The organism is Mycobacterium sp. (assembly GCF_052144515.1).
GTDB lineage: Bacteria > Actinomycetota > Actinomycetes > Mycobacteriales > Mycobacteriaceae > Mycobacterium.
On sequence record NZ_JBKQQD010000299.1, the window covers coordinates 1 to 50,599 of the forward strand.

Here is a 50,599-nt window from a genome sequence, read left to right on the forward strand (position 1 = left end):
CTTCAACCGGCTGCACCCCGAGCGAGCAAAGAAGCGGGCCATCTACCAACTCGAAGCCATGGGCTACCACGTCACCCTGACCCACGCCAGTTGATCACCGACGCCGGGGAAATCTTCGCGTCAGAGCTCGTGAAGGTGATCGGCGCCGTGCTGGGTCGGCCGCTGCGCTACCAGGAGGCGCCGCCAGATGTCGTCCGGCAGCGGTTCATCGGCTTGGGCTTCCCCGCCGATTTCTCCGACGCCTATGTGGCGATGCTCGCCGAGACGCTGGAGAAGCCCGCCCTCGTCACCCGGGAGACGGAGAACATCCTTGGCCGGCCGGCCCTCACGTTTGGGCACTGGGTGTCTCAGCACCGTGCCGTGTTCACCGAGCAGATCGGAGCCTGACATGTCCGAGCCGCGTCCGCCGCGCTACCTCAAACCCATGAACAAGGTGATGATGGCCGTGCAAAAGCTGGGGATACCGACCGGCCCCGCCATGGTGTTGACGGTGCCGGGCCGTAAGTCGGGCCGACCGCGCAGCACCCCGATGACGCCCTTCGAACTCGACGGCGGCCTCTACGTGGTGGCCGGCTATCCCGGCGCCGACTGGGCGGCGAACGCCCGCGCCGCGGGCTCGGACACCCTGGCCCGCGGCCGAAGGTCCCGGCGGGTAAAGATCGTCGAGTTGACCGCCGAGCAAGCGCGCCCGGTGCTACGGGCGTTTTCGACTGAAGTGCCGGTCGGTGTCGCGTTCGCGAAGCGATCGGGGATGGTGCGCGACGGTACCCCCGACGAATTCGAGGCACTGGCGGGCCGGGTGGCCGTCTTCCGATTTGATCCGACGCACGACGACAATGAAACAGCGCGAGAAATCCGTTGATTTCTCGCGCTGTTTATAGTGCCGGCCGGCTCGCCGATGGCGGGGCGAGCCGTAAAGACGAAGCCGTGCACCGTTCCCACTGTCACTGGGTCGCTGACCCCTCAAAAGCAGCGTCCCGAGCGGAGCGGGGTTAGGCCGATTTCACGGTCCTGCGGACCGGGTATCCGTTGCGCTCGGCCAGGGAACGCAGTTGGCGGAGGGCGAACGCGTGCGCCCGCCCGGCTTCCGGAATCACGACACCTGCCCACAGCCCTTCCGCACCCGGGGACTCGACCGCATCCCGGGCACACAGCCAGCGACGCGGGCATGCCCGGCCAACGCCTTGGCCTCGTTATCAGGACCCGTGGTCCAACGGTCGGGGTCCTGAGTGCAAGCGCCAAGCTCTAGGTTGTCCAGAGCTGTCGCGGTCATATCGCTACGCTCCTCTCAGAAAGCGTTGCAGTTCTGTGCGTTACTGGTCGGTACGCTATAGCATTAACCATCGCGCTACAACAGTTAACTGCGTCGCTTTCCGGGGTCTGGTCGCGCAACGCTCTGCGTTACGCTGCACGTTTGCGGAGGCTCTTGATGTGTGGGCGGCGACGGCAAGGCATCCGATAATGCGCTTGAACTGTGTATTTGTGCAGGCTCAGCCAACCGCAAACCGCTTCAGACTTGCCCGGCTAAAGTGAACCAAAATGTAGCGATACTATGGTTTTCCGGGTGATGCGGCTCACCCTCCGTGCCGCCGGGGATGTGACGTAGTCTTCATCTAGAACCGTAGCGAAGACATGGCTTGTGTCTGGCGCAACGGTTAGGATTGTGACTGACGTAAGCCCTCCAGGGCCCTCAAGCGAGGAATCTCAAATGCCCCATGCCCAGTCGGCTGCCCAGCCGGCTCTGCTGATCGTGCACAGCGACGAAACGTCGCACGCGGTCGAGCCCGGCCAAGGTGTCGTCACTATCGGCCGCGAGCCTCACGCCGACGTGCAGATCGATGATTCGACAATCTCGCAGGAGCATCTGCGCGCGGAATGCGCCGATGGGCAATGGCGGATCGTCGACAACAGCCCGTCCGGCATGTTTGTCGACGGATCACGAAGGACATCGGTGGCAGTCACCGACAAGGCGATCATCCGGTTCGGCGACCCCGCCACAGGCAAGGCGCTGACATTCGAAGTCGTCAGGCCGTCACGACCCCACGAACCGCACGCTGACGACACGGACGAACACATGGACGACTCCCCCGCCGGCGCGCCAGATCCGGGCCTGGTTCGCGCCGGAGCAGCCGCGGCGGCGCGACGTCGTGAGCTCGACATCAGTCAGCGCAGACTGGCAGCCGACGGGATCATCAACGCGGGTGCGCTGATCGCTTTCGAAAAGGGGCGCAGTTGGCCCCGCGAACGGACCCGGGCCAAGCTCGAAGAGGTGCTGCAGTGGCCCGCCGGGACTATCGCGCGGAGCCGCCGGGGCGAGCCGCTCACGGGGGAAGCAAGTAGTGAGGCCGTGCTTTCCGTCGGCACCGCCTCAGGCACACCGGCATCCGACGGCTCGGCGTCGTTGATAGCGCAGGCCGTCGCTGCCGCCGTGGACGGATGCCGATTGGCCATCGCCGCATTGCCGCCGGTCGAGGATCCCGACTTCGCCCAGCGGCTGGCTCCGATCCTTGCCGATTTGCGCCAACTCGAGGCGATCGCTGTGCAAGCGACCCACATCAGCCGGATCACGCCGGAATTCATCAAGGCGCTGAGCGCGGTGCGCCGCTACCACGAAGAGCTGATGCTGCTCGGCGCGACCGCCCCGGGTGCCACCCTGGGGCAGCGCCTGTATGCGGCCCGCCGCCGGGCTAACCTCTCCACCGAGGAAACGGCACAAGCGGCTGGTGTCGCAGAAGAATTAGTCGTTCGCGCAGAAGCAGAGGAAGCGTTGCCCGCCGCCGCCGTCGCGGCGATCGAAGCGCTCATCAGCCAGATCAGTTGAGCCCAAGCTATTTGGCGCTCACCAGACGATGGCCGCCATGTCGCGATTGTCTGAACACACGCTGCGCACGGCAGCTTCGATGTCGGCGCCTGTGATGATCTGCAAATCGTCAACGGATACGGGTCGCCCCGCACGTTTTTGGGCGACCACTCGGGTGTCCCGGAAGCCTTCGGCGCGTTCGATGACGTTGCGCGCGAACCGGCCGTTCTGCATGGCGTCGATCCCGTGCTGCCCACCGGGGGTGGTGTAGTTGCGAATGGTGGTGGCCGCGTCCAGGAACGTCTCGCGCGCAGCGTCGTCGAGGAGGCTGGCACGCGGTTCGGCGTAGCGGCGCCCGATCTCGACGATCTCGCCCGGCGAATAGGACTCGAACCGCAGCTTGCGGTAGAACCGGCCTGCCAGACCCGGGTTCACGGTGAGGAATTGGTCTACTTGATCCTCATAGCCGGCGCCGATGAAACAGAAATCGAATCGGTGTGTTTCCAATTTGACCAGGAGCTGGTTGACGGCCTCCATACCGATCATGTCCGGTGTACCGTCCTGGTGTCGCTCGATCAACGAGTAGAATTCGTCCATGAAAATGATTCGCCCAAGCGACTTTTCGATCAACTCGTTCGTCTTCGGCCCCGACTCCCCGATGTAGTGCCCACAGAAGTCCGATCGGCGGACCTCCCGAATTTCGGGGTGGCGCACGATCCCCATGCCTGCGTAGATCTTGCCGAGTGCCTCAGCGGTGGTCGTCTTACCCGTGCCCGGTGGTCCCACCAGGAGCATGTGGTTGGTCTGCCCCTCGACCGGAAGGCCGTGCTCTAACCGCATCATTCGCACTTCGAGCTGATCCTCCAGCGCCGACACCGCCTGCTTGACCGCCGCCAGGCCCACCTGTTTGGCCAGCAGTTCGCGTCCCTCGGCCAGCAGTTCGGCGCGCCGGTCCGTCACCGCGTCGTCATCGAGCTCATCGCGGGTTTTCGCCGTCGAGGCATCCCAGGGATTGGTGCGGCTGGCGATGGATTGCTCATCGCTGATGACCAGGTGCAGGTTCGGGTCGGCCAGCGCGGCTTTGGCCGCCTCGGTCAGGACCCCGTTGATAGTGGCCTTGGACAGCCAGATCTGAGCTCTGTCCTCCTCGCCCAGCTGACGGTGCACCATCCCCCGCACATAAGCCAAGTCAGCGACAAGCAGCGGAATATCGGACGGGCCGATCGAGGCGGTCAGCACGTCGGCGTCGAAGCGGGCCGACGACCTCGTGTGCCCGATCACATCGACGCGGTCCAGCCAGTTCAGCGCTACCCGGCCTTGCCCGAGATGCGCCGCGGCGTGCGCCGCCAACGCACAAATCGATGCCGTTACAGCGGCCATAACGATCGCCTGCGGCGGCAGATCCTCGGCCGCCGTCAACAGGACATCGGGCCAGCGCTGGGTGGCGTACATCAGGAATGTTCGGGCCAGCTGATGCCATTGATAATTGCCCCACGAGTCCAACAACTCACGGTTGGCCAGCAGCGTGTCGGCCTCGGCATACTCCCCCGCGATGGTCAACGCCGACGACAGCGCTAGTCCCACCTGAGATGCGTCAGTCACCGTAATTCCGATGTAGGGGCCCAGCTGGATCTCGGCGGCCAGTGTCCGGCCGATGCGCGTGGTCTCGCGATGCAACCATTCGCTGCTGGCGTTGAGTTGTTTCAGCGAGGCCAAGTCGTTGTCGCCGCATGCGATACGCCCGAGCCACGCATCGGCCATCGACGGGTCGGCGTCTGTGGCGGCGACAAACTCAGCCAACGCCGCAGCGGGTCCCTGGTGGCCCTTGATCGCTATCGCCCGGTCGAAATGCCGGCGCGCACTGAGCAAATCACCCATCGTGTCCACCCCAAATTGCGTTGCTGACTTCGCTGTAGCTTCTATGTAGCGATCGAGATTGCGACCGGCTCCAGACTGACGTACCGGTTCTCTGCACGGAACAGGTCCATCTGAACCAGCCAGTTTTGTCCTGCCGCAATGACATTCACCGTCGCAGGGCCGACCTGCTCGATAGCCACCTCATAACCATGTCTATCTCTTTCGGGTAGCTTAGTGCCGAATGGGGCAACCGTGATCACGGTGGCCGGGCGCGGCGTGGGTGAGATCGCGATATCGGCGACATCCAAGCCCCCGTCCTGAGCTGTGCTGTCGGCGCTTTTCGTCCGCCGCGCAACGTATTCCACGACGCTGACGGTGGTGCGCGGCGCGGGCCGTGACGTGTTGACAATGCTCAACTCCGGCATCCGTACGCTGGCCCAGCGCGCCTTATCGTTGGTGTGCACGGTGACCCGCTCACCGGCGCCGGCGACCCGGATCACGATTCGTTTGGCAATCGGATCCGCCGCGGCCACGAACACGCGCGACAGTTCACCGGCATCGGTGACTGGGATCATCAGCCGGTCCCCGTTGCTCAGCTTGCCCACTAACACACCCGACGGACCGATCTCGGTGACCAGATGTGCTGGCAGCGGGCTGCGTCGCAACCCGCGCAGGTGTGGGCGCGGCCCGCACATGTTGGCCGCCGCCGCGGCGGCTTGTTCTCCGTTGAGCCGCCGTAAGATCACACTGGGCGCCGTGGGCGCCTGCGTGGGAGTGCGCACGGTGACGGTAGCGGTGCAGGAGGCGTCCGGATACACCGTCACGTTCTGAATGATCTCATCGGCGCGTAAGGTCCATGCCTGCCCAAGAATCCGCGATGTGATTCCCTGGGCCGGATAGGCATACGTCGTCATCCACCCGGCTTCCCCGCGCACAGCTTTCCAGTTCTGCGCACGCCCGGCCACCGCGTCTGATCCCAGCCGGCGATCGAGCTCGACCAGGTCAGTGGCGGAGGCCACCTTAGCGCGCAACCCATGACAGCGCAGCAGGCCTGCGATGCGCTGGGCGATCGAAATAGCCGCCGCCCCAACGGTGGTGCGCCATTGCAGCGCTTGCGTGTTGTCGATCACGGGTAGCCGCATGATCAGCCACGTCTCGCGGCGGCCCGCATATGGTGGAGTGCCGATCTCTGAGTCATACACTCTCGGGTAATCGCCGACGATGCCGTGCCGCGAGCCGAGTGTGACGACGGAGATCGAGTCGAGCTGCAAGCCCAGCGCGTGATGCAGCATCGGCGCCATTTCGACGATGTCGATGACGTTGTCGGTCTCGACGGTCACCGATCCGGTCACCGTGGTGGCTCGATGGGCTCGACCGAGCAGTTGTACCGCTACCACGGCGGCGCCGTCTTGTACGCGAACTCCACCCCCGGATCGGTTGTTGGCCACGGTGATTGGGTTACGCCAGCTGATCGGGCGCCGGCCCTGCCACGCCAGCACCGCCCACGACCATGCCGGCTGACCCCACCACGGCACAAACACCAGAGCGACGGCCACGACGACGGCAATCACCGCGCCGATGTAACCGCCCAGCCCCCAGCTCAGCAACGTGAGCAGGAACACCACCCACACCCCGACCACTCGCCGATTGCTGCCCGGGGTGAACCCGGTCAGCGTCGACCTCATCGCGCCCTCCGCAGCCGCGCGGCAATCGCCACCACCAGCAGATCGGCGCACACCGCGCCGACGAAGCCGAGTGCGATGTTGCGCGCCCTGTGGTCCGGTAGCGGGGGAGGCTGCGCAGGAGTGATGACGCGGCTCTGCGCACCCGGCGGCAACCGGTCGCCGGCGGGGATGTTGAACGTCAACGCCGCGACCGGATCCACCAGTCCGTATCCCACTTTGTTGTCCACCCCCGCGGGCGGATTGTGAGCCGACTGCACAATCCGGTTGATAACTTGATGTGCGCTCAGCTCAGGGTATTTCGCGCGCACTAGCGCCGCGACGCCGCTGACGTAGGCCGCGGAGAAACTGGTGCCCCAAAACGGCATGTTCTTCTCGCCCGGCCGCGACGGTGGATACGCGTTGACCGGCCCCCCACCCTGGGGCGAAAGACCCATGATGTGAGTTCCCGGCGCCGCCACACCGACCCAGGGGCCCGACATGCTCTTGTCGATGGCGGCACCGCTGCCGTCGACGGCACCCACCGACAGGACATAGTCGGAGAACCACGACGGTGAGGACACGATCTTGACCTCGTGCCAGTCCCGTGGATCCGATGGGTTCAGCGGGTCATACATCGGATTGTTGTCGCAGCCGGCTTCGCCGTCGTTGCCCGCCGCGGCCACGACCACCGAGTCCCTGACGGTGGCCGCATACCACAGCGCTGCGCCCAGCGCCCGCTGGTCGGCGGGAGCCGCGGCCGGCAGGCATGCGGTCACCGAAATGTTGATCACCTTCGCCCCCATGTTCGCCGCATGCACCACCGCCCGGGCCACCGTGTTCAGCGTTCCGGCTTTCACCTTCTCGTCCGAGTTTGGGTCCGCCGGCGGCGGGTTTACCGGTTCGAACGCTCGCGACGACTGCCGGATCGAGATGATGGTTGCGTGCGGGGCGACACCCACCACCCCGTCGGGAGCTCCTGGGGGGAGCGGCGGCACCGCGGGTTCGTCCTCGCTCTGCGGATCGGGCGGACCACTGGACGGCGCCATGGCGCCCGGTACCTCGGGCGTCGGCGGGGGAGGCGGGGGCGGTGGAACGATCTGGGTGATCGTCACCGGCGGCGGTGGCGGGGGAGGCGGCAGCGGGGGAGGGACCTTCACCGGCGGTGGCGGTGCAGCGATGGCCGGGGTAGGCCCGGCCGGCGGCGGGAATGCCGGCGTGGCCGGCGCCGGCCGGGGCATCGGCAAAATCCCTTGCGGCGCAGCCCCAATGATCGAGCTCACGATCGTGCCGTGCGCGTCGCAATCGGACAGGCCGTCCTCACCCATGATGTAGTCACCGCCGGGCACGACCGGCAGCCGCGGGTTGGGCGTAACCCCGGTGTCGATGACCGCCACGGCCACGCCGTTGCCGGTGCTGTAGTCCCACGCCTTGGCAATGTTGAGTAGGTTAAAGCCCGGCGCCATCTGCGCCACGTCGGGGTTTTTCACCGTAATCGGAGTGGAGCAGCTGTTGGCGCGGTGCATCGGTTGCTCGGGCCGTGGCGGCCCGTCCGGGGGGACCAGCGCAGGATCCACTGATGGCGGTGGAATAGCTTGTGCGACAGTGAGATTGGCTGAGAGGGCGACCAGGCTCACGGCGGCGGTCAGCGCGGCGGCCCGCGTGCACACCCGCGCTACTGGCCGTGTTACTGACGGAGCCACGTGAACAGCCCTCCCAGAGCTGCCGCGGCCGGAAGCAACGCGATCATGGCCAGCACCTCAACCCATTCCACGGTCAATCGGATGAGTGGCCTAAACCGCGTCGCCGGTACTAAAAGCGCTGCGGCCAAACCCAATGCGGCGAAGGCCACCACCGCTACCGCGGGCCACAGCAACCCGGCCTGGACCTCTTTGGGCGCAGCAACCGCGTACTTGACAACCCCGGCGCAAACCGCGGCGCACGCCCCGCATACCAACGCCACCGCCTGGTACTTGGCTGCGAATCCGCGTCCCTGGGTGATGAAGATGCCCACCGCCAGACCGCCCACTCCCAGCGCCAACCACGCCAACGGGCGCCCCGGCGTCAAAACCCCCCACACCGCGGCGGGCAGCAAGAGCGACACCCCGACGCATACACCCACCTGCACCGCGTTGACCAGCCGCGCCGATGCGGCGATTGCGGTGCCGCGCGCGGTGATGTCCGTCAATTCGTTGTCCTCGTCTTCGATTTCGTCCTCACTGACCGGAGATACGGTATCGACGGGCATTCCCTCCCGGCGCGCGAACAAGTCGCGGCCGGTGATCGAGCCGAAGTGTGGCGGTCGCACCCGCGCGACCCATAACGCAATCGTGGGCGCCATCCTGACCAAGACGACTAGCCCTACCACCACGCAGATTGACAGCACCTGTACCGAAACCGGCCGAAACATCCGGACAAGGGCCACCGCAGCGAGGATTCCGCACACCGTCACCACCGCGGTAACTACCGCGGTCTGCCACCGGTTCTTGGTCACCACACCAATCGCGATGGCGCCGAGAAGTATCACCACCAACCCGATCAGCGCATGGGCTGCGCCCAGATGACCCGGCGGCGCGCAGGCACCGGCCACGGCCAGCGACACCACCGCCAGCCAACCGAACCCGCTGAACATGTCGCGCCGCTGCTGCCACCCCCACCACACCACCGATGTTGCGATGATCAGCAGCACACCGATGCCGCCCACGACCACAGCCGAGATCAGACTGTCGGTAAACGAGCGGGCCCGTAGCGCCAGGGCAACCACCACACCGACCGCCATCGCGGTGATCGCGATCGCCGTGTGGGCGGCCGTCAGCGACGTCACCGGCGCGAACATCCGATCCCCGCCGTCCCGGCCCAACCACTTGCCCATGGCCGCCAATCCCGTTGACAGCGACTCGTATTGCGGTTCGAATGACTCGCCGTCGACCCGGGGCACCAGGACCAACGTGTCGCCGTCTTGAACCCCAAGCTCGTCGAGGCTCTTGTTGATATCCAGCCGCACACCGTTGATCTTGTGCAACTCATAGCTGCCCGCCGGCAGGGCGACTCCGTCGAACCCTTTACGCTTCAGATCGGCGTCGAACAGCTCAACCATTCCCTCGAAGAATCCCTCCACCGGAATTCCAGCGGGGAACACTTGAGAGCACAGATGCTTCTCGTAAGAAATGTTCACCGCACAGCGCGCCGGAAAGGCGACCTTATGCAGCGAAGTCACTGCGGCGCCCGCTCGGCATCAGGAATATATTTGTCGGCCAATCCCGCAGTGATTTCGAAAAGCCGCAAACGCGACTTCTTCTTTAATTCGTGGACGGTGTCGATGATTCCCCCCTTGGCCAGGTGCGAATCAAACGGCATCACCTCGACGATCGCGCCAACCTTGGTGAACCGCTCGGTCAAGTAGGCCAGGGCATCCCTGTCGGTGATCTCGTCGGTGTGATTGATGATCACCGTGCTATGAGAAACCAGCTCGTGATAGCCCTGCGACCGGAGGTAGTCCACGGCCCGCAGCACCGGCCGGGATCGGTCGGCGGTGATCCCCGACACGAACACCAAAGTGTCAGTGGCCTCCAGCACCGGCTTCATCACGTCGTGCTCGAGGTCGGGCGAGGTGTCGACGACTATGACGGTATGGGTTCGCCGCAGCCGCGACAACACTCCGGAAAACATTGCCGGCACCAGCGGCCTGGGCTGGTCTGATGTGCGATTTCCGGCCAGCACGTCAAGGCCTACCGCGTTTTGCCCCAGGTGTTCGCGGATGTCCGCGTAGCCCTGGACGTCGGTGTCGTTGATGATGGCGGTGTAGTCTCCCGGCGGCGATTCGTCGATCCGGTCAGCCAGCGTCCCGAACCCCGGGACCGCGTCGATCGCGATCACGTTCTCCGGCCGGCATTCGCGGAACACACCGCCGATGCAGGCGGCCATCGTCGACACCCCGACCCCGCCCTTGCCGGAGACAAGTGTGATGACGTACTGCCGCCGGATATGCCGGCGGATACGCTCCTTTAAATTCCGGTAGTGTCGTTCACCGGGCGATTCACCCAGGTTTATTTTGCGGAATGTAACGTTATAAACAAATTTGCGCCAGCCTGAGCCAGGGGGAATCTTTCTAGGTGCCGCCAGATCGGTAATACGCATGGTATCCGATACCGAATCACGGAAGTGCCGCCCCGTCGGATCCCCCCGACCGAGTGCACCCTCGTCGGACATATTTGGGTCATTCCAGGGGCTGGTCACGACCGCGATGCTAACACGATTTCAGATACCACGTTTACACGCTCGCTAATCCTTCAAGTGCGTTACGAGTGTGTAATTCCAAAACAATGGCTACTGAGTTTGTTGGGTTCATCCGGTCAGACCACACGCCGGTAGGAATACCACTCCTCGCCGGCGGGCAGGCGGCGGATGAGGCGTTGAACCGCCCCGCTGATGTCACTGCGCGACCCGGGGGAGAGAACCTGGTAGCGACGCTGGCCCGACGTCACGCTTTCTACGCAAACGCGGCCCGCGGGGGTGTCGACGACGGCCACCGTCGAATCACCGACGACTGTGCGAGCCATTTGTTCCGAACCGATACCGGCCTGGACCGCCACGATGGCCGCCTGCGCGGAGCGAGCGGGATCGGCGGCCATAGTGACGATCTGCAGTTGGTCGACGTCGAGGCGCTGATCGAGCAGAAACAATCGCAGGGTGGCGGCGTCATGAACCGATTTCTGCAGTTCCTCGGTATCCACGGTGACCGGTCGCAGTGGCGCCGCTTCGGCGACGCCGCAGAGTCGCTCGACCTGACCTACCACCAGATCACTGGCCGCGGCATCGTCGTTGGCCGTTCCGGCCGGGTACAGACGCAACAGATCGCCGTAGCGCTCCAGCACCACCCACCCAGTTGGCGAATCGGCAGATGGCCGCCCGTGAGGGCTCCCGCCCCGGCACGCTGATGTACACCAGCAGCCCCAGGTCGCGTCGCAAAAGCACAGTGAGCCATTCGCGGATCATCGGGTCAGCGTTGCCGGACTCGTCGAGAGCACCGACCGCCGCCAGTTCAGCGGCCACCGGATGGCTTAGCGCCCGCTCGGGGGTGTCCAGTCGCGGCAGCAGGGGCCGCAACCCCAGCTCGGGGCAAGTCTGCTCCACCCCGGTCACCGCTTGCAACACCCACAGGCCATCGACCGTTGTTGTCAGCATGCCGTTTCACCTCAATACGCAGAAGGTGGGGGACACGCACGCCCCGCGCGCATCTGCCCCACCTCGGAACTCACCACCAGCGGGCACGGTCGGTGCCCGCCGGGGCGACCGGATCTAGAACAGACCGCTGATGTGGTTGTCGGTCGCGATCGCGTCGCCGAGCACCTGAGTAGTCGTCTGACCGTGCTGGTGCACCGTTTCGATGAGGCCCCGCAGTCCCGACAGCATCTGGTTTTGGGCATCAAAGAACCCCATCGCGCCTTTACCGGCGAAGAACTCCTGTAGCGCGTTGGTCAAGCGGGAGGTGTCGGCGTGAATTGCTTCGAGCTGACTGGCGCGGGAACCCACATCCGTGGCGAAGTCGGATACGGCTGCAGGGTTATAAGTGATAATCGGGTTTGACATGATGACAGTCCTTTCAGAAACAAAATCAAGAAATAATTATTAGAAATGAAATATGGATCAAGTAATCAAGCGCTCTGAGTGCCGGCGCCGAACAAAGCACGAAAAGCGGTCTGCGAATGGCCTTCGTGGGCTTCCATCAGCGCCGCGGCCTGCTTGAGGCCCTCGGCCAGGCGCGTTCCTCCCATTAGTACCTTGTTCAAATCACCGGTGACCTCGGTCGCGGTCATATGCGAGGCGACCACGCCAGCACCGGACCAGGTCGCGGGGTTCATCACGTTTTCCTGGTTGTCCAGATAGCCCTTCGCGATCCCGAGCGCGTGCTCCATGTGCGCATGAATGGCGTCCGCGGTACTACGCAGAACGTTCGCGTCCACTGTGATTGATGCGTCTGGCACGATAATTTCTCCTTCTCCGGCCGGCCATTCCCCTTTGGATCATCCGGGGTATGGGTCGAGTGTATGGGGACTAGTCAGATGTGTCGATTCACCCTTTAAGCTGGGGTTTTAAACCCGATCGTCGACAACCCGCACCGTCGCGGGCTGTTCAGGCTTGCCGTGGGATCCGCGATGACCCCCCGCTGCTGCACCCACCGGCATACCGCCGATTGGGGCGCCGCCGGTCGTCGTTGTCTGCGCGCGCACGGCTTCGGCGCCTAATGCTCCGCTGGGCCGCAGCCCGACCGGCCGACCGCTGGTGGCAGGCTCAAAGGCACTGACCGGACGGGTAAAGCTGGTCAGGGGCACGCCTGCGCCGCCCAGGGCGGCGCCGCCGCCTCCGGTACCGGCCGACGCCCCGGCCTCCGCGGCCGAAATTGCTCCGCTGGCCGACAGTGTTGAATCCGTCGGCACCGCCCCGCCCATTCCCATGGCGCCCGGATTGGCGAACATGCCCATGACCGATTGCAGCGGCTGCATCGCGCTCATTGGCGCCTGCAGCAGCCCCGAGGAAGACTGCAGCACCTGGGGGGCCGTTCCCAGCATCGACTGGACCGGCTCCATGAATGTGCTGAGCTGGCTGCTGATGCCTTGGCCGGCCCCCGCCGACTCACCAGCGCCGCTTGTTCCCGCTTGCACGCCCTGGAAGGCCGAGCGCATCCCGTCGCCGGCCGCGGTGTCGGCGGCCGACTCACCGATCGCGGAGGCTGCCTGCGCCGGTGCTGTCGGCGATGCACCCATGGCCGCGACCGGCGGTGGAATAGCCAGACTTTCGGCCAACCCCGCGAGGATCCCGCCGTAGGTGGCGCCAACCGCGGAGTTGGTGGGCCACATCGACCCGTAGTACTCCATTTCCAGCGAGGTAATTCGCGGCGTCAACGTCCACAGCACGCTCGGATTGGCGATGTAGTCCGCAGCGCACTCGGTGCGGTTCCCGATGCACTCGGGAGCGGGACGCATGCCGGCATTGGCCGTCTCGAATGCCGAAATCGCTGTCGCGACCACCGCCGGCTTGACGTCCACCCAGCCCGCTAGGCCGTGCAGTGAGGCGTTGAGCATCGTGACATTGCTGGCCGAGGCCGCAGACCCCGCCCCTAGCCAGCTCGCCGAGGTCGCGGCGGTGTTGATCGCCGACGCAACACCTGAGGCGTGGTGGGTGGCACCCAAGGTCTGCCAGGCAGTCTGGTTGGCCACGTGGGTTCCCACCCCGGTCCCAGCCTTGAGCAGCGTGTCGTTGGCCTCGGGTGTACGCGCAGCCCACCCTGGATCAGGCATGCGTACTCATCCTTAAAGTCCGATTGCCACCGTGCGCGCCGCCTCGGTGGCCACGTACACCCCCGACGCGAGTCCCTGGGTTCCCGCGAACAGTCCGCGCTGGGCGGCGTGCTCGGCGACCACACCCAGGTAGCTGCCGCCACATGCGTTGAGCGCCGCTGAGAACATCGCCGAGTCAGCGTCGGCGCCCATCGGCGTCGTTCCGAGCAGGACCGGCGCGGCCGCTGAGGCCGCCGCCTGAGTTTCTGCGCTGATCACCGACTCTGCGGCTGCCGACCCCAAAACCGCCTCTGATTGCACAGACCAGGTCATGTTTCCCTCCGAGAGATCCCACCCACGAGACGTGTTGGTGAACCATTCTAATGCGGGCTGGCCGACCGTGTATTCACTAAATAAGCCATCGCTGACTGGGCGGTCGCAATACGGGTGTCACCAGCTCACCGCTGTTGAGGTAGCTGTCGAGGTTGCGGATCGCGAGCAACGCCATCGCCCGGCGCGTGCGGGCGGTCGCGCTGCCGATATGGGGGAAGAGCACTACGTTGTCGAGGTCGAACAGCTCGGCAGGCACATGAGGCTCATCGGCGAAGACGTCCAAACCCGCTCCGGCCAGGCCGCCGCCCGCGAGCAACTCCACCAGCGCGTCCTGTTCCACGACGCTGCCGCGCGCAATGTTGATCAGGTAGCCCTCGGGACCCAACGCCTCCAGCACGCTGCGATCGACCAGGTGGCGTGTCCCGTGATCGCCCGTCGTCGCAACGACCAGAACATCGACCGACTCGGCCAACTGCACAAGGGACTCCGCATAACGGTAGGGCGACTCCTCGATCCGGTGGCGGTTGTGATACGCGATGGCACAGTCGAATCCGAGCAGCCTAGTCGCGATAGCCGAACCGATCCGGCCCAGGCCCAAGATCCCGACCTGCAGGCCACTGACGTCCCTGGCGTACGGGAACTGGCCGTCGCGCGCCCACCGACCCGCCCGCACGTAGCGGTCGGCCGCGCCAAAACGGCGCAGGGTCATCAGGATCAGCCCCAGCGCCGTATCGGCAACGGTGTCCGAGAGCACGTCGGGGGTGTTGCTCACACCGATACCCCGGCGCTTGGCCGCGTCGAGATCGATCCCATCCACGCCGGCGCCGTTGTTGACGATCGCCTCCAAGTTGGGCAGCGCCGCGATGAGACCGGCGTCGACACCGGGGTGGCCCGACGTCACCGCCACGCGAAATTCGGCTGCGTGCTCGGCCAGAAACTCGGCCCGCCCGGGACCGTCGGGAAGCTTCCGGATTTCGTAGCGCGCGAGCAGCTCGGCTTCGAAAGTCGGTTCTAACGTCCCGATCCACAGCACATCATCGGTCTTGTTCACCGCCACGCTTGCATCATCCTCCCGACGTCAACGCCACCTGGATGTCGCGTCTTAGGTTGCTAGGCAACCAATTCCGCGTCACGACGAACGTCCGGCAGCACGCCTGGCCCCGGTGTTTACGGGGCCGCTACGGGCGTTGCTCGAACGGTCGGCGTGGTGGGATGGTCACCGTTTGCGTGACCGTGCTGGTCTCAGTGCTCGGCGAAACGGTGACTGTGCTGGGCGGGACCGTTGTGGTACCGGTGTCGGTGCTCGGCGGTGGCGCCGTTTCGGTGACGGTCTGAGTCGGCTCCCCGCCGCCTCCCGGCGGACGGTGGCGCGGGGCCTCCCCGGTCGTGCTGGTCACCGCCGTCGGGGCGCTGGTGGACGGCACGGGTGTCGTCGTCGTGGTGGGACTGTGCGCCGGCAAACCTTTCGCAAGCTTGACCACCGCGAATACCACCAGGGCGAGCAGTATCACCCCGATCGCGCCGGCCGCGACCAGCGCCAGCGGGCGGCGGTACCAGGGCGTCGGTGGCGGCTCTGGTTGCCCCGGCGAGGGGTCGTAGCCGTAACCGCCATATCGTCCGGCCGCGGTGGGCTCCGAGTAGTACTCCGGGTGCTCAGGCTGGGGAGGCACGAAAGGAGATGCTAGGCGGTCGTTGCTCGCAGGAAACGAGGGGGATCCTCCGGCACCGTAGTCATTCCAGGGGCGTCCAGGTCTTCCAGCTCTTGCCGAACTCGAGAGGCTTTTTTGGGACCTGGGCGACGCTGATGATCTCGCGAAAGTGATCTTGCCAACCCCACCAGTCGCTGACGTGGAAGACGCGTTGGAACCAGCTGATCTGATAGCCATGCGGTATCACTTCGCCCTTGCTCTCCGGGGCAAACACCGCGACCGCCAACATGCCGATGACCGACGATGCCGGAAGCTGGATCTTCCCGTCCCGCCAGATGTGCACCCCCGAGGCGCGCGGCCCGGGCGGCGTGAGTTCGAATCCATTGGGCAGTTCGTCCTTATGCCCGTGCCCGCGTCGATGAATGCCGTACAAGACGTCGGCGATGTCGGGACGCTTGTCGGGCAGGTCCGACTCCACCGCTACGGGGAAGCGGGTTTGATCCCAGTCGATGCCCTGTGCCGTCATCGCCCCGAAGATGTCAAGCGAATCCCGGACGGTGCGTTTGTACTGGGTTGCGACCCCCAGCCGTGGATACCGAGCATTCCCGATTGCATCGACGGCGTTGCAGGCATGAAGCATGGACGCGTCCCACTCCTTGCCTTCCCAGTCGTTGAGTGAGCGCCTGACCTCATTGGAGACTTTCACACCAGAGAGGCTATCGGTGCGATGTGGGCGGCGGCCGTCGACCCGGCCGAGTCGCATCAGGTGCGTGTGTCGATAAGCCCCAGCGCCCGCTCGAACAGGTGCACCGTAGCCGCGTGAAGCTGGTCGCCGACCTCCTTCTCGGCCTTGCCCGCGCAGGCTCGTGCCAGGGTGCCTTCTATGACGATGCCGAGCTTGAAACAGGCCAACACCGTGTACCAGGTGATGTGCGATAAGTCGCGGACGGTGTTGGCGGCATACCGCTGCAGCAGCTCGTCGGTGCTGGCCAACCCCTCCTGACCGCCCAGGGCGTGGCTGAACACGGCCGACCCGTCCGACTGGCGCCAGGTGGCCAGCAGCCAGCCCAGGTCCAGCAGCGGGTCACCGATGGTGCACATCTCCCAGTCGACGATGGCGACCACCTCCGGCCCGGTGCGGGAAAACATCACGTTGGCGGCGTGGTAGTCGCCGTGCATGATGCCCGGCATCCACTTCGACGGCCGGTGCTCGTCTAGCCACGCCGCGACCTGCTTGACCCCGGGGATCTGCGGCCCCGGATAGTTTTCGTACTCCTGATAGGACTCCAGCTCCGAAAGCCAGCGCGGCACTTGGCGTTCCAGGAAGCCGTCCGGTTTGCCGAAATCGGCCAGACCGACAGCGACATGGTCGACTGCGCCCAGCTTGGCCAGCGCGTCGGCCATCGACAACCCCATCTGGAACCGCACGCCGGGATCGCCCGCGTGCAGCGGCGGCAGCCCTTCGCCGGCGTTGAAGCCGTCGATCGGCTCCATCAGGTAGAAGACCGCATCGCCAAGCACACCGGTGTCCTCGCAGGTGGCGATCAAGTGGGGGTGTGGCACATCGGAACCGGCCAGCGCGGCAAGGACTCTGGTTTCACGCAGGATCACGCTGTTGCTGCGGGTACGCAGGTGACGTGGTCCGCGCCGCAGCACGTAGTCCCGGCCCGACCTGCTGAACCGAAGCATGACGTTCTGTGTTCCACCGGTGACCGGGGATACATTCTCCAGCGGTCCTTCGCCGAGCCCTTGTTCGGACATCCAATCGGCAACGGCTTTCAGGTCGACTTGATTGGGAGCGGCCACGAACGTCAGCCCTTGGCGTGCGGGGTGTAGCGGATGGTCTGCGCCCAGATCATTCCGTCCCGGAAAACGAAGGTGTCGACGCCGTCCTCAACCCGGTTGACCGCCGAATCGGCGGCCCACTCGAGAAACAACACGTCGCCGTCGAGAACCTGGGTTTTCAGGTCCCAGACTGCGTTAGGCAGTTCGTCGAGCAACTTGACGAACACCTTCCGGACGCCGTCCTTGCCGCGCGCGACGCCGGCCGATGTGATCACCACGGAGTCGTCGGCGTAGTCGGCGACGATCTCGTCGAGGTCGCCTGCGGCCAGCGCCTTGCCATGGTGGGCGAATACGTCCCGTGGCGCACGTGTCATGGCAAACCCTCCTGGGCCTCCTGGAACCTCGTTGGGTCGTCTGGGAAAAGCCTAGGCCACTGGCGGTGAGCGACCCAGGCCGCCGGCGACTGGAACAATAGTGTGCGGAACTAAATTTTTGGCTGCGAAGGGGACTGGCAATGCCGCGTACCGACAACGATTCCTGGGACATCACCCAAAGCGTGGGGGCCACCGCACTGGGTGTTGCCGCCGCTCGCGCCGCAGAGACCGAGAGCGAAAATCCGCTTATCAACGACCCGTTCGCCCGGGTGTTCGTGGACGCGGCGGGGGAGGGGATGTGGAGCATCTTCGCCAATCCCACGCTGATGGCCAAGGCGATGGAAACCGAACCGGATCTGCGGGCGCGCGTCCAGCTGATGATCGACTTCATGGCCACCCGGACCGCGTTCTTTGACGAGTTCTTTCTCGGCGCGGCCAACGCCGGTGTTCGACAGGTGGTGATCCTCGCGGCCGGCCTAGATGCACGCTCCTGGCGGCTGCCCTGGCCCGACGGCACGGTCGTTTACGAGCTAGATCAGCCCAAGGTGCTGGATTTCAAAATGGCTACCTTGCAGCAGCACGGGGCGCACCCGACGGCCCAACTGGTGAACATCCCGATCGACCTGCGCCAGGATTGGCCAAAGGCTCTGCAAGAAGCGGGCTTTGACGCGTCACGGCCGTGCGTCTGGTCGGCCGAGGGACTCGTGCGCTACCTACCGGCACAGGCCCAGGATTTGTTGTTCGAGCGCATCCATTCGCTTAGCGCCGAGGGCAGTTGGCTGGCTTCCAACGTGCCCGCCGCGGGTTTCACCGATCCCGACCGCGTGCGGCGCCAGCGTGAGGAGATGCAGCGGATGCGGGCGGCGGCCGCCAAACTGGTCGATGCCGAGATAACCGACTTCGACGACCTCTGGTACACCGAGGAGCGCACGCCCGTCGACGGCTGGTTGCGCGACCATGGCTGGGACGTGTCAGCGGCAACCTTCGCGGAGCTGATGGCCCGCTATAGCCGCACCATTCCACAAGGTGTTGAGGACTCAATGCCGCCAACTCTTTACGTGTCTGCCCAACGGCGCGGCTCGTCGGGCTAGTCGGCACTGGAATTAACCAGCGGCCCGGCGGCCCGAGTGAGCTGGTACCCGTGACGACGGGAGCGCGGTCGCTGCAGAAAGCTTCGGCGCCACCGCGCGCCCCTTTCTTGCGTCGTGCGCGGCAACCGCTGGACTCGCTGGCTCACCGGGTGAAATAGCCTGCGCCGCTCGGCCTGGCAGCTAAGGCCTTGGTGGCGATGTTTTGCGCTACAAGCAAAATGTCGCGGGTCTCGATATTGAAAGCGGCCCTGGTGATTTCGCGGGCCGAGGATTCCGAGATGCGACCGCCGAGATCCGCCCGCTGACCTGTATGAAGGCCTCGACATCCGCAAGACAGCCGGCGCTCCATCCGGCCGCGGGGTATAGCCGTGACCGCTACCGCTGACCGGGCTGGGCTACAGCGCAGCCGCAAAGTGCCTTCATCGAGTGCGCGGCCAAGGCGGGTCTACTCGGATCTCATGACGCAGCAAATTTCCACGACAACCGCTGTAGGACAGGGAAAGAAAGATCACAGCCTGCACATAGACTTCGATTAGTCCAGTGCCAGAACGTCTTTCAATAATTTGCTACAACCAGAAATTTCCGCAGAGGTCTCCGGAAGGTGGCCCGGTCGTTGTGAAGCCGTTATGTAACAACGGGATTCAGTCGGTTTAGTGGGAAAAAACCCCGGGTAGCCACGAGGCGTGAAAAATACACTGCGCCTCGCGGCAACAACAATCGTAATGAGCGCCGGTTTGGGGCTCGCTGGATTGGGGGCGGCCGCCGTCGCCGACGCCCAACCTGCACCCTTTGCCCCCTTCCCGGACTACCATTGGTGCCCCGGAGATCGTTGGGACCCAGGCTGGGGTAACAATTGGGACTGGGGCCGCTGCCACGACGACCACTTCTTCGACGGTGAACCTCGCGACCAAGGTCACTGGCACGGCTGGTAAGCAGCCGTCAAGTTCTGTGTCCGCCCAACGTGGCCGGCGCCTTGGCGTCGGCCGCGTCCGTATCTGCGCAGCTAGGGCGCGACGACGATCAGTTGCTGGGTTACGGTTTCGTTCCATGCGGCTTCGACGTCGGCGAGTGGCATGGTACGGGCGTCGATCTGGAAAGCACCACGGGTGATTTTGCCGGCGATGGCGGGCAGCTCGGCCACTATGTCGCGGGTCGGGACGGAGCCTTGTCCACTCCCGACGATCTGCAGGCGCGCCGCGCGCAGCGCTGCGGACGGTATCGCGGCGGCACCACCCGCGACAGAACCGATCTCGATCCAGGTGAGCGGCTTGCCGGGTTCGGCGCGGGTGGACCAGCACCGCCGATGCGCCCGCTGTCGCGGCCGCAATTGCCGGTGCGGTGATCGGCTACGTCGTGCAATCGGCGTTCAGCGACGGCGACATTCGACCCGAAGCAGTACTGCAGGGCTTTCTCTCGACTGAAATGACCGGGTCGGCTAGGTATCGCCAGCCGAGGTCGCCGATGTTGAAGGCAGCAGATGTTCCACATCTTGTTTGATCGCTGCGATCGCATCGACGGGTGTGAGGTCCTGGCCTGGCTGTCCTGCCCGAGTTGGGGCCAGCCGGCACCGTTGGGCCCACGCAGTTGGTCCCAGATGTCGCGGACCTTGGACAACAGTTCGGTCTGCTCGTCGTCGGTGAGCGCCATCAACCATCCTCCGTTCGTTGTGATGCCGCACGCGGCGGCAAACTCTTGCGGTGTCAGCCCGTCGGCGGAATTCATGTCGCAGTTGCCGAATGGGGGAGCACCCTGCGGCAGATTGGGGCTGTAACCAGTGCCGTCGGTGTACTGGTGCGCCACTTGCCCGGGAAGATTCGGATTCGACCCGTAGCCCGCCCCAATGACGCGTAGGCCGTCGGGACGGACCCGCCACATGTTGGAAAAGTCAAACGAGTTGGCGTAACCGATGATTCGAGCGGAAGATCCCGCGTAGTCGGCAAGGTTCCAATATAGGGCGTTGATCCAGCTCGACCCGTCGCCCGCCGGGTTGCCACCGGATTCGACGTCAAGCATCAGTGCGACCCGCGGATGCAGGCCGCCACCGGCGTCGATCATCGAACGCACGGTATCGGCATTGTCCGACCAATCCGGGCGAACATAGGTGTAGACGATTCCGAATGTCATTCGCCCGCTGTCCAGCGCGCCGCGCATCCACGCGTAGTTACCGGCAAAGTTGTCATCTTGGTAGGTGCCGTCGCTGACGCGGATCGAAAGCACCTGGTAAGGATACGAGTCATCCACGCGTACTTGGTATTCGGAGACGTCGGCGAACAGGGTATCGGTCAAGGCAGCTCTCTTTGGGCGGGAGGTGGCGCACTGTCCGTTACCCGCAATGGTGGTCAACCATGCCTGGAATCCGCACCCTGCCCGCTCGGTATCGTCGCGGCTATGGCTGATCGCGCCGATCGACCCGCCCGGGTCGACGATGTGCATCGAATCGCCGCCTCGATGCCCCACGTGACGCGACTGGAGGGGCCGAAGGGCAACTCGATTTATCAGGTGGGCGGCAAGTCGTTCGTGTTCTTCCGCACGCCCCAGCCCGACGCGACCGATGCGATCACCGGCGAGCGCTACGCCGACGTGATCATGCTCTGGGTGGAGTCAGAGAGCGACAAGTTGGCGCTGGTCCAGGATCCTGGCTCCCCGTTCTTTACCACAGACCACTTCGACGGGCATCCTTCGGTGCTGGTGCGGGCCAGTCGATTGGCGGAAATCAGCGGGGCCGAGCTGACGGAGCTGGTTCAGGACGCGTGGTTGTCGCGGGCATCGAAGAGACGCGCCGCAGCCTGGCTCGCCCAACATCAATAGTGGGGATGCCGAATTCAGCGCGCGACGATGTTTGGACGCGCAGCGGTGAGGTTTAGACATGAGTCCAACGGGTATCAGTAGCGGCACGGGAATCTTTCTCGGACACAACGGAGGTCACGATGCGAGGTCGTGGAATTCTTGGCGCGATTGTCGTGGTGTGGTTGCTCATCGGAGTCTTCGCGGCATACCAGCGGCACTACTTCGATAACGGGCCGGCCTACTAACTGCGGCACTGCAGCCTCCATAGCAACGACAGTGGTTGCGGGGCCATTGAATTACAAGATCAATCCAGCAGTCAACTGTAACCCGAACGTGCCGCAGCCAAAGCAATAACAATCATCCCCTCGATACAAGGAGTTTGTCATGATCGCATTAGGTGTTGTTTTGATCATTCTGGGATTTGTGTTTCCTGCGCTTCACATCCTTTGGACCATCGGCGTTGTTCTGCTAGTCGTCGGCGCGGTCCTATGGATCTTGGGCTCTGTGGGCCGCCCGGTTGCCGGCCGGCGCTACTGGTACTGACTGGTACTGACGCGCTGACGCGCTTTCACAGCACGCACATAGGGTTCCCATAGCCACGGCCAAGCCGGGTGCGGATACTTGAAGCTGTGACTCAGACCAAAACCCCGGTTGAGAGGGTTGTAATGTGCCGTGCCGACGGAAATCCGATCAACGTGCTCGTCGTCGATGATGAAGCCGTCCTCGCCGAGATGGTGTCGATGGCATTGCGGTACGAGGGCTGGAACATCGCCACCGCCAGCGACGGGTCGGCGGCGATCGCGGCAGCCCGCACTCAGCGGCCCGACGTGGTTGTGCTCGACGTGATGCTGCCCGACATGAGCGGTCTCGACGTTCTGCACAAACTGCGCGAAGAGCACCCCCAGCTGCCGGTGCTGCTGCTCACGGCGAAGGATGCGGTGGAAGACCGCATAGCCGGGCTGACCGCCGGCGGCGACGACTACGTCACTAAGCCGTTCAGCATCGAGGAGGTCGTGCTGCGGTTGCGGGCGCTGTTGCGGCGCACCGGCGTGACGACGGTGGACAGCGGCGCGCAGCTGGTGGTCGGAGACCTGGTGCTTGACGAGGACAGTCACGAAGTGACGCGCGCCGGCGAACCGATCTCGTTGACCTCCACCGAGTTTGAGCTGTTGCGGTTCATGATGCGCAACTCCAAGCGAGTTCTGAGCAAGGCACAGATTCTGGACCGGGTATGGAGCTACGACTTCGGCGGCCGGTCCAACATCGTCGAACTTTACATCTCCTACCTGCGCAAGAAGATCGACAGCGGTCGCGAGCCCATGATCCACACGCTGCGCGGCGCAGGGTATGTCCTCAAGCCAGCACGCTAACCCACGGCGAGTTTGGTCGCTTCGTCTGCGGCTGTTGGCCGGGCAGATCGTCGTGCTCGCTGTCGTCTGCGTCGGCATCAGCGCGGCGACCGAGCTGGCACTGCTTCACCACTTGGTAAGGCAGCTCGACGGTCAGCTTGCCGGGACGTCGTACCGCTCAGCGCTGCTGTACCCCGAACCGAAACGCCCGGGGTGGCGACAATCCCACTCCTACTATCCGGGCCCGGGCCCCGGGCCGAGGTTCCTTGATGCCCCGGGCCAGCCGGCTGGCATGGTCGCCGCGGTGATCAGCAAGGGCAAAGTCGTCGACGTCGGCTACCTGACCAGCACTGGAGCCCGTGCCGCCGTGAGCCCGACCGCCCAGGCCCAGCTGGAGGGGATCGCCGGCGGCCGCAAACCGGTAACGCTGGACCTCGACGGCCTCGGGCGCTATCGCGTCGTCGCCGCCCCGAGCCGGAGCGGGGGCGACATGATTGTCACGGGACTGTCGATGTCGACCGTCGACGCCACGATGTTGCGGATGCTGATCATCTTGGTGGTCGTCACCCTGATCGCGCTGACTGCCGCCACGATCGCGGGCGCCATCATCATTCGGCGTGCGCTGACGCCCTTGCGGCGCCTGGCGCAAACCGCGAGCAGGGTCGCGGACTTGCCGTTGGCGCGCGGCGAAGTCGAACTGCCGGTGCGGGTGTCCGAATCTGACGCGAACCCTTACACCGAGGTGGGCCAGCTCGGATCGGCCCTGAACCGGATGCTCGACCACATCGCGGCCGCGCTGTCTGCGCGGCAGGCCAGCGAGACCCGCGTTCGCCAGTTCGTCGCCGACGCGAGTCACGAGCTGCGCACGCCGCTTGCCGCGATCCGCGGCTACACCGAACTCAGCCAACGGATGGGCGATGACCGCGAGGCGGTGGCGCAGGCGATGAGCCGGGTCGCTTCCGAGACTGCTCGGATGACGCGCCTGGTCGAGGACCTGCTGCTGCTCGCTCGCCTCGACTCAGGCCGCCCGCTGGAACGCGAACCGGTCGATCTGACGCGGCTCGCGGTCGACGCGGTCAGTGACGCCCACGTCGCAGGACCGGATCATCAGTGGGAGCTCGACCTGCCCGAAGAACCCGTGGTCGTCACCGGTGATGCGGCACGGCTGCACCAAGTGGTGACCAATCTGCTTGCCAACGCCCGCATCCACACTGCGGCGGGCACCGTCGTGACGACGCGGTTGACCACCGAGCCGGCACACAGCGTGCTGCAGGTCATCGACAACGGCCCCGGTATTCCGGCAGAGCTGCAGTCGGAGGTGTTCGAGCGCTTCGCGCGCGGCGATTCTTCGCGTTCAAGCAAAGGCGGCAGCACCGGGCTGGGCCTGGCGATCGTTTCCGCTGTGGTCAAGGCGCACAACGGGACGATCACGGTAAACAGCTCACCCGGTCACACCGAGTTCACGGTGCGGTTACCACTCAACGGGTGGCAACCGCCCGCTCCGAGGTCAACTGGCTGAGATGCCCGCTAGGAGCAAGCCGCGTCGATTTCGAACGGCTTGTTAACCGGCTGCGTCGGGTTGGCCATGTCAATGCCGGTCGCGGTACCGGTGATCTTGTACGTGTTGCCGTCCATGGTCACTGAGGCGCTGCCCTGACCACCCTGCGCGTACTGAAGGGTCACACCGTTGACGTTGCCGAGCTGGACTGCCTTCACCGCGGGCGGGTTGGCGTCAGTGAGCACGACACTGATCCCGGTGCTGTTCCCACCGACCGCAATGCTGACATTGCCGGCGGCCTTGGTGCAGACGGTGGTGCCCTGAACGTTCTGGTCCTTGCCGTCGATGATGACCGTCGCCTTGTTAGGGCCGCCGACTGACACGGAGCCCCCTGGCACGGAAGTCGAAACACCGCCGTTACTCGACTTGTTCGAACACCCGGAAATACCCGCGACCAAAATGGCCGCTGCCGCTACGGCGACCGTCAGTCCACGCTTCACCTTTTCTCCTTTGCCCGACTTTTGCGGTCCGCAGGATTTGTGGACCATCTCGGCAGTATGCGGGTTATCTGGACTGAAGATCTAGAGCCCGCGGGATATTTATTTCGTAATCGTTAACTCGTCGTCACTGAACAGATCTTTCTCGATGGGCGGCTCTGGTGGCAATGTATCTGCGGTGAATCCCAAACCCCCTTCCGCAGTCATCGAGTCGGCCCACAGCGAACTCGAACTGCCCTTCCACGACACAACGGATTTCGACGATGCCGATCGGGGATTCATTGCTGCCCTGTCGCCCGGTGTCGTGAAGGCTGCCGACGGCCGCGTGGTGTGGGACAACGACGCGTACGCGTTCCTCGACGGCCCCGCGCCTGCCTCGGTGCACCCCAGTTTGTGGCGGCAATCGACGCTGGCCGCCAAACAAGGCCTTTACGAAGTGGTGCCGGGGATCTATCAGGTCCGCGGTTTGGACCTTTCGAACATCACCTTCGTCGAGGGCGACACCGGCGCCATCGTCATCGACCCCCTGGTGTCCACCGAGGTAGCCGCCGCGGCGCTGGGCTTGTATCGCACCCACCGGGGTGGTGATCGTCCCGTCGTCGCGGTCATCTACACCCACAGCCACGTTGACCATTTCGGCGGCGTGCTCGGCGTCACCTCGCAGGCGGACGTCGACGCCGGCAGGGTGCCGGTGCTGGCACCGGAAGGGTTCACCGCGCACGCCGTCCAGGAGAACGTCTACGCGGGGCCGGCAATGACGCGCCGGGCGACGTACATGTACGGCAGCCTGCTGGCGCGCGGACCGCAGGGTCAGGTGGGTTGCGGGCTCGGTCAGGCCGCGTCCGCCGGCGAGGTAGCCCTGATCGTCCCGACACTCGACATCCAGACGACGGGTGAGACGCACACGATCGACGGTGTGGAGATTGAGTTTCAGATGGCGCCGGGCACCGAGGCCCCGGCCGAAATGCACTTCTATTTCCCGCGGTTTCGCGCCTTGTGTATGGCCGAGAACGCCACCCACAACCTGCATAACCTGCTGACACTGCGGGGTGCGCTGGTGCGCGACCCGCATGCGTGGTCGGGCTACCTCACCGAGGCGATCGACACCTTCGCCGACCGCGCCGATGTGGTATTCGCATCGCACCACTGGCCGACCTGGGGACAAGAGAACATTGTCAAATTCTTGTCGCTGCAACGGGACTTGTACGCCTACTTGCATGATCAGACACTGCGACTGCTCAATCAGGGCTATAGCGGTGTGGAGATCGCCGAGATGTTCCAGATGCCACCCGCTTTGGAGCAGGCCTGGCATACCCACGGCTACTACGGGTCGGTCAGCCATAACGTCAAAGCGGTCTACCAGCGTTACATGGGTTGGTTCGACGGCAACCCTGGTCGGCTGTGGCCCCATCCTCCCGAGGCGCTGGCCCCCCGGTACGTCGAGGCGCTCGGCGGCATCGACCGCGTGGTCGAGCTCGCTAGGGCGGCTTTCAATTCGGGCGACTTCCGTTGGGCGGCAACACTACTCGATCACGCGATATTCACCGACAGCGAGCACGTGAGCGCCCGTGAGCTATACGCCGACACCCTGGAGCAGATGGGCTACGGCGCCGAAAACGCGACGTGGCGCAACTTCTTCCTCAGTGGCGCCACCGAATTGCGCGACGGCAATTTCGGCACGGCCGCGTCGACCACCTCGCCGACATTGCTGTCCCAGCTCACGCCCGAGCAGATCTTCGACAGCCTTGCCATCCGGGTCAATGGGCCACGCAGCTGGAACCTCGACCTTGCCTTCGACATAACCTTCACCGACTCGGATGCGAATTACCGGCTCACACTGCGCAACGGCGTGCTCGTCTACCGCAAGATCGTCCCCGACCCCCCGTCGGCGACCGTTACGGTGCGGCTGGCCAGCAAGATGCGGCTGCTGGGCGCGGCATTCGGAGACTTCACCTCACCCGGGCTCGAGTTGTCCGGCGATGAGACGGCGTTGCAGTCGCTGCTGGGTGTGCTCGACGCGCCGGACCCGAGCTTTAACATCATCACGCCGTAGCCGTGCTCGCGCTACTGACTCGGCGCCGTCAGGCGACTTCGATAACTACCTTGCCGAGGACCTTGCGATCGGCCACATAACGCAGCGCCGCGGGGGTTTCATCCAACGGGAATCGCGCGCCGATGTAGGGACGGATGGTGCCGGCGGCGAACATCTGCGCCAGCTCCTCCATGTCGCGCACGGCCTCGTCGGGGTGGTCGGCGAGGAAGGTACGGATTTCCATTCCCCGTACACAGATGTCTTTGAGCAAAACGAGATTGAGTGGGATCGACGGGATCGCACCCGCGGCGTAGCCCAGGGTGATGAAGGTTCCGCCGCGGGCAAGCCCTCGCAGTGCCGGCTCAGAATACTTTCCGCCGACCGGGTCGAGGACCACCCGGGCGGCATCACCGGTCAGCTCACGAATGCGGGCTTTCAGGTCTTCGCGGTCGTAGTCCACGATGGCCTCGGCCCCGCGCAGACGGCATATCTCGAGTTTTTCCCTGCTCGACGCCGCGGCCAGCACCCGGGCTTTCACTGCGACCGCCAGATCAACTGCGGCCAGTCCAACACCGCCCGCGGCGCCCAGCACCACAACCCAATCACCTTCTGCTACTTGGGCAACCGAGCGTAAAGCGTGATAGGCGGTGCGGTAGGTGACGCCGAATGCCGCGGCCGACGCGAAATCGGCGTCGTCGGGCATGAGCGCCGCCTGGCTCGCGTCGAGCAACGCCTGCTCGGCGAACGCGCCGAAGGTGGTTCCGGATACCCGCTGGCCCGGGCTGAACGGCGCACCATCGCCGGCGGCAATCACTTCGCCGGCGATTTCGTTGCCCGGTATGAATGGCGGCGGGATCTTCACCTGATACTTGCCCGCTATGAAAAGCACATCGGGAAAGTTGACCGCCGCCGCGCGGACCCGCACCAGCAGCTGGCCTGGACCCGGGACGGGGTCGGCCACATCGTCGATGACCAGATCCTCTGGTGTGCCGTAGGTGCGGCAGACGACCGCGCGCATCAGCCAACCCCCAGCCCGCGCAGGCAAAACTGCACCAGGTGGGCGATGTCGGTGGTGTCCGGCCGGTCGGTCGAGCCCACGTACCGTCGCATCATCGCTGCCGTGCAGCTGAAGACGGCATTGACATCGCGGTCGACATCATTGCTGCCCAGCGTTGCCACCGGGTCGATCAGCAGATCACGCAGCGGCCGCATCATTTCCTGGTCGCTCGCACGCCAATTGGCATTGGCCGCCATCTGCCCCGCGGCAGCGCGGCTCATGCTGATCAGGTGCGGGTCGGCGACCTGTGCGAGGGTGCCCTCGATCCAGCGGGCCACCTTGTCCTCCGGTCTGGCTTCCTTGGCCATCTGATGGTGAAGGTAGGAGACGACGATCGCCACCCCGCGCTCCATGACCGCCAGGATGAGATCGTCCTTGCCGGCGAAATACCGGTAGAACGCCTTATTCGACGAGCCGGCCTCGGCGACGATATCGCTGACCCGAGGCGGGTCGGGTGCGACCCGCTCCATCACTCGCACCGCTGCGGCAAGGATGCGCTCGACCTCCTCGGTGGCCTCCCGCTGCCGGTCGTCGTGCGCGCGCACGACGGCCGCGGTTACCCGGTTGTTCATGGCGAATCGGGAAGGGCCGGAACACGTTCGACAAGGTCGCCGTACTTCGTCTTGGCGGCTTCGCGGCGGACGTCCAGCAACTCACTGGGCCACTCCGCGTCTTCGGCCTCGTATCCCTTGAGCAGCATGCGGGCCAGGTTGACCTTGTGCGCCTCGGTCGGGCCGTCGGCCAAACCGAGCGCAATCCCGCCGAGCAGCACGTTGACCAGCGGCAGCTGGTCGGTGAGGCCGAGCGCGCCGTGCACTTGGATCGCCCGCAGCGCAATGGATTTCAGCACCTGCGAGGCCAGGATCTTGCAGGCGGCGATCTCGGCGCGCGCGGCATGCTCGTCGCCGTTGTCGATCAGCCACGCGGCGTGCAACACCGTCAACCGGAACGGGATCAACTCGGTGTAGGAGTCGGCGACGAACTCCTGCACCAACTGCTTGTCAGCCAGCAGACTGCCCTGCGTAAAGCGGCTTTTCGCGCGCCGCGACAGCATTTCGACGGCACGCTGGGCCATCCCGATCGAACGCATCGCATGATGCAACCGCCCGCCGGCCAGCCGAGTCTGCAAGATCGGGAAGCCCATGCCCGGTTGGCCGAGCAGCGCGTCTGACGGCACCCGCACCCCGTCGTAGTTAACCAGTGAATGCCCGGGCTCATGGGGGTCGGCTCCGACCAGGTGGTGGGTGGCTTCCACGTTCAGGCCGGGGGTGCCCGCCGGGATGAGGAACGTCGAGGCGCCGTGGTGGACGGGCACGTCGGGGTCTGTGATCGCGACGACGATGAAGAACGAGGCGACGGAGGCGTTGGAGGAGAAGTACTTTCGTCCGGTGATGACCCAGTCGTCACCGTCTTTGACAGCGCGCGTCGTGAACACCCGCGGGTCGGCGCCGCCCTGCGGCTCCGTCATCGAGAAGCACGAGAAGATCTCGCCGGACAACAGGCCCGCCAGGTAGCGGTCCTTCTGATCCTGTGTCCCGAAGCGGGCGATGATCTCGGCGTTGCCGGTGTCTGGCGCTTGCGTGCCGAACACGATCGGCGCCCAGGGGCTACGGCCCAGAATTTCGTTGATCAACGTCAGCTTGACCGCGCCCAAGCCCTGCCCGCCCAGTTCCGGGCCCAAATGCGGTGCCCACAAGCCATTGTCGCGGACCTGCTGTTTGAGCGGATCGACTATCTTGCGGCGTTCGTCGTTGAGCGGCAGGAACTCGCAGCCGGGGAACAGCACCTCGAGCGGTTCCACTTCCTCGCGCACGAATTCGCGTACCCAGTCCAGCTTCTTCTCGAATTCCGGTTCGGTAGAGAAGTTCCAAGACATTCGAATGCTCCCGTCGTTAAGGGATCCCGCCGTCGGCGCGCAGGATCGAACCGGTGGTGAAACTCGACGCGTCGGAGGCCAAAAACAGCGCGGCGCCAACGATTTCGGGCGGATCTCCGGGGCGTTGCAACGAGAGATGACCGAACCTGTTCGTGTTGTCGTTCTCGAGACCCCAGGCCTTGCTGACGTCGGTCAAAAACGGCCCGGCCATCAGCGTGTTGACCCGCACGGTCGGCCCGAACGCCTGGGCCAGTCCCTCGGTCATGGCGTTGAGCCCGGCCTTGGCCGCAGCGTAGGGAATGATGCCGCCGTTCGGACGCAGCGACCCCGTGGAGCTCACGTTGACGATGGAACCGCGGCCGGCGGCCACCATCCGCTCGCCCACCAACGCCGATAACCGGAAGGGGCCCTTGAGGTTGAGGTTGACCACCGCGTCGAACAACTTTTCGGTGACGTTGGTCAGCTTGTCGTAGAGCGGTGACATGCCCGCGTTGTTGATCAGCGTGTCGACCTTGCCGAAGCGCTCGTAGGTGGCCTCGACCAATCCGTCGAGCTGATCCCAACGTCCCACGTGCACTTGATAAGCCATGGCGGAACGGCCGGTCTCGGCCTCGATCTCGTTGGCGGTGGCCACGCAGTTGTCCATGTTGCGGCTGGCGATCACTACGTCGGCTCCGCAGCGAGCGGCCGCAAACGCCATTTCCCGGCCCAGTCCGCGGCTGCCGCCGGTGATCAGTACGACCCGGTCGGTGAGGTCGAAAATCCGGTCTGCGTAACCCATTTCAGCAGGCCCCAGTCGGCCTGGAAGGCAAAGCCCGGGCCAGCTCGGCTGCGGTGGCAATGAGTTGTGGGATCATCGCCCCGAAGGCGTCCTTGATCTTCGGGTCTACCCCTCCTTTTTCGGCCCCCATACGTACCCCTGTTGCGTAGGTCTTCTCCAGCACGATGCCGAGTTTCCAATTGGCCAGCACCAGGTAGTAGTCGATGTTCTCGGTGGAAAGCCCGCTGACTTTTTCATAATGCTCGAGTAGTTCGCTGCGGTTCGGCATGCCGCGCATGTCCAGATAGAACCCGTCGTCGCGGGGATTTTCGCCGTCGTAGCCCAGTAGCGCCCAGGCGAGATCGAGCAACGGGTCGCCGACCGTCGTCATCTCCCAGTCCACAATCGCCGCCAGCCGAGCCGGCTCTCCGTGCGCGAACATCACGTTGGCGAACTGGTAGTCGCCGTGCATGATGCCGGGCTTGTACTGCGCGGGCCGGTTGTCGCGCAACCAGCTGGCGGCCTCGTCCAGGCCGGGCAGGTCGCGCACCTTGTAGGCATCCAGGAACTTCAGCCAGCGATCAACCTGCCGTTCGTGGAATCCGTCGGGACGGCCGAAGCCGTCGAGTCCTTGGGCGCGCCAATCCACCCGGCCCAGTTTGGCGGCCCCTTCGACAAGCTCGAACGCCAGCCCGCGCCGGGCCGGTAAGTCGGTGTCGAAGGGCGCCTGCCAGCCGCCGTCCATCGGGCTCCACCCGTCGATCGCGCGCATCACGTAGAACGGCATGCCGAGCACGGTGCCGGTCTCGTCGGCCGCGATCAGCCCCGCGTGCGGCACGTCGGTGCCGGACAACGCCCGCACCAACCGAATTTCCCGCAACAGCCCGTCGATGCGGGCCGCGTCGGCGCGCAGACCAGGCATTCGCAGCACCATGCGCTGACCGCCACGTTCGATCAGATACAGGGTGTTCTGCGAGCCACCCTTGAGTTGTTGCAGCGAGGGTTCCTCGCCGCCGCCCGGAGCGTCGTTCTCGTCGAGCCACCGACCCAGAACGCCCGCGTCGAGTTGAGGTTCGATACCGTTAACCATTGTCCGCGCACCCCGCTCTCTGCGCAGAGAATAGCATTCTCCGCCAGTGAGACCACCAGACGACGGGAAGAAACATGCAAGTGCTTCTGATCCGGCATGCGTTGCCCCTGCGCAGCGACCACGGTGAGGGCTCCGACCCGGACTTGTCGGACGAAGGGCTGGCTCAGATCAAGCGCCTGCCCGAGGCACTCGCCAGGTTTCCCATCTCCCGGGTGGTGAGCAGTCCGCAGCGACGTGCCATTCAGACGGCGGAACCGGTCGCGGCGGTGCGTGAGCTATCCGTCGAGATCGACGACCGGTTCGCGAATACGACCGCGACCTTCCGCATTACATCCCCGTCGAGCAGATCCGCGACGAAAACCCGCAGGAGTGGGTTCGTATGGCCGAAGGGCGTTTGCCGAGCGCGGTCGACGAGGACGCGTTTCGCGCCCGCGTCCGGGCGGCGGTCGACGACCTCGTCACCGCCGCCGATCCCGAGGACACGGTCGCGGTGTTCAGCCACGGCGGGGTGATCAACATGCTGCTGCACGAGATCCTGGGCACCGTCAGGCTGTTGTCTTTTCCCATCGACTACGCATCGCTCACCCGGCTGCTGTACTCCCGGTCCGGTCAGGTGACGGTGGCGACAGTCAATTCCACCGAACACGTGTGGGACCTGTTGCCCCGCAATCAGCGATGGTGAGGCGCTAAGCGATCGAGCCTGCGTCCGGGGTGGGCAAATCGGCCGATAACCCACCCTCAGCGCAGGGTCGAAGCCGCAAGCGCAGAGTCGAGGGTGGTAAACAAGTCCGGTGACTTCAACTGACCGACTCGAGGGGCTTGACCTCGGCGGGCTGGACCGGTATCTGCGTTCGCTGGGCATCGAGCGCGACAGGGAGTTGCGTGCGCAGTTCATCTCCGGCGGCCGCTCCAATCTGACGTTCCGGGTCTACGACGAGAAAACGAACTGGCTGGTGCGACGGCCACCCCTGCACGGTTTGACACCTTCGGCGCACGACATGGCCCGCGAGTACCGGGTGGTCGCCGCGCTGCAGGACACGGCGGTTCCGGTGGCCCGCACCATCGCCCTGTGCGAGGACGATTCGGTGCTGGGCGCGCCCTTCCAGATCGTCGAATTCGTCGCCGGCCAAGTGGTGCGCCGGCGCGCGCAGCTCGAAGCCTTCAACCACACCGTCATCGACGGCTGCGTCGATGCATTGATCAGGGTCCTCGTCGACCTGCACAGCGTCGACCCGAACGCGGTGGGGCTGGGCGATTTCGGCAAACCCAGCGGTTATCTCGAACGCCAGGTGCGCCGATGGGGTTCACAATGGGACCTGGTACGGCTGCCCGACGACCACCGCGAGGCGGACGTTCAGCGCCTGCATTCCGGTTTGTGCCAATCCATTCCGCAGCAGAGCCGCACTTCGATCGTGCACGGTGACTATCGGATCGACAACACCATCCTGGACAATGACGACCCGACCCGCGTCCGTGCCGTGGTGGATTGGGAGCTCTCGACGCTGGGCGACCCGCTCAGTGACGCCGCCCTGATGTGCGTGTACCGCGATCCCGCGCTGGACCTGATCGTCAATGCCCAAGCAGCCTGGACGTCGCCGCTGTTGCCGACGGCCGACGAGCTGGCGGATCGGTACTCGCTGGTTTCCGGACTGTCGCTGGCGCATTGGGAGTTCTACATGGCGCTGGCCTACTTTAAGCTGGCCATCATCGCCGCCGGCATCGATTTCCGCAGGCGCATGGCGGAGCAGGCGCAGGGAAAGGACGAGGCGTCTGAGGGGCCTGAGGTTGTCGCGCCGTTGATCTCGCGCGGACTGGCCGAGCTCGCCAAGCTACCGAGCTGACGCCTTCAACGCGGCCACATGGCTCTTCTTGGCGGCTCGCCGCAGCTGAAGGATCCGCGCGGTACCGACGGTCACCGTGACCAGCCCGCCGCCAATCGCCGCCAGTAGCATCGCCACTCCCAGCGGCAGGCTCCAGTGCCAGCCCAAGAAGGTGAACGACGAGGTCTCCATGTTCTGGGTGATGAAGACCAGCAACAGGATCAGGATCAGGAAACCGGCAATCAACGACGTCCACAGGGCGCCGGCGCGGGTGAACTTGGCCGCCGGATCCGTGGCCGGCGGACCTGCGGCCGGCGCCGGCACAGTCGGGTTCTTCGCACTGGGCTTATCGGGCGAGGCAGAGGGATCGCTGCTCATGATCCCATCTTTGTCCCATCTGGCTCAGAAATAAACCAACCACGCGAGAAACCTGGTACGGCGTGAACCTCACGCAGCAGCGCCCCGTAGTTTCCGACGTTAGTGTCAACACCATGAAGATGCGGGGGCGTATGCGTATCGCGACCATCGCTGCGGCCGTGTGCCTTGCGGCGATGTGTCTGATTGCGGCCTGCGCTAACCCTGATCCGCTGGGCGCCGAGACCCGAAGCGTGAAATCCATCGTGGTCGGGTCCGCTGACTTTCCGGAATCCGAGATTGTCGCCGAGATCTACTCACAAGCATTGCAGGCCAACGGCTTTGATGCCGGGCGCCGTCCGGGAATCGGAAGCCGAGAGACGTATATACCTGCGCTCAAAGACCATTCGATCGACCTGGTACCGGAGTACATCGGCAACCTGTTGCTGTACTTCGCACCCAACTCAAAGGCGACCATGCTGGACGCCGTCGAGTTAGAGCTCCACCAGCGATTGCCCGCTGATCTCGCGATTCTGACCCCGTCGGCGGCTTCGGACACCGACACGGTCACCGTCACCAGTGCGACAGCCAAAGAGTGGAATCTGACAACAATCGCCGACTTGGCAGTACATTCGGCGGACGTGAGGTTCGCAGCGCCGTCAGATTTCCAGTCCCGCCCGTCCGGGCTGCCAGGCCTGAAGCAAAAGTACGGGCTCACCATTAGCCCTGGTAATTTCGTGGCGATCGAGGACGCTGGCGGCGCGGTGACCGTTCGCGCACTGGTCGAGGGAAGGGTGCACGCTGCCGACATCTTCAGCACATCACCGGCTATCTCGCAAAACCACTTGGTGGTACTCGAGGACCCTGAACATAACTTTCTGGCCGGCAACATTGTGCCACTGGTGAATTCGCAGAAGAAGTCCGACCTGCTCAATGCGGTGCTCGGCGCGGTATCGGCGAAACTGACTTCCGACGGGGTGGCCGCGCTAAACGCCGCGGTCGCTGGTAACGGGGGGATAGATCCCGCCCAGGCGGCACGAAATTGGGTGCGGGACAATGGCTTCAACCACCCAATCGGCCAATGATCGTCTTCGACAAAGTCACCAAGTTATTCTACGGAGGCACCACCGCCGTGGATCAGCTGAGCATGGAGGTACACGATGGTGAGTTGACGGTTTTCGTCGGCTCATCGGGCAGCGGCAAGACCACAGCGCTGCGAATGATCAACCGGATGATCGATCCGACCTCAGGGACCGTCACGGTCAACGGGAAGGATGTCTCGACCGTCGACCCGGTGAAGCTGCGTCTGGGGATCGGCTACGTCATCCAGAACGCGGGGCTGATGCCCCATCAACGGGTGATCGACAACATCGCAACCGTCCCCGTTTTGCGCGGCCAGTCGCGCCGGGCCGCCCGCAAAGCCGCTTACGAGGTGCTCGAACGGGTAGGACTGGACGCCAAGCTCGCTGCCCGCTATCCCGCGCAGCTATCCGGAGGAGAACAACAACGCGTCGGGGTGGCACGGGCATTAGCCGCCGATCCGCCGATTCTGTTGATGGACGAGCCGTTCTCCGCCGTCGACCCGGTTGTACGTAACGAGCTGCAAAACGAAATCCTAAATCTGCAAAGCGAATTGCGCAAAACCATCGTTTTCGTCACACACGACATCGACGAAGCGCTCAAGCTCGCCGATCGAGTCGCGGTGTTCGGACGCGGCGGTGTCCTAGAGCAATACGACCAACCGGTGCGGCTGCTGTCGCGCCCGGCTAGTGCCTTCGTATCGAAGTTCATCGGCCTGGGCCGCGGCTATCGTTGGCTGCAGCTCATCGGTGCGTCGGGGCTCCCGCTGCACCACATCGACCGGATCTCCGTCGGTAGCCTCTCCAATGACTCCAATGTTGAGGGCACCCACATTGCGGACGGCTGGATGCTGGTAGTCGACGACGACGTGCCGTTGGGTTGGATCGACGCCGACGCCGCCAGGCGGCACCGCAGTGGCGCACCGCTGTCCGACACCATCACCGCCGTCGGTTCACAGCTTCGACCAGGCGGAAACCTCAGCCAAGCCCTCGATGCGGCCTTGTCCTCGCCGTCAGCGATGGGCATTGCCGTTGACAGCGAAGGCAAAGTCATCGGCGGCGTATTGGCGACCGACGTGCTGGCCGCCGCAGACGCGCGCCGGAAGGCGTGACCGTGCACTATCTGCTTAAGCACCTCGACAGCGCCTGGGCGCTGACCGCCGTGCATCTGCGGCTGTCGCTGCTGCCGGTGTTGATCGGGCTGGCGATCGCGGTGCCGCTTGGCGTCTTGGTCCAGCGCGCGCCGATCCCGCGACGGCTGACGACCATAACGGCCAGTGTCGTGTTCACCCTTCCGTCGTTGGCACTGTTCGTCGTCTTGCCGCTGATCATCGGAACCCGGGTGCTCGACGAGGCGAACGTCATAGTGGCGCTAACGGCCTACACCGTGGCGCTGCTGGTGCGCGCGGTGCTCGAGGCGCTGGATGCGGTGCCGGTTCAAGTGCGCGACGCCGCTATTGCGGTCGGATACCCGACGTTCAAAAGGATTCTGAAAGTCGAACTGCCGCTGTCGATTCCAGTGATGGTCGCCGGGCTGCGGGTGGTCGTGGTAACCAATATCGCGATGGTCTCGGTGGGCTCGGTGATCGGTATCGGCGGCCTCGGGGCCTGGTTCACCGCCGGGTATCAGACCAATAAAAGTGATCAGATCATTGCCGGCATCATTGTCCTGTTGGCGCTTGCGGTCGTGGTCGACCTGCTGATCGTCGTGGCAGGCCGGCTGCTCACGCCGTGGGAACGGGGGGCGCGCGTCACCCGCAGGCAACGCCCGCTGGGGCCGCCGATGGTGGGTGGAGCGCGATGAACTTCGTCGAAAAGGCGGTGTCGTACCTGCTGGCCGCCGACAACTGGACCGGTCCCGTCGGGCTGGCGGCGCGCACCATTGAGCATTTGGAATACACCGCGATGGGGGTGGGGGCATCCGCGCTGATAGCCGTCCCGATCGGGCTGATCGTCGGGCACACTGGTCGCGGCACGGTGTTGGTGGTGGGCGCGGTCAACGGACTGCGCGCGCTGCCGACGTTAGGCGTGTTGTTACTCGGGGTGCTGCTCTTCGGGTTGGGCATGGGGCCGCCGCTGGTTGCGCTGATGCTGCTCGGCGTCCCGTCGCTGCTGGCCGGCACGTATGCGGGCATCGCCAATGTCGATCCCACGGTGGTCGATGCCGCCCGTGCGATGGGTATGACGGAGACCCAGGTGCTGATGCGCGTGGAGGTGCCAAACGCGATGCCCCTGATTCTGGGTGGGTTGCGCAGCGCGACGCTGCAGGTGGTCGCCACCGCGACGGTTGCCGCCTATGCCAGTCTCGGCGGGTTGGGCCGCTATCTGATCGACGGGATCAAGATGCGTGAATTTCAGCTGGCCCTGGTCGGTGCACTTATGGTCGCAGCGCTGGCGCTGATCCTGGACGGGCTGCTGGCGCTGGCGGTGTGGTTGTCGGTGCCTGGCACCGGTCGGCTGCGCATGCTGGTCGCTCATCCGGAGCGCGTGGGCGAGGCCACAGTTACCGCCAAACCCGCCGCGGTTCGTTGACACGTTTTACGGTAGATGAGTGAACGCAGCCTCTGATCCGACTCCGAGCGTCTGGCCCGCGATGTTGACTTGGCGTGCACAGGACGTCTCGCGCATGGAATCGGTCCGAGTGCAGCTGTCCGGTAAGCGAATCAAAGCCAACGGCCGCATCGTGGCCGCCGCGACCGCGACCAATCCGGCGTTCGGCGCTTTCTACGAAGTGCAGACCGACGAGAGTGGTGCCACCAAACGGTTCGGGCTGACGGTCACGCTGGCCGAGCGGGAACGCCAGCTCGCCATTTCGCGCGACGAGGAGAACATGTGGTTGGTGACCGACCATCAGGGGGAGAGTCGCGCTGCGTACAACGGCGCTCTTGACCTCGACGTGGTGTTCAGCCCGTTCTTCAACGCGCTGCCGATCCGGCGCCTGGGCCTACACGAACGGGCGGACGCGGTCACGTTGCCGGTGGTCTATGTGAACGTGCCCGAGATGACGGTCAGCGCGGCCACCGTGAGTTACACCGGCCAGGGACGTCTGGACGGGATCAAGTTGCGTTCCCCGGTCGCCGACACCAGCGTGCGCGTCGACGCCGACGGGTTCATCGTGGACTATCCAGGATTGGCAGAGCGGATCTGATCACTCCGCCTGCCCGCCCCGCGGCGGCCAGCTCCTCGCGCCAGTTCTCGGCGCCGATAACCACTGCGAAGATATCGGAGCGCGGGAAGCTGTCGTAACGTGTCCGCGCCGCGTGGCCCGCCTCGACGAGCTCGGCCACCGAGTTGTGGGAGGCAAGCGAGTCGCGGGCACGGCTCAGCAGCTCGATGGCCCGGTCCACCGCCGGCACCAATTGGCCGGAGTTGCCTTCACACATCGCGCGCACCAGGTCCGGGGCGCTGCCCGCTACCCGAGTGGCGTCGCGGAAAGAACCTGCGGCCAGCGCGAAGGCCAGCGGGACCTCGCCGGCGCCGATGGCGAGTGCCTCGGCGAGCAGGTGCGGCAGATGTGAGATGGCGGCAGCGGCGGCGTCGTGCTCGTCGGATTTGGCCGGCACCACCACCGCTCCGCAGTCCAGCGCCAACGTCATGACCATCGAAAACACGACCGGGTCCACATGGTCGTCGACGCTGACCACCCACGGGGCCATGGTGAACAATCCGGCGTGGCCCGCTGCCCAACCCGAATTTTCGGTGCCCGTCATCGGGTGACCGCCGACGAATCGTTCCTGTAGACCGGCGGCGGTGACCGCCCCCAGCACCGCGCTTTTGACGCTGGTGACGTCGGTAAGCGGACAGTCTGGAGCCAATTCGCTGACGTGGGCGAGCATCCCCGGCACCGCCGGCATCGGTACCGCCAGCACGATCAACGCCTCGCTATCGGCGGCGCGCGTCAGCGTGTCGGTGAGTTCAGTCGTGGCGTCAAAGCCGTCGGCGAGGGCCCCCTGGGCGCTTTCCACCGACCGGTTGTAGCCGAACACTTCACGGCCGACCGCCGCGGTGGCCCGCATTAGCGAGCCGCCGATGAGTCCCAGCCCGAGCACGCACACCGGTGTCTGAGAAACAGGGCGAGTAGCAGGGCCAGCCACAGTCCAAGGTTGGCACAGTTCGGCTGGCGGTGATGCTCTCGGGTGCGCTTCCTCTTGTCGGCTCGTTTGGGTTCCATCTGACCTGATCTGGTCATGGGGCCTGGTCAGCGACTACCGTAAGCGCCCATGGGAGCACAACGGGCCTCAGCGAAAGGCCCGGCGGCGGACGTGCCGGACGGTTTCGGCGTTGCGGTCGTGCGCGAAGAGGGCAAATGGCACTGTTCTGCGATGGCGCCCAAGTCGCTGGCGAGTCTGAACGCCGCTGAGACGGAACTGCGTGAACTGCGCAGTGCGGGCGCGGTCTTTGGACTCCTGGACGTCGACGACGAATTCTTCGTCATCGTGCGCCCGGCGCCCTCCGGGACCCGGCTGTTGCTCTCGGACGCCACCGCCGCCCTGGATTACGACATCGCCGCCGAAGTCCTGGACAACCTGGACGCCGACATCGACCCCGAGGACCTCGAGGACGCGGACCCGTTCGAGGAGGGCGACCTGGGGTTGCTGTCCGATGTTGGGCTGTCCGAAGCGGTGCTCGGGGTGATCCTGGACGAAACCGATCTGTACGCCGACGAGCAACTGGGCCGCATCGCCCGGGAAATGGGCTTCGCCGAGCAGCTGTCGGCGGTGATCGACCGCCTCGGTCGGTGACGACGGACGAAGATCTGATCCGGGCCGCACTGGCGGTTGCCGCGACGGCCGGCCCGCGTGACGTTCCGGTCGGCGCGGTGGTCATCGGCGCCGACGGAACCGAACTGGCCCGGGCGGTGAATGCCCGTGAGGCCCTTGGTGATCCAACCGCGCACGCGGAAATCCTGGCGATGCGGGCGGCGGCCCGGGTGCTCGGCGACGGATGGCGGCTGCAGGGGACCACGCTGGCCGTCACCGTCGAACCGTGCACCATGTGCGCGGGCGCATTGGTGCTGGCACGCGTCGAGCGGCTGGTGTTCGGGGCCTGGGAACCCAAGACCGGTGCGGTCGGCTCACTGTGGGACGTGGTCCGCGATCGGCGGCTCAACCATCGCCCTGCGGTGCGGGCGGGGGTGCTCGCCAAGGAGTGCGCCGCGCCGCTGGAGGCCTTCTTCGCCCGCCAGCGATTGGGGTGAGCGCTCCCTGGTTCGGTAAGCTGCACGGCGGTGGCGTGTCCGAGCGGCCTAAGGAGCACGCCTCGAAAGCGTGTGACGGCTAACACCGTCCGAGGGTTCAAATCCCTCCGCCACCGCCCAGGTAGGGACGTCGAAACCGGCTCTGACCAGCCGATTGACGTTCCTTGTGATTCGTTGTGATTGCGCTGAATTATCTGTAACTGTGCTCAAAGTGTGCTCAAAGTGTGCTCACGGGCCTACCGTCGCCCGTCGTGGATCTGATAGACGCGCGGTCTCGACAGGAGACCTTTGTGCCCCGCATGAGGTGACTTTCGCCAGTAGCTACGCAGACGGCTCGGGTGATGAGCTTCCCTAACACGTGTCACGTCTTATGAAAGGGCACCGGCACAATGGACTTCCTGAACCCTTGGGCCATCATCGTCTGGTGCCTGATCTTTGGGGCCATCGCAGCCGCTATCGGCCAAAAGAAGAACCTCCTCGTGGCCGAGTCGTTTTTATGGGGCGCACTCCTGGGAATCATCGGCGTGATCATCGTGATCTTTCGGCGGCCCGGACTGCCTAAAGCGCCACCGGGCATGCGCGCGGCGAAGTGCCCACTGTGCAACGCTGTCCAGAACATCCCGGAGACGCAGCCCGGGTGCGTGTGCTGGCAGTGCGGCACGAAGCTGAAACGAGGGATTACACCAGTTAAGGGCAGCATGCGTCGTAGTTGATCACGGCGTCGGGTGGTCGCGTACTGCCCCTCAGTTCATCGTGCCTAGCGATAGATGGTGACGAGAATAAAGGCACAGCACATGATTACAGCAAGGATCGGGGTTGCGGCGTCAGCCGCCGCCCTGGTCGCGATGGCGATCATCCTCGTCGGCTGCGGCGCGCCAAGCCAAACAACAGGAAGACCGTCGGCAACTCCGGGCCTGTCGGCAACCGACAGGGCTTTCATCCATGACCTCGACTTGTTTAGGGTCACCTACACGACACCCGAGCACGCGATATCCACCGCCCACGAAATCTGCAACAAATTTACGTCGGGTTCAAGCCGTGCCGCCGTCGAGGATTTCTACACCCCGCAACGCGAATGGGGCGATCCGCTGATGCTCATATCAATTGCCGTCGGCCAGTATTGCCCACAGTATTTGCAGCCCGGAGGGCCGGAGCGCTCATACCCCTCGGTGACCGCGACAGCCGCACCGATCACACCCCCGCCCGGTGCTCATCACTCGGCGGTGGCCGATGTGTGGGTGCCCGGCAACGCTTCCCTCGTGGAGGGTTCACCTGAGTCCGAACGATGGGAACTTGAGGGCACTTCCTACCAAGATGCCGTCGCGCAAGAGGCAGCCCTGATACCCGTAGGCCAGCCCCTCAACGGTCACCCCTACTGCCGAAAAACAGCCATACCGCCCGATAGCACCGACAACACCTCGTGGTTTTGGGGACGGCCACGCGAGGCGTTAATAGTCTCGGTGTTTCAAGGGTTTTCTACCGGCGACAATGCGGCGGTCGTCATCCGGCACACCACCGAAGCATCGTTATTTTGTCAGTAAGGGCACAGAAATGATTACAGCGAGGATCGGGGTTGGGGCGTCAGCCGCCGCCCTAGTCGACCTCGGAGCGCTGGGAGTCTCCCGCGCCGCGACGACGCCCCTCACTGCTCAGAAGATTCGCAACCCCCACATGTCCGCCACCTGGCGCAGCTCGGGGTTGTTCTGTTGAATCGACTGACGACCATTTTCGACGATGCGCGTTCCGTTAAATACAGCCCAGCATTCTTCATTGGGCAGGACGCGCGACAGATATCGGACACCCGAGTATCTAGGTTCGTCATCGTCGGCGGCCCAGTAAGCCCAGCTTGACATCGCACGTGTAATCAGCCGATTCTTGCCGCGTACAGTGTCGACGTCGAGAACATCGACACCGAATGCGGTGAGTTCGTCAGCCATCACGGATGTCAAGTACTCGTGCGTAACCGGGTCGTCGATGTCGACGAATGGCAGCGAGTCCAGGATGTGCGCCCTCACAATCGTGCGCTGCTCGCGCCAGTCCTGAGGAACGCCACCGCAGACCACGAAACCGGGGTCCACATTCTTCAGAAGCGCACGCATTTTCGCCGTGGGGCGATACCTCGCAAGGGTCTCGGCGAAGCAGACCACGACGTTTGTGCCGCAATAGATGACGCCTCCGCCTACAACATCAAATCTGTTACCGGCTCTGGGTTGCAACGCATCTTCCGCGGCTATCCAACTGGGCTTTAGCGGGCCAGAACAGCGCGCAACGCGATACAGAGGTTCAGGCGGCGGTTCGACTAGCTTGGGGCCCGCCAAATGCGACGCAGCAGCCACCCGTAACGATTACCCCCCTTATCCTCCAGCGATGAATGCTCGGGCTGCGGCCATCGTCCCACGGAAATCGCCTGCTTTAATAGCTTCCGCCGGCGATTCGTCGTCGAGCTGTGGGTTCATTCCCATAAACCAGGCTCTAATGGTGTGGTTGGCCTCGACTTCAAGAATGAGGTTGAAGATCTGATAGGCCGCTCGGAGACGTTTCTCTGCGTCTTCGCGGGGTTGATCGCCATCCTTGATGTATCGGGCGATTGTGCGTTTGTCCACGTCAGCGATGAACGCGGTCAGGGTCGGTCCGAGGTTGTCAGTCAGGAATTCGGCGATCTCGGCAGTGTCGGTCTTGACCGCCGCGGCGTGTGCCGCCTGCGCCTTCGACCGAGTGACCACCTTTGCTTTCGCCATCCTTCGTCACCCCTTTCTACATACTTTTATCCAGAGCTTGGCTAGCCTATGTCCGGGCTATGTACCACCAAGTATCCGCTCTATCTGCAGCTTGCCAGTACCCAGTGTCACTGACCACCGGTTTCTCTGAAGGCGATTTCGGCTGATCAGCCCTATACCAACCGGTAATCCGGTCTGCGCACTAGTCACCTTCCGGGAGGGAGAATACCTCCCCTAAGGAGGCATTGAGGGCACGCAATGCACTACCTGACGCCCATGCGCCCATAGTTATCCACAGGCGGCACCGGTGTGATGGAGATCACATTTTTGCGATTCTGCCGTGCGGTCGTGTCGACCTCCGGGAGGTTTGGGTTCCCAACCCGGCGCATCAGTCTGCCGTGCGGATGCCAGCCCAACGGTCGATCTCGTCGGCGCCCAGCAGCTCATCGGAGGCCGCGGCCAGCGCGCGGGCCAACGCCGACGCCTCCCCGCTCGTCAGATAGTCGCAGGCGTCCAGCCCGGCGATGCGGATCAGCTGCTCAACCTCGCCGTCGGCGTGACAGGTGAACGCGGCCACGACAACATCACTGTCCGGTCCCGGCCGCACGACGGCCCGCGGCATTCCCTCAATAATCATGGCTGTCAGTGTGGTCCGCAAAAGTGTTGTCTGGCAAGCATTCTGATTGTCGGACGATCATTCCGGGAAAAGGACTTCGAGGCCGTCGGCGATATCGACCCGCGCGGCCACCACCAATCGTTACCTTTTTGTGATCTGGCGCGCTGACCGGCGATGATGCCGGAAGCTGTACTGCGCAAGTCAAGCCTCTAGCAGTACAACCGTTGCGCGACAACGGGATTCGTTGCCGATACGCGGTTGCCGGTGCAGAATGGTCACTGCTGCCCATGCGCACACATATCGACACATCGAAGGACAAACATGTCTAACCGTCGCCACCGGCGCCACCCCGATCTGATGCCACTGCCTGAAGCCGCCCAATACTGCTCGGTGAGCTACCGCACCCTTCGCCGCTGGATCGCCGATGGCCGTCTGGACGCGGTACGCGTCGGCCCGCGGCTACTGTTCGTCAAAACCGCCGACCTGGACAAGCTGATAACCCCGGCCGGCGGCGGCGCGAAATGAAGAAACATCAACCATCACAACAAGATTGGAAGAGACAAAGAAATGACCACTAAAGATCCCATCATCCGCCTGGATTGGAGCGACATCGACTCGACGGCGATCTATCCCCGCTGGCGCTTCCACGCGGTGTGTGATGGTCCGCGCGAGTATCGCATCGCCCAGCAGGCGCGCGAAAACGGTGGGTGGTGGCATCTGTTGATGCTGACCAACGACGGCTACGCGAACAGCCAGAACTTCCGCACCCTCGACGACGCGAAGCGCGCCGCCGAGGCGTGGGAGTCGGTGAAAACCGCCGAAGGAACACTGGACGCCGAAGGACGTCAACAGCTAGATCAATTACGACAACACGCCCGTGAATTAGCCCCCGAGGCAGACAGTTTCGAGGAATTCGCGGAGGCGTTTGGGCTAGGTTCTGTCTGCGAACGCTGCGGACGCAAGGGTCTTGACGATGAGGATTACACGGACTGCGATGTTGTGCCTGGTGATGACCCCGAAGCGCCCTTCGACATTCTTGTCTGCAACGAGTGCCTAAAGAAGGAAACGCATGAGTAAATTGCAACGCCGAAAATGGGTGCCCGACGTTCGCATGATCGCCGACCAGCTCATCGCCGACTACCGCAGCGCCACTTTCAGCGTCGAAGGCATCGGCGGCCCGGGCGAGCGCATACCTGAAGGCGACCTGGACGCGATCGGCACGATGGCATCATGGTTGGCCACGGCGGCAGACCACGGCGAGGAATTCCAGGAGGACGATTGGATTTGCCTGGTGCAAGAGTTGGCCAGCCGCGCGGCATGGCCCCGCGGCCCCGGGGTGACGCAGTGAGCCGACCGGTTTCCCAACAAGATTGGAGGACTGCTCCGATGACTGCGAAGCGCAGACCGCCCCAACTAACCTGGTGGTTGATGGCCAGCGCCGCGGTGGGCGTAATGATCGCGGCGCAACTCAACAATGCCGCCGATACTGTCGGCGGGCATGAAACGTGCCAGCCGGCGCCGGCGGGCATTTCGCCGACAACGACACCACCCGTTGTGCGCACCGAAGGTCCACGGCCACGCCCACCGGCGCCGCCGCCGGGATCAACGCCAGCGCCGGGCCGCGGCGGATCCGCCCACCGCACCGATACGGCCTGACTAATCCCCGCGACTCAGCCGTAGGCGATGTGATCAAATTTGGTCAGATCCGCCGAATATATATCCGGGATTTTCTCCCACCGCACGTCGAGCCCTCGCTCGCGCAGCGACCCCTCGATATCGGACCGGCTCGGCGCGCCCAACGGATTCTGGTCCCGCGGGCGAAGAGTGGACAGCTGCTCCATCATCGAACGCTGCACCGGGGGCCTATTCGGCGGCTGTGGGGGCGGCTGGTAGCCGGTGCTGCGGGCCGGCGGGGGAGCCACGTAGGGGACCCGGTCGCCGGGACCGGCCCCGGTGGGCGGGTGTGTCATTCTCGGGATGAAGTTGGGTGGCGGAGCACCCTCCCAGTAGGACCCGTGCGGCCCGGTCGTTCCCGGCCCCTTTTGGACCCATTGCCCGGTGTCGCTCTCGATCGGTACCGGGGGGTTAACGTCCCACGGCGCGATCGACGGCACCGAACTGCTCTGCCGGCCAGGCGGCGCCCCAGGCGGGGACGGGGCTTGCGGCGGCGGCCCCGTACCACCGCCCAAACCACCACCAGGAGGACCGGGAGCGGGGGCGGGAGCGGGATGTTGGGGTTCTGTGCTTCCAGCAAACATTTTTGCTTGGCGCAGTAGCCGCGGGTAATGGATTCGGGATGCATGAGCGGATCGCCGCAGTGCTTGCAGCGCGGCTTGTCGTCTATAAAAGAGTGTGTGTTAGGAGTGTTATAAGTGTTATTTTCTTCGTTCGATATAACACTCCTAACACGTTCTTTAGGGGGCTCGACATCGTTTTCCGCGTCGTCGGACTGGTCGGACTCGTCGCCCACAGGACCGTAAACCCCACGCTTGATCCTGTCGATGCGACCCGAGCTAGCTAACCGAGCGAGATAGACCGTGGCCGTGGGAGCGCCAAAGCCAAGGGGCTGCAAGTCTTCCGCGCGGGTCTCTTTGCGACTGTTCACGAAGGTGAGAACTTTGAACGCACGTTCGTCCAGTTTTCCTCTTTCAATTCGCTCGTCGGCCTTCTCGGCGGCGGTGTCGAAGCTGCCGCCGTCGAGCTTCCACACGCCTTCGCCGGTGAGCAGCATCGCGTATTCGTCTTCACGAACGTCGCGGCTGGTGACCGACAGCAGGCCCTCACTGCTTTTGCGTTTGCGGGCGAGCAACAAAATATAGTCGGCGCTGCCGGTGACCCCCTGGGTGCCGGCAACGGTTTTCAGCCAGTCGTCGGACCCCATTTTGCGGTCGTGATGAATGACCAGAATCGCGGCACCGGGAATACGGTCAGCCGCGCGCTTGATGTAGCTGCCGATCTGGTAATCCGCGATGTAGGGGTCCTCGCCCGGTTTGCGCTGTGGACGCACCTTGCCGAACGTGTCCACGATGACAAGCGGCGGATCCTTGTCGTTGCGGTGACGTTGCAGCCACGCTTTGATTGTCGGCATGACCTCGCCGGGCTGGACGACGGTGAGGTAGTCCAACCGTTCGGGCAGCGGATCGTCGCCGTTCAAAATCCACATTCGTTTCTGCAATCGGCGTTCACCATCCTCAAGAGCAAGCAACAGCACTGCCCGCGGCTCGACTTTGATGCAGCCGAACACTCTCCCGCCTTGCGCGCAGGCCAGGGCAATAGCTATTGCCATCCACGACTTTCCGACCTTGGGTGATCCGGCCAGCACGCCGAAGCCCTCGTGGATCAGGTTGGGCACATGCTCGACCAGCTCGGCGAACGTCATATCGTCAAGTGCTGCCGCCGACTTCACGTCGGCGAGAAGCTCGCTTTCGACCTCGACGAAGTCGTCAAGCGTTTTTCCCGCGGCGATATGGTCGGCCGTGTCTTTGCCCACGGCGGCCTGCATGATCTGCACGGATTCGGCGATGGGTTCCAGAATCGCGGCGACCTCGGCGGCGTGACTGCGGCCGGGATCGTCGCGGTCTTGAACGATGAGGACGTGCTTGCCTTTCAGCGGCGACCAGTCGAACAGGTGGGCCTTGCCGGCGCCCATCGCATTGCACACCGCGACACCGCCGACGGCTTCGACGGCCAGGACGTCCTGCTCCCCTTCGACGACGTAGACGGTGTGGATCTCCTCGGTGATCTTGTCGGCCCGGAATAGAGCCGTCCCTTTGGTGTTGCCTTTCTGGCTGAACTGCTTGGTCGGTGTGCGATGGACGTCGCGGCCGTCCGGGTAGAGGTAGTCGGCGCCGCGGCTGTTGTCGAACAGGTCGGCCATCGTGCGCCCGAGACTGTTCACGATTGCATCGCAGGTGCAGCCCGCGTGGCAGCAGATCAGCACCCGGCCCTCGATCGCCGTGATACTCAGCGACGGGTTGGTGTCGTCATGGGCAGGGCATTGGGCCTTGGCGGTGGTGCCGGCGTCGATGACGGTCTGCCCGTTGTTTCGCAAATCGGCGATCAGCCGGTCGAAAGCTGTTGCGGCGGCGGTCACGGTGTCACCGCCGTCTTGTCGATCACGGTGACGTCGCGCAGCGCATCCTCGACACGCTGGCGGGCGGTCATGACCCGTCTCCAAACAAGTTTTGAACACGGTCGAGTGCTTCGAGGTCTGTCTCCTCCTCGTCCAGCACATCCTGATAAGCGTCGGTGTCCCAGACCTTCTCGATGGCGTCGGTGAACAACTGGCGCAGCAACATTGGTTCCAGTGCGTCGACCTCGACCTGAACACCACACCCGTCGTCAATCTCGTCGTCGGTGAACGTGTCGGCGAAGTTGAGTTTGAACGCGTCCATATTGGGGTCTGCTGCCTTGGCCGCGTTGCGCGCCAGCACATACTGGTCGCACTGCTCGGGGGTGAGTGCCACCCGAAACTTGCGATACCGGTTGAAGTTGGGAATCCGCTTCCATGCTCGCGCGTGACCACGTTTGCGCCCATAGTCGGACGGCATGTCAGCCGGGTTCCAGTCCGGCAGTTCAGGATTGGCCCAGCAGTCGGTGCGGTCCACAAAGTTCTGCACAATCGACCAGCCGGTCGGATCGTGGTCGCCCGCATAGAGCAAAACGGCCGGCCGACCATCAGCGTCCACATGCCGGACAATCTGCTGTGCAAACGTCTGACTGCACTGTCCCGCAAGGGAAATGATCGGCAGCCCCAGATCATCGAACCAGCTATGCAATTGGGCTTTCAGACCGTCCTTCTCGACACCCAACCACAGTTGATACGGCTGTCCTTCGGTGTGATCCCGCCGGTAGTAGTCGCGCAGTTCGGCGACCGCTTCGTGTGGCGAGTCCCAGGACTGGACAACTTCGATCCGGCGGCGCTGGTCGATCAGGTCAGGGAACGTGCCCTCGTCGCGAGCCCTGGCCGTGTTGAGCGACAGTTGCTCGTAAGCCGACTTGCGGTTGGGGATACGGCCCCGCTCACCCGCGGGAAGCGACACGAGCCGGTAGAACAACTGTCGCAGTGTGACACCCGTGGAGTAGGACTCCACAATGTCCGCGGCGACCGGCAGGACATCACGCCAGTTGACCCGTTCATCTCCAAGCTTGATTGGAGTTTGGTGTCCGATACGCTCGGTGCTGTCTCGTCTGGCAACGGGTCTGGTCGCCGCCCTGGTGTTACTGCCGGGGCGGCGTTCTCGTGTCATGAGGTATCACCCGAGCCCACATCGGCCTCGGCGGCTCGTGCTCACGCGTTCACCGGACGGTCGGTGCGCTCGTAGGCGTTGGCGTCGAGCCAGGCGTACACATCGGCCAGCTTGTAGAAGACTTTCCGGCCGACCTTCCGGTAGACAGGTCCGCCGCCCTTGTGTCGCAACGCATTCCAAAACTGGTCGGTGGTGTCCGGGATGATGGTTTTCATCTGTGCTGCCGGAATGACGGTATTGGCGTCAACACCCTGGCTCACCCACGCGACGACATCGCCGCGATCCAAGTCGGTCATAACCTGAGTCCTTTCGATAATCACGATGGTTTCGCGATTACCACAAGTTCTACCCACAGTCTGGACGTTTTGCAAACATCGCGGTAGATTCGCGGTTATGGCGAAAAAGGGGATGGAGTCGGGGCCGATGGGTAAAGCGGTCATCGAGAACATGACGCGGATACGGAAGCACCGAGGATTTACGCTCAACCAGCTATCGGAGCGCACCGAAGAGTCAGGCCGGAAGCTGAGCGTCTCCGCGCTGAGCCTGATCGCCACCGGGAAACGCCGGGTCGACGCGGATGATCTCTGGACGCTGGCCGTGGCCTTGGAGACAACGGTGCACGACTTGATGGGGATCACGTCTGCGGCCAAGCCGCTGTCGCCAGCCGCGCAGCAGATCGTCGACCTGGTGACCCTGCTGGACTTCAAAGGAGACCTCGGTGGCAAAAATTGGGACTCCAAAGGAGCTTACGAGGAAAAGGCACCGGGCTGATGGCAACAATTGAGGGCTACAGCACCGCGGCCGGGAAGCGGTACCAGGTCCGTTACCGCACGCCGAAGCGGACCACGACCTGCAAGCGCGGCTTCCGCACGAAACGTGATGCCCAAGAGTTCGCATCCACCGTCGAGGTCGAGAAGATGACCGGCACCTACGTTGCACCGTCACTCGGAATGATCACGATCGGCGAGCTGGCACCGGCATGGCTGGCCCGCAAACAGTCAGACGTGGCACCGTCCAACTACAGAATGTTGGAGTCGGCGTGGCGCATCCATGTCCAACCCGCTTGGGGCACAACACGTATCGCCGATATTGAACTGAACGGCGTCGAGCAGTGGATAGGCAGGATGGGCCGGAAGTCTGGTGCCACCACCGTGTTACGCAGCTTCGGTGTGCTGGCCGGCATCCTTGATGACGCGGTGAAAGCTCGGCGGCTGGCATCCAATCCGGCCCGCGGTGCCGAGAATCTCCCCCACAAGACGGGCAAACGCCGCGTGTACCTGTCGGCCGATGATGTTGGCCGGTTGGCTGCCGAGTCGGGGCAGCACCGCGCCCTGGTGCTCACGCTGGCCTACTGCGGCATCAGGTGGGGTGAGGCGGTGGCGCTGCGGGTGTCTGATGTGCAGTTTCTCCGCCGCCGTTTGAGCGTCCACGACAATGCCGTCCAGTTGGGTGTGGATCACGCGGTGGGTGTGACCAAGAGTCGTCAGGAACGGTCGGTGCCGGTGCCTGCGTTCGTGCTCGATGAATTGTCGGTGCAGTGTGCTAGGCGCGGCCTCGATGATCTCGTGTTCGGCGACGGCACCCACTACCTGCCCAGGCCCAAGTCGACCGACGGATGGTTTGTCGCGGCTGTCAGGCGGGCCAAAGTGCAGAAGATCAGCCCGCACGATTATGCCGACCTGCGCGTTATGCCGACATCGGCGCGATCGTCCCTGTGGCGCAATGGGTTCCGCCTGGTGAGGTCGGCATAACGACGCCGAGCTCGATCATTGTCTTCTTCCCATTCCCGGAGAG

Annotated in this window: 55 protein-coding genes, 1 tRNA gene and 6 pseudogenes; 29 read left to right on the forward strand and 33 right to left on the reverse strand. The window is 64.3% G+C overall.

Features of this window, described 5'->3' with window-relative positions:
• Positions 1 to 120: 120 nt before the first annotated feature.
• Both ACLP9N_RS20070 and ACLP9N_RS20075 read left to right on the forward strand, forming a co-directional pair.
• A pseudogene (locus ACLP9N_RS20070) lies at positions 121 to 387 on the forward strand (NAD(P)H-binding protein); the annotation flags it as partial.
• Between the two features lies 1 nt (position 388).
• A complete protein-coding gene (locus ACLP9N_RS20075; RefSeq protein ID WP_442409059.1) occupies positions 389 to 862 on the forward strand; it encodes a nitroreductase family deazaflavin-dependent oxidoreductase in 474 nt (157 codons plus the stop codon).
• 130 nt (positions 863 to 992) lie between these two features.
• Here the strand turns inward: ACLP9N_RS20075 and ACLP9N_RS20080 are convergent.
• Positions 993 to 1,273 (reverse strand): annotated as a pseudogene (locus ACLP9N_RS20080) (WhiB family transcriptional regulator).
• 435 nt (positions 1,274 to 1,708) lie between these two features.
• On the opposite strand from ACLP9N_RS20080, the gene ACLP9N_RS20085 reads away from it, so the two are divergent.
• Positions 1,709 to 2,821 (forward strand): FHA domain-containing protein, encoded by a 1,113-nt coding sequence (locus ACLP9N_RS20085; RefSeq protein ID WP_442409060.1) that lies wholly within the window; start codon positions 1,709 to 1,711, stop codon positions 2,819 to 2,821.
• A gap of 18 nt (positions 2,822 to 2,839) precedes the next feature.
• Here ACLP9N_RS20085 and eccA read toward each other — a convergent pair whose 3' ends face one another.
• From eccA to ACLP9N_RS20160, 15 genes and pseudogenes are all read right to left on the reverse strand, one after another.
• A complete protein-coding gene (eccA, locus tag ACLP9N_RS20090) occupies positions 2,840 to 4,678 on the reverse strand; it encodes a type VII secretion AAA-ATPase EccA (RefSeq protein ID WP_442409061.1) in 1,839 nt (612 codons plus the stop codon).
• A gap of 41 nt (positions 4,679 to 4,719) precedes the next feature.
• On the reverse strand, positions 4,720 to 6,342 hold the full coding sequence (gene eccE, locus ACLP9N_RS20095) for a type VII secretion protein EccE (protein ID WP_442409062.1): 1,623 nt from the start codon (positions 6,340 to 6,342) through the stop codon (positions 4,720 to 4,722).
• A complete protein-coding gene (gene mycP, locus ACLP9N_RS20100) occupies positions 6,339 to 7,988 on the reverse strand; it encodes a type VII secretion-associated serine protease mycosin (RefSeq protein ID WP_442409110.1) in 1,650 nt (549 codons plus the stop codon). The genes eccE and mycP overlap by 4 nt, the downstream gene beginning before the upstream one ends.
• 17 nt (positions 7,989 to 8,005) lie before the next feature.
• Entirely contained in the window at positions 8,006 to 9,535 is a 1,530-nt protein-coding gene (gene eccD, locus ACLP9N_RS20105) for a type VII secretion integral membrane protein EccD (RefSeq protein ID WP_442409063.1), read from the reverse strand.
• Positions 9,532 to 10,554: a MinD/ParA family ATP-binding protein gene (locus ACLP9N_RS20110; protein ID WP_442409064.1), complete on the reverse strand. Its 1,023-nt coding sequence runs from the start codon at positions 10,552 to 10,554 to the stop codon at positions 9,532 to 9,534. Before ACLP9N_RS20110 ends, eccD begins: the two co-directional genes overlap by 4 nt.
• 116 nt (positions 10,555 to 10,670) lie before the next feature.
• Positions 10,671 to 11,502 (reverse strand): annotated as a pseudogene (locus ACLP9N_RS20115) (ESX secretion-associated protein EspG).
• A gap of 114 nt (positions 11,503 to 11,616) precedes the next feature.
• On the reverse strand, positions 11,617 to 11,907 hold the full coding sequence (locus ACLP9N_RS20120; protein ID WP_442409065.1) for a WXG100 family type VII secretion target: 291 nt from the start codon (positions 11,905 to 11,907) through the stop codon (positions 11,617 to 11,619).
• A 65-nt stretch (positions 11,908 to 11,972) separates the two neighbouring features.
• Positions 11,973 to 12,287, reverse strand: a complete 315-nt coding sequence (locus ACLP9N_RS20125) for a WXG100 family type VII secretion target (protein WP_442409111.1) — start codon at positions 12,285 to 12,287, stop codon at positions 11,973 to 11,975.
• Positions 12,288 to 12,410: 123 nt separating this feature from the next.
• The gene (locus ACLP9N_RS20130; RefSeq protein ID WP_442409066.1) at positions 12,411 to 13,616 is read right to left on the reverse strand and encodes a PPE family protein; all 1,206 of its coding nucleotides are present in this window, start codon (positions 13,614 to 13,616) and stop codon (positions 12,411 to 12,413) included.
• A gap of 12 nt (positions 13,617 to 13,628) precedes the next feature.
• Positions 13,629 to 13,928, reverse strand: a complete 300-nt coding sequence (locus tag ACLP9N_RS20135; protein ID WP_442409067.1) for a PE domain-containing protein — start codon at positions 13,926 to 13,928, stop codon at positions 13,629 to 13,631.
• 76 nt (positions 13,929 to 14,004) lie between these two features.
• The gene (locus tag ACLP9N_RS20140; RefSeq protein ID WP_442409068.1) at positions 14,005 to 14,985 is read right to left on the reverse strand and encodes a 2-hydroxyacid dehydrogenase; all 981 of its coding nucleotides are present in this window, start codon (positions 14,983 to 14,985) and stop codon (positions 14,005 to 14,007) included.
• A gap of 121 nt (positions 14,986 to 15,106) precedes the next feature.
• Positions 15,107 to 15,598, reverse strand: coding sequence for a hypothetical protein (locus ACLP9N_RS20145; RefSeq protein ID WP_442409069.1), 492 nt, complete (start codon positions 15,596 to 15,598; stop codon positions 15,107 to 15,109).
• A gap of 61 nt (positions 15,599 to 15,659) precedes the next feature.
• On the reverse strand, positions 15,660 to 16,340 hold the full coding sequence (locus ACLP9N_RS20150) for a hypothetical protein (RefSeq protein ID WP_442409070.1): 681 nt from the start codon (positions 16,338 to 16,340) through the stop codon (positions 15,660 to 15,662).
• Positions 16,340 to 17,338, reverse strand: a complete 999-nt coding sequence (locus ACLP9N_RS20155; protein ID WP_442409112.1) for a phosphotransferase family protein — start codon at positions 17,336 to 17,338, stop codon at positions 16,340 to 16,342. The genes ACLP9N_RS20150 and ACLP9N_RS20155 overlap by 1 nt, the downstream gene beginning before the upstream one ends.
• Before the next feature lie 50 nt (positions 17,339 to 17,388).
• Positions 17,389 to 17,736 carry a nuclear transport factor 2 family protein gene (locus tag ACLP9N_RS20160; protein ID WP_442409071.1) on the reverse strand — a complete coding sequence of 116 codons (348 nt, stop codon included), beginning with the start codon at positions 17,734 to 17,736 and terminating at the stop codon, positions 17,389 to 17,391.
• A gap of 140 nt (positions 17,737 to 17,876) precedes the next feature.
• On the opposite strand from ACLP9N_RS20160, the gene ACLP9N_RS20165 reads away from it, so the two are divergent.
• On the forward strand, positions 17,877 to 18,827 hold the full coding sequence (locus ACLP9N_RS20165; protein WP_442409072.1) for a class I SAM-dependent methyltransferase: 951 nt from the start codon (positions 17,877 to 17,879) through the stop codon (positions 18,825 to 18,827).
• A 1,003-nt stretch (positions 18,828 to 19,830) separates the two neighbouring features.
• On the opposite strand, the gene ACLP9N_RS20170 is transcribed toward ACLP9N_RS20165, so the two are convergent.
• Positions 19,831 to 19,968 carry a hypothetical protein gene (locus ACLP9N_RS20170; protein ID WP_442409073.1) on the reverse strand — a complete coding sequence of 46 codons (138 nt, stop codon included), beginning with the start codon at positions 19,966 to 19,968 and terminating at the stop codon, positions 19,831 to 19,833.
• A 24-nt stretch (positions 19,969 to 19,992) separates the two neighbouring features.
• Here ACLP9N_RS20170 and ACLP9N_RS20175 point away from each other — a divergent pair, with 24 nt between their 5' ends.
• The gene (locus tag ACLP9N_RS20175; RefSeq protein ID WP_442409074.1) at positions 19,993 to 20,169 is read left to right on the forward strand and encodes a hypothetical protein; all 177 of its coding nucleotides are present in this window, start codon (positions 19,993 to 19,995) and stop codon (positions 20,167 to 20,169) included.
• A gap of 93 nt (positions 20,170 to 20,262) precedes the next feature.
• Here ACLP9N_RS20175 and ACLP9N_RS20180 read toward each other — a convergent pair.
• Positions 20,263 to 21,113, reverse strand: a pseudogene (locus ACLP9N_RS20180) (hypothetical protein).
• Between the two features lie 102 nt (positions 21,114 to 21,215).
• Between ACLP9N_RS20180 and ACLP9N_RS20185 the strand changes: the two are divergent.
• The 5 genes and pseudogenes from ACLP9N_RS20185 to ACLP9N_RS20205 all read left to right on the forward strand — a co-directional run bounded on the left by ACLP9N_RS20185 (position 21,216) and on the right by ACLP9N_RS20205 (position 24,482).
• Positions 21,216 to 21,635: an MmcQ/YjbR family DNA-binding protein gene (locus ACLP9N_RS20185; RefSeq protein WP_442409075.1), complete on the forward strand. Its 420-nt coding sequence runs from the start codon at positions 21,216 to 21,218 to the stop codon at positions 21,633 to 21,635.
• A 119-nt stretch (positions 21,636 to 21,754) separates the two neighbouring features.
• Positions 21,755 to 21,968 (forward strand): annotated as a pseudogene (locus ACLP9N_RS20190) (hypothetical protein).
• Positions 21,969 to 21,998: 30 nt separating this feature from the next.
• Positions 21,999 to 22,157, forward strand: a complete 159-nt coding sequence (locus tag ACLP9N_RS20195; protein WP_442409076.1) for a DUF6131 family protein — start codon at positions 21,999 to 22,001, stop codon at positions 22,155 to 22,157.
• Positions 22,158 to 22,279: 122 nt separating this feature from the next.
• Positions 22,280 to 22,984, forward strand: coding sequence for a response regulator transcription factor (locus tag ACLP9N_RS20200; protein ID WP_442409077.1), 705 nt, complete (start codon positions 22,280 to 22,282; stop codon positions 22,982 to 22,984).
• Positions 22,962 to 24,482 (forward strand): sensor histidine kinase, encoded by a 1,521-nt coding sequence (locus ACLP9N_RS20205; protein ID WP_442409078.1) that lies wholly within the window; start codon positions 22,962 to 22,964, stop codon positions 24,480 to 24,482. The genes ACLP9N_RS20200 and ACLP9N_RS20205 overlap by 23 nt, the downstream gene beginning before the upstream one ends.
• Positions 24,483 to 24,490: 8 nt before the next feature.
• On the opposite strand, the gene ACLP9N_RS20210 is transcribed toward ACLP9N_RS20205, so the two are convergent.
• Positions 24,491 to 24,961, reverse strand: coding sequence for a lipoprotein LpqH (locus ACLP9N_RS20210; RefSeq protein ID WP_442409079.1), 471 nt, complete (start codon positions 24,959 to 24,961; stop codon positions 24,491 to 24,493).
• 145 nt (positions 24,962 to 25,106) lie between these two features.
• Between ACLP9N_RS20210 and ACLP9N_RS20215 the strand changes: the two genes are divergently transcribed.
• Positions 25,107 to 27,011 (forward strand): alkyl/aryl-sulfatase, encoded by a 1,905-nt coding sequence (locus ACLP9N_RS20215; protein WP_442409080.1) that lies wholly within the window; start codon positions 25,107 to 25,109, stop codon positions 27,009 to 27,011.
• 28 nt (positions 27,012 to 27,039) lie between these two features.
• Here ACLP9N_RS20215 and ACLP9N_RS20220 read toward each other — a convergent pair whose 3' ends face one another.
• Genes ACLP9N_RS20220 through ACLP9N_RS20240 form a run of 5 tightly spaced genes read right to left on the reverse strand, consistent with a single transcriptional unit; the run spans position 27,040 to position 31,773 of the window.
• Positions 27,040 to 28,008 carry an NADPH:quinone oxidoreductase family protein gene (locus ACLP9N_RS20220; RefSeq protein ID WP_442409081.1) on the reverse strand — a complete coding sequence of 323 codons (969 nt, stop codon included), beginning with the start codon at positions 28,006 to 28,008 and terminating at the stop codon, positions 27,040 to 27,042.
• Positions 28,008 to 28,619: a TetR/AcrR family transcriptional regulator gene (locus ACLP9N_RS20225; protein WP_442409082.1), complete on the reverse strand. Its 612-nt coding sequence runs from the start codon at positions 28,617 to 28,619 to the stop codon at positions 28,008 to 28,010. Before ACLP9N_RS20225 ends, ACLP9N_RS20220 begins: the two co-directional genes overlap by 1 nt.
• Positions 28,616 to 29,923, reverse strand: coding sequence for an acyl-CoA dehydrogenase family protein (locus ACLP9N_RS20230; protein WP_442409083.1), 1,308 nt, complete (start codon positions 29,921 to 29,923; stop codon positions 28,616 to 28,618). The genes ACLP9N_RS20225 and ACLP9N_RS20230 overlap by 4 nt, the downstream gene beginning before the upstream one ends.
• 16 nt (positions 29,924 to 29,939) lie before the next feature.
• Positions 29,940 to 30,704: an SDR family NAD(P)-dependent oxidoreductase gene (locus ACLP9N_RS20235; protein WP_442409084.1), complete on the reverse strand. Its 765-nt coding sequence runs from the start codon at positions 30,702 to 30,704 to the stop codon at positions 29,940 to 29,942.
• 1 nt (position 30,705) lies between these two features.
• The gene (locus ACLP9N_RS20240; RefSeq protein ID WP_442409085.1) at positions 30,706 to 31,773 is read right to left on the reverse strand and encodes a phosphotransferase family protein; all 1,068 of its coding nucleotides are present in this window, start codon (positions 31,771 to 31,773) and stop codon (positions 30,706 to 30,708) included.
• A gap of 74 nt (positions 31,774 to 31,847) precedes the next feature.
• Here ACLP9N_RS20240 and ACLP9N_RS20245 point away from each other — a divergent pair.
• Both ACLP9N_RS20245 and ACLP9N_RS20250 read left to right on the forward strand, forming a co-directional pair.
• A pseudogene (locus tag ACLP9N_RS20245) lies at positions 31,848 to 32,455 on the forward strand (histidine phosphatase family protein).
• 109 nt (positions 32,456 to 32,564) lie between these two features.
• Positions 32,565 to 33,614, forward strand: coding sequence for a phosphotransferase family protein (locus ACLP9N_RS20250; protein WP_442409086.1), 1,050 nt, complete (start codon positions 32,565 to 32,567; stop codon positions 33,612 to 33,614).
• Here ACLP9N_RS20250 and ACLP9N_RS20255 read toward each other — a convergent pair.
• Positions 33,603 to 33,971 (reverse strand): LapA family protein, encoded by a 369-nt coding sequence (locus tag ACLP9N_RS20255; RefSeq protein WP_442409087.1) that lies wholly within the window; start codon positions 33,969 to 33,971, stop codon positions 33,603 to 33,605. The two genes, ACLP9N_RS20250 and ACLP9N_RS20255, sit on opposite strands and share 12 nt — an antisense overlap.
• 113 nt (positions 33,972 to 34,084) lie before the next feature.
• Here ACLP9N_RS20255 and ACLP9N_RS20260 point away from each other — a divergent pair, with 113 nt between their 5' ends.
• The 5 genes from ACLP9N_RS20260 to ACLP9N_RS20280 are packed head-to-tail and all read left to right on the forward strand — an operon-like array spanning position 34,085 to position 38,174.
• The gene (locus tag ACLP9N_RS20260; RefSeq protein ID WP_442409088.1) at positions 34,085 to 35,032 is read left to right on the forward strand and encodes an ABC transporter substrate-binding protein; all 948 of its coding nucleotides are present in this window, start codon (positions 34,085 to 34,087) and stop codon (positions 35,030 to 35,032) included.
• Complete coding sequence (locus ACLP9N_RS20265; protein WP_442409089.1) at positions 35,029 to 36,138, forward strand: ABC transporter ATP-binding protein; 1,110 nt, start codon at positions 35,029 to 35,031, stop codon at positions 36,136 to 36,138. The genes ACLP9N_RS20260 and ACLP9N_RS20265 overlap by 4 nt, the downstream gene beginning before the upstream one ends.
• A 2-nt stretch (positions 36,139 to 36,140) precedes the next feature.
• The gene (locus ACLP9N_RS20270) at positions 36,141 to 36,830 is read left to right on the forward strand and encodes an ABC transporter permease (protein ID WP_442409090.1); all 690 of its coding nucleotides are present in this window, start codon (positions 36,141 to 36,143) and stop codon (positions 36,828 to 36,830) included.
• The gene (locus ACLP9N_RS20275) at positions 36,827 to 37,558 is read left to right on the forward strand and encodes an ABC transporter permease (RefSeq protein WP_442409091.1); all 732 of its coding nucleotides are present in this window, start codon (positions 36,827 to 36,829) and stop codon (positions 37,556 to 37,558) included. The genes ACLP9N_RS20270 and ACLP9N_RS20275 overlap by 4 nt, the downstream gene beginning before the upstream one ends.
• Before the next feature lie 19 nt (positions 37,559 to 37,577).
• Positions 37,578 to 38,174 carry a putative glycolipid-binding domain-containing protein gene (locus ACLP9N_RS20280; protein ID WP_442409092.1) on the forward strand — a complete coding sequence of 199 codons (597 nt, stop codon included), beginning with the start codon at positions 37,578 to 37,580 and terminating at the stop codon, positions 38,172 to 38,174.
• Here ACLP9N_RS20280 and ACLP9N_RS20285 read toward each other — a convergent pair.
• Positions 38,137 to 39,081 (reverse strand): prephenate dehydrogenase, encoded by a 945-nt coding sequence (locus ACLP9N_RS20285; RefSeq protein ID WP_442409113.1) that lies wholly within the window; start codon positions 39,079 to 39,081, stop codon positions 38,137 to 38,139. The genes ACLP9N_RS20280 and ACLP9N_RS20285 overlap by 38 nt on opposite strands.
• A 165-nt stretch (positions 39,082 to 39,246) precedes the next feature.
• On the opposite strand from ACLP9N_RS20285, the gene ACLP9N_RS20290 reads away from it, so the two are divergent.
• The 5 genes from ACLP9N_RS20290 (at position 39,247) to ACLP9N_RS20310 (ending at position 41,764) form a co-directional block, all read left to right on the forward strand.
• Positions 39,247 to 39,768, forward strand: a complete 522-nt coding sequence (locus ACLP9N_RS20290) for a tRNA adenosine deaminase-associated protein (RefSeq protein ID WP_442409093.1) — start codon at positions 39,247 to 39,249, stop codon at positions 39,766 to 39,768.
• Entirely contained in the window at positions 39,765 to 40,223 is a 459-nt protein-coding gene (locus tag ACLP9N_RS20295; protein WP_442409094.1) for a nucleoside deaminase, read from the forward strand. The genes ACLP9N_RS20290 and ACLP9N_RS20295 overlap by 4 nt, the downstream gene beginning before the upstream one ends.
• Positions 40,224 to 40,252: 29 nt before the next feature.
• Positions 40,253 to 40,339, forward strand: a tRNA-Ser gene (locus ACLP9N_RS20300).
• A 273-nt stretch (positions 40,340 to 40,612) separates the two neighbouring features.
• A complete protein-coding gene (locus ACLP9N_RS20305) occupies positions 40,613 to 40,936 on the forward strand; it encodes a hypothetical protein (RefSeq protein ID WP_442409095.1) in 324 nt (107 codons plus the stop codon).
• An 81-nt stretch (positions 40,937 to 41,017) separates the two neighbouring features.
• On the forward strand, positions 41,018 to 41,764 hold the full coding sequence (locus tag ACLP9N_RS20310; RefSeq protein WP_442409096.1) for a DUF732 domain-containing protein: 747 nt from the start codon (positions 41,018 to 41,020) through the stop codon (positions 41,762 to 41,764).
• Positions 41,765 to 41,872: 108 nt separating this feature from the next.
• On the opposite strand, the gene ACLP9N_RS20315 is transcribed toward ACLP9N_RS20310, so the two are convergent.
• The 3 genes from ACLP9N_RS20315 to ACLP9N_RS20325 form a co-directional block, all read right to left on the reverse strand.
• Complete coding sequence (locus tag ACLP9N_RS20315) at positions 41,873 to 42,559, reverse strand: RES family NAD+ phosphorylase (RefSeq protein WP_442409097.1); 687 nt, start codon at positions 42,557 to 42,559, stop codon at positions 41,873 to 41,875.
• 18 nt (positions 42,560 to 42,577) lie between these two features.
• A complete protein-coding gene (locus tag ACLP9N_RS20320; protein WP_442409098.1) occupies positions 42,578 to 42,961 on the reverse strand; it encodes a hypothetical protein in 384 nt (127 codons plus the stop codon).
• Positions 42,962 to 43,328: 367 nt separating this feature from the next.
• A complete protein-coding gene (locus ACLP9N_RS20325) occupies positions 43,329 to 43,577 on the reverse strand; it encodes a hypothetical protein (protein WP_442409099.1) in 249 nt (82 codons plus the stop codon).
• 300 nt (positions 43,578 to 43,877) lie between these two features.
• On the opposite strand from ACLP9N_RS20325, the gene ACLP9N_RS20330 reads away from it, so the two are divergent.
• The 4 genes from ACLP9N_RS20330 to ACLP9N_RS20345 are packed head-to-tail and all read left to right on the forward strand — an operon-like array spanning position 43,878 to position 45,212.
• Complete coding sequence (locus ACLP9N_RS20330; protein WP_442409100.1) at positions 43,878 to 44,081, forward strand: helix-turn-helix domain-containing protein; 204 nt, start codon at positions 43,878 to 43,880, stop codon at positions 44,079 to 44,081.
• A gap of 42 nt (positions 44,082 to 44,123) precedes the next feature.
• Positions 44,124 to 44,633, forward strand: coding sequence for a hypothetical protein (locus tag ACLP9N_RS20335; RefSeq protein WP_442409101.1), 510 nt, complete (start codon positions 44,124 to 44,126; stop codon positions 44,631 to 44,633).
• The gene (locus ACLP9N_RS20340) at positions 44,626 to 44,904 is read left to right on the forward strand and encodes a hypothetical protein (protein WP_442409102.1); all 279 of its coding nucleotides are present in this window, start codon (positions 44,626 to 44,628) and stop codon (positions 44,902 to 44,904) included. The genes ACLP9N_RS20335 and ACLP9N_RS20340 overlap by 8 nt, the downstream gene beginning before the upstream one ends.
• Positions 44,905 to 44,942: 38 nt before the next feature.
• Complete coding sequence (locus ACLP9N_RS20345) at positions 44,943 to 45,212, forward strand: hypothetical protein (RefSeq protein WP_442409103.1); 270 nt, start codon at positions 44,943 to 44,945, stop codon at positions 45,210 to 45,212.
• A 14-nt stretch (positions 45,213 to 45,226) separates the two neighbouring features.
• Here the strand turns inward: ACLP9N_RS20345 and ACLP9N_RS20350 are convergent, their stop codons facing one another.
• The 4 genes from ACLP9N_RS20350 to ACLP9N_RS20365 all read right to left on the reverse strand — a co-directional run bounded on the left by ACLP9N_RS20350 (position 45,227) and on the right by ACLP9N_RS20365 (position 49,101).
• On the reverse strand, positions 45,227 to 45,526 hold the full coding sequence (locus ACLP9N_RS20350) for a hypothetical protein (RefSeq protein ID WP_442409104.1): 300 nt from the start codon (positions 45,524 to 45,526) through the stop codon (positions 45,227 to 45,229).
• Positions 45,523 to 47,649, reverse strand: coding sequence for an AAA family ATPase (locus tag ACLP9N_RS20355; protein ID WP_442409105.1), 2,127 nt, complete (start codon positions 47,647 to 47,649; stop codon positions 45,523 to 45,525). Before ACLP9N_RS20355 ends, ACLP9N_RS20350 begins: the two co-directional genes overlap by 4 nt.
• 67 nt (positions 47,650 to 47,716) lie before the next feature.
• Positions 47,717 to 48,805 carry a hypothetical protein gene (locus ACLP9N_RS20360; RefSeq protein ID WP_442409106.1) on the reverse strand — a complete coding sequence of 363 codons (1,089 nt, stop codon included), beginning with the start codon at positions 48,803 to 48,805 and terminating at the stop codon, positions 47,717 to 47,719.
• A gap of 41 nt (positions 48,806 to 48,846) precedes the next feature.
• The gene (locus ACLP9N_RS20365; RefSeq protein WP_442409107.1) at positions 48,847 to 49,101 is read right to left on the reverse strand and encodes a hypothetical protein; all 255 of its coding nucleotides are present in this window, start codon (positions 49,099 to 49,101) and stop codon (positions 48,847 to 48,849) included.
• 97 nt (positions 49,102 to 49,198) lie between these two features.
• Here ACLP9N_RS20365 and ACLP9N_RS20370 point away from each other — a divergent pair, with 97 nt between their 5' ends.
• Both ACLP9N_RS20370 and ACLP9N_RS20375 read left to right on the forward strand, forming a co-directional pair.
• Positions 49,199 to 49,576 carry a helix-turn-helix domain-containing protein gene (locus ACLP9N_RS20370; RefSeq protein WP_442409108.1) on the forward strand — a complete coding sequence of 126 codons (378 nt, stop codon included), beginning with the start codon at positions 49,199 to 49,201 and terminating at the stop codon, positions 49,574 to 49,576.
• On the forward strand, positions 49,576 to 50,556 hold the full coding sequence (locus ACLP9N_RS20375) for a tyrosine-type recombinase/integrase (protein WP_442409109.1): 981 nt from the start codon (positions 49,576 to 49,578) through the stop codon (positions 50,554 to 50,556). Before ACLP9N_RS20370 ends, ACLP9N_RS20375 begins: the two co-directional genes overlap by 1 nt.
• Positions 50,557 to 50,599 lie beyond the last annotated feature (43 nt).

What these genes read in the sequence shown, in the direction of transcription:
- ACLP9N_RS20075 (WP_442409059.1), top strand. Translation starts at nt 389, where the DNA reads ATGTCCGAGCCGCGTCCGCCGCGCTACCTCAAACCCATGAACAAGGTG.
- ACLP9N_RS20085 (WP_442409060.1), top strand. Translation starts at nt 1,709, where the DNA reads ATGCCCCATGCCCAGTCGGCTGCCCAGCCGGCTCTGCTGATCGTGCAC.
- eccA (WP_442409061.1), bottom strand. Translation starts at nt 4,678, where the DNA reads ATGGGTGATTTGCTCAGTGCGCGCCGGCATTTCGACCGGGCGATAGCG.
- eccE (WP_442409062.1), bottom strand. Translation starts at nt 6,342, where the DNA reads ATGAGGTCGACGCTGACCGGGTTCACCCCGGGCAGCAATCGGCGAGTG.
- ACLP9N_RS20120 (WP_442409065.1), bottom strand. Translation starts at nt 11,907, where the DNA reads ATGTCAAACCCGATTATCACTTATAACCCTGCAGCCGTATCCGACTTC.
- ACLP9N_RS20130 (WP_442409066.1), bottom strand. Translation starts at nt 13,616, where the DNA reads ATGCCTGATCCAGGGTGGGCTGCGCGTACACCCGAGGCCAACGACACG.
- ACLP9N_RS20135 (WP_442409067.1), bottom strand. Translation starts at nt 13,928, where the DNA reads ATGACCTGGTCTGTGCAATCAGAGGCGGTTTTGGGGTCGGCAGCCGCA.
- ACLP9N_RS20150 (WP_442409070.1), bottom strand. Translation starts at nt 16,340, where the DNA reads ATGCGACTCGGCCGGGTCGACGGCCGCCGCCCACATCGCACCGATAGC.
- ACLP9N_RS20155 (WP_442409112.1), bottom strand. Translation starts at nt 17,338, where the DNA reads ATGTCCGAACAAGGGCTCGGCGAAGGACCGCTGGAGAATGTATCCCCG.
- ACLP9N_RS20160 (WP_442409071.1), bottom strand. Translation starts at nt 17,736, where the DNA reads ATGACACGTGCGCCACGGGACGTATTCGCCCACCATGGCAAGGCGCTG.
- ACLP9N_RS20165 (WP_442409072.1), top strand. Translation starts at nt 17,877, where the DNA reads ATGCCGCGTACCGACAACGATTCCTGGGACATCACCCAAAGCGTGGGG.
- ACLP9N_RS20185 (WP_442409075.1), top strand. Translation starts at nt 21,216, where the DNA reads ATGGCTGATCGCGCCGATCGACCCGCCCGGGTCGACGATGTGCATCGA.
- ACLP9N_RS20195 (WP_442409076.1), top strand. Translation starts at nt 21,999, where the DNA reads ATGATCGCATTAGGTGTTGTTTTGATCATTCTGGGATTTGTGTTTCCT.
- ACLP9N_RS20200 (WP_442409077.1), top strand. Translation starts at nt 22,280, where the DNA reads ATGTGCCGTGCCGACGGAAATCCGATCAACGTGCTCGTCGTCGATGAT.
- ACLP9N_RS20205 (WP_442409078.1), top strand. Translation starts at nt 22,962, where the DNA reads ATGTCCTCAAGCCAGCACGCTAACCCACGGCGAGTTTGGTCGCTTCGT.
- ACLP9N_RS20215 (WP_442409080.1), top strand. Translation starts at nt 25,107, where the DNA reads ATGGGCGGCTCTGGTGGCAATGTATCTGCGGTGAATCCCAAACCCCCT.
- ACLP9N_RS20220 (WP_442409081.1), bottom strand. Translation starts at nt 28,008, where the DNA reads ATGCGCGCGGTCGTCTGCCGCACCTACGGCACACCAGAGGATCTGGTC.
- ACLP9N_RS20225 (WP_442409082.1), bottom strand. Translation starts at nt 28,619, where the DNA reads ATGAACAACCGGGTAACCGCGGCCGTCGTGCGCGCGCACGACGACCGG.
- ACLP9N_RS20230 (WP_442409083.1), bottom strand. Translation starts at nt 29,923, where the DNA reads ATGTCTTGGAACTTCTCTACCGAACCGGAATTCGAGAAGAAGCTGGAC.
- ACLP9N_RS20235 (WP_442409084.1), bottom strand. Translation starts at nt 30,704, where the DNA reads ATGGGTTACGCAGACCGGATTTTCGACCTCACCGACCGGGTCGTACTG.
- ACLP9N_RS20240 (WP_442409085.1), bottom strand. Translation starts at nt 31,773, where the DNA reads ATGGTTAACGGTATCGAACCTCAACTCGACGCGGGCGTTCTGGGTCGG.
- ACLP9N_RS20255 (WP_442409087.1), bottom strand. Translation starts at nt 33,971, where the DNA reads ATGAGCAGCGATCCCTCTGCCTCGCCCGATAAGCCCAGTGCGAAGAAC.
- ACLP9N_RS20260 (WP_442409088.1), top strand. Translation starts at nt 34,085, where the DNA reads ATGAAGATGCGGGGGCGTATGCGTATCGCGACCATCGCTGCGGCCGTG.
- ACLP9N_RS20265 (WP_442409089.1), top strand. Translation starts at nt 35,029, where the DNA reads ATGATCGTCTTCGACAAAGTCACCAAGTTATTCTACGGAGGCACCACC.
- ACLP9N_RS20275 (WP_442409091.1), top strand. Translation starts at nt 36,827, where the DNA reads ATGAACTTCGTCGAAAAGGCGGTGTCGTACCTGCTGGCCGCCGACAAC.
- ACLP9N_RS20290 (WP_442409093.1), top strand. Translation starts at nt 39,247, where the DNA reads ATGGGAGCACAACGGGCCTCAGCGAAAGGCCCGGCGGCGGACGTGCCG.
- ACLP9N_RS20305 (WP_442409095.1), top strand. Translation starts at nt 40,613, where the DNA reads ATGGACTTCCTGAACCCTTGGGCCATCATCGTCTGGTGCCTGATCTTT.
- ACLP9N_RS20310 (WP_442409096.1), top strand. Translation starts at nt 41,018, where the DNA reads ATGATTACAGCAAGGATCGGGGTTGCGGCGTCAGCCGCCGCCCTGGTC.
- ACLP9N_RS20320 (WP_442409098.1), bottom strand. Translation starts at nt 42,961, where the DNA reads ATGGCGAAAGCAAAGGTGGTCACTCGGTCGAAGGCGCAGGCGGCACAC.
- ACLP9N_RS20325 (WP_442409099.1), bottom strand. Translation starts at nt 43,577, where the DNA reads ATGATTATTGAGGGAATGCCGCGGGCCGTCGTGCGGCCGGGACCGGAC.
- ACLP9N_RS20330 (WP_442409100.1), top strand. Translation starts at nt 43,878, where the DNA reads ATGTCTAACCGTCGCCACCGGCGCCACCCCGATCTGATGCCACTGCCT.
- ACLP9N_RS20335 (WP_442409101.1), top strand. Translation starts at nt 44,124, where the DNA reads ATGACCACTAAAGATCCCATCATCCGCCTGGATTGGAGCGACATCGAC.
- ACLP9N_RS20340 (WP_442409102.1), top strand. Translation starts at nt 44,626, where the DNA reads ATGAGTAAATTGCAACGCCGAAAATGGGTGCCCGACGTTCGCATGATC.
- ACLP9N_RS20345 (WP_442409103.1), top strand. Translation starts at nt 44,943, where the DNA reads ATGACTGCGAAGCGCAGACCGCCCCAACTAACCTGGTGGTTGATGGCC.
- ACLP9N_RS20350 (WP_442409104.1), bottom strand. Translation starts at nt 45,526, where the DNA reads ATGACACACCCGCCCACCGGGGCCGGTCCCGGCGACCGGGTCCCCTAC.
- ACLP9N_RS20360 (WP_442409106.1), bottom strand. Translation starts at nt 48,805, where the DNA reads ATGACACGAGAACGCCGCCCCGGCAGTAACACCAGGGCGGCGACCAGA.
- ACLP9N_RS20365 (WP_442409107.1), bottom strand. Translation starts at nt 49,101, where the DNA reads ATGACCGACTTGGATCGCGGCGATGTCGTCGCGTGGGTGAGCCAGGGT.
- ACLP9N_RS20370 (WP_442409108.1), top strand. Translation starts at nt 49,199, where the DNA reads ATGGCGAAAAAGGGGATGGAGTCGGGGCCGATGGGTAAAGCGGTCATC.
- ACLP9N_RS20375 (WP_442409109.1), top strand. Translation starts at nt 49,576, where the DNA reads ATGGCAACAATTGAGGGCTACAGCACCGCGGCCGGGAAGCGGTACCAG.